At 71.0% G+C, this 55267-nt stretch carries 54 protein-coding genes and 4 pseudogenes (1 of these 58 cut by a window edge); 28 read left to right on the plus strand and 30 right to left on the minus strand.

What is annotated here, in order from left to right; genetic code table 11:
- Positions 1 to 192, minus strand: a pseudogene (locus ABZ893_RS00005) (hypothetical protein); the annotation flags it as partial.
- 1510 nt (positions 193 to 1702) lie between these two features.
- Complete coding sequence (locus ABZ893_RS00010) at positions 1703 to 1933, minus strand: hypothetical protein (protein ID WP_361394195.1); 231 nt, start codon at positions 1931 to 1933, stop codon at positions 1703 to 1705.
- Between the two features lie 292 nt (positions 1934 to 2225).
- Here ABZ893_RS00010 and ABZ893_RS00015 point away from each other — a divergent pair, with 292 nt between their 5' ends.
- Complete coding sequence (locus ABZ893_RS00015; protein WP_361394198.1) at positions 2226 to 2594, plus strand: PadR family transcriptional regulator; 369 nt, start codon at positions 2226 to 2228, stop codon at positions 2592 to 2594.
- A complete protein-coding gene (locus tag ABZ893_RS00020) occupies positions 2591 to 3445 on the plus strand; it encodes a hypothetical protein (RefSeq protein WP_361394202.1) in 855 nt (284 codons plus the stop codon). Before ABZ893_RS00015 ends, ABZ893_RS00020 begins: the two co-directional genes overlap by 4 nt.
- 146 nt (positions 3446 to 3591) lie before the next feature.
- Here ABZ893_RS00020 and ABZ893_RS00025 read toward each other — a convergent pair whose 3' ends face one another.
- The gene (locus ABZ893_RS00025; protein ID WP_361394205.1) at positions 3592 to 3855 is read right to left on the minus strand and encodes an SDR family oxidoreductase; all 264 of its coding nucleotides are present in this window, start codon (positions 3853 to 3855) and stop codon (positions 3592 to 3594) included.
- Between ABZ893_RS00025 and ABZ893_RS00030 the strand changes: the two are divergent.
- Together ABZ893_RS00030 and ABZ893_RS00035 are read left to right on the plus strand one after the other, a co-directional pair.
- Positions 3823 to 4104: pseudogene (locus ABZ893_RS00030) on the plus strand (NAD(+)/NADH kinase); the annotation flags it as partial. The gene ABZ893_RS00025 and the pseudogene ABZ893_RS00030 sit on opposite strands and share 33 nt — an antisense overlap.
- Positions 4105 to 4598: 494 nt before the next feature.
- A pseudogene (locus tag ABZ893_RS00035) lies at positions 4599 to 4850 on the plus strand (iron-containing alcohol dehydrogenase); the annotation flags it as partial.
- Here ABZ893_RS00035 and ABZ893_RS00040 read toward each other — a convergent pair.
- Complete coding sequence (locus ABZ893_RS00040) at positions 4819 to 5670, minus strand: enoyl-CoA hydratase/isomerase family protein (protein ID WP_361394208.1); 852 nt, start codon at positions 5668 to 5670, stop codon at positions 4819 to 4821. The pseudogene ABZ893_RS00035 and the gene ABZ893_RS00040 overlap by 32 nt on opposite strands.
- A 110-nt stretch (positions 5671 to 5780) precedes the next feature.
- Positions 5781 to 6407: a VanZ family protein gene (locus ABZ893_RS00045; protein WP_361394211.1), complete on the minus strand. Its 627-nt coding sequence runs from the start codon at positions 6405 to 6407 to the stop codon at positions 5781 to 5783.
- A gap of 497 nt (positions 6408 to 6904) precedes the next feature.
- Here ABZ893_RS00045 and ABZ893_RS00050 point away from each other — a divergent pair, with 497 nt between their 5' ends.
- Positions 6905 to 8041 (plus strand): histidine kinase, encoded by a 1137-nt coding sequence (locus tag ABZ893_RS00050; RefSeq protein WP_361394214.1) that lies wholly within the window; start codon positions 6905 to 6907, stop codon positions 8039 to 8041.
- Positions 8038 to 8691 carry a response regulator transcription factor gene (locus ABZ893_RS00055; RefSeq protein WP_361394217.1) on the plus strand — a complete coding sequence of 218 codons (654 nt, stop codon included), beginning with the start codon at positions 8038 to 8040 and terminating at the stop codon, positions 8689 to 8691. Before ABZ893_RS00050 ends, ABZ893_RS00055 begins: the two co-directional genes overlap by 4 nt.
- A 707-nt stretch (positions 8692 to 9398) precedes the next feature.
- Here the strand turns inward: ABZ893_RS00055 and ABZ893_RS00060 are convergent.
- Entirely contained in the window at positions 9399 to 10364 is a 966-nt protein-coding gene (locus ABZ893_RS00060; protein WP_361394220.1) for a pirin family protein, read from the minus strand.
- 121 nt (positions 10365 to 10485) lie between these two features.
- Here ABZ893_RS00060 and ABZ893_RS00065 point away from each other — a divergent pair, with 121 nt between their 5' ends.
- Together ABZ893_RS00065 and ABZ893_RS00070 are read left to right on the plus strand one after the other, a co-directional pair.
- Positions 10486 to 10833, plus strand: a complete 348-nt coding sequence (locus ABZ893_RS00065) for a tetratricopeptide repeat protein (RefSeq protein ID WP_361394223.1) — start codon at positions 10486 to 10488, stop codon at positions 10831 to 10833.
- A 112-nt stretch (positions 10834 to 10945) separates the two neighbouring features.
- Positions 10946 to 12130, plus strand: coding sequence for a methyltransferase (locus ABZ893_RS00070; RefSeq protein WP_361394225.1), 1185 nt, complete (start codon positions 10946 to 10948; stop codon positions 12128 to 12130).
- 21 nt (positions 12131 to 12151) lie between these two features.
- On the opposite strand, the gene ABZ893_RS00075 is transcribed toward ABZ893_RS00070, so the two are convergent.
- Entirely contained in the window at positions 12152 to 13579 is a 1428-nt protein-coding gene (locus tag ABZ893_RS00075) for an NAD(P)/FAD-dependent oxidoreductase (RefSeq protein ID WP_361394228.1), read from the minus strand.
- Between the two features lie 126 nt (positions 13580 to 13705).
- On the opposite strand from ABZ893_RS00075, the gene trxA reads away from it, so the two are divergent.
- The 7 genes from trxA to ABZ893_RS00110 all read left to right on the plus strand — a co-directional run bounded on the left by trxA (position 13706) and on the right by ABZ893_RS00110 (position 19676).
- On the plus strand, positions 13706 to 14116 hold the full coding sequence (gene trxA, locus ABZ893_RS00080; protein ID WP_361394231.1) for a thioredoxin: 411 nt from the start codon (positions 13706 to 13708) through the stop codon (positions 14114 to 14116).
- Between the two features lie 146 nt (positions 14117 to 14262).
- Positions 14263 to 14721, plus strand: coding sequence for a type II toxin-antitoxin system PemK/MazF family toxin (locus ABZ893_RS00085; RefSeq protein WP_361394234.1), 459 nt, complete (start codon positions 14263 to 14265; stop codon positions 14719 to 14721).
- Positions 14722 to 15012: 291 nt separating this feature from the next.
- Complete coding sequence (gene egtA / locus ABZ893_RS00090; RefSeq protein ID WP_361394237.1) at positions 15013 to 16305, plus strand: ergothioneine biosynthesis glutamate--cysteine ligase EgtA; 1293 nt, start codon at positions 15013 to 15015, stop codon at positions 16303 to 16305.
- Complete coding sequence (gene egtB, locus ABZ893_RS00095; protein WP_361394239.1) at positions 16302 to 17636, plus strand: ergothioneine biosynthesis protein EgtB; 1335 nt, start codon at positions 16302 to 16304, stop codon at positions 17634 to 17636. The genes egtA and egtB overlap by 4 nt, the downstream gene beginning before the upstream one ends.
- Complete coding sequence (egtC, locus tag ABZ893_RS00100; protein ID WP_361394241.1) at positions 17636 to 18391, plus strand: ergothioneine biosynthesis protein EgtC; 756 nt, start codon at positions 17636 to 17638, stop codon at positions 18389 to 18391. The genes egtB and egtC overlap by 1 nt, the downstream gene beginning before the upstream one ends.
- A complete protein-coding gene (gene egtD / locus ABZ893_RS00105; RefSeq protein WP_361394244.1) occupies positions 18388 to 19350 on the plus strand; it encodes an L-histidine N(alpha)-methyltransferase in 963 nt (320 codons plus the stop codon). The genes egtC and egtD overlap by 4 nt, the downstream gene beginning before the upstream one ends.
- Before the next feature lie 110 nt (positions 19351 to 19460).
- On the plus strand, positions 19461 to 19676 hold the full coding sequence (locus ABZ893_RS00110) for a dodecin (RefSeq protein ID WP_361394247.1): 216 nt from the start codon (positions 19461 to 19463) through the stop codon (positions 19674 to 19676).
- A 56-nt stretch (positions 19677 to 19732) separates the two neighbouring features.
- Here ABZ893_RS00110 and ABZ893_RS00115 read toward each other — a convergent pair whose 3' ends face one another.
- Positions 19733 to 20221, minus strand: coding sequence for a hypothetical protein (locus ABZ893_RS00115; protein WP_361394251.1), 489 nt, complete (start codon positions 20219 to 20221; stop codon positions 19733 to 19735).
- 47 nt (positions 20222 to 20268) lie between these two features.
- Between ABZ893_RS00115 and ABZ893_RS00120 the strand changes: the two genes are divergently transcribed.
- The gene (locus tag ABZ893_RS00120; protein WP_361394254.1) at positions 20269 to 21276 is read left to right on the plus strand and encodes an MsnO8 family LLM class oxidoreductase; all 1008 of its coding nucleotides are present in this window, start codon (positions 20269 to 20271) and stop codon (positions 21274 to 21276) included.
- Positions 21277 to 21337: 61 nt separating this feature from the next.
- Positions 21338 to 23701, plus strand: a complete 2364-nt coding sequence (locus ABZ893_RS00125; RefSeq protein ID WP_361394257.1) for an excinuclease ABC subunit UvrA — start codon at positions 21338 to 21340, stop codon at positions 23699 to 23701.
- 103 nt (positions 23702 to 23804) lie between these two features.
- Here the strand turns inward: ABZ893_RS00125 and ABZ893_RS00130 are convergent, their stop codons facing one another.
- Genes ABZ893_RS00130 through ABZ893_RS00140 form a run of 3 tightly spaced genes read right to left on the minus strand, consistent with a single transcriptional unit; the run spans position 23805 to position 27210 of the window.
- Positions 23805 to 24554, minus strand: a complete 750-nt coding sequence (locus ABZ893_RS00130; RefSeq protein WP_361394259.1) for a succinate dehydrogenase/fumarate reductase iron-sulfur subunit — start codon at positions 24552 to 24554, stop codon at positions 23805 to 23807.
- The gene (locus ABZ893_RS00135) at positions 24551 to 26536 is read right to left on the minus strand and encodes a fumarate reductase/succinate dehydrogenase flavoprotein subunit (protein WP_361394262.1); all 1986 of its coding nucleotides are present in this window, start codon (positions 26534 to 26536) and stop codon (positions 24551 to 24553) included. Before ABZ893_RS00135 ends, ABZ893_RS00130 begins: the two co-directional genes overlap by 4 nt.
- A 2-nt stretch (positions 26537 to 26538) precedes the next feature.
- Positions 26539 to 27210 carry a succinate dehydrogenase gene (locus tag ABZ893_RS00140; protein ID WP_361396006.1) on the minus strand — a complete coding sequence of 224 codons (672 nt, stop codon included), beginning with the start codon at positions 27208 to 27210 and terminating at the stop codon, positions 26539 to 26541.
- Positions 27211 to 27340: 130 nt separating this feature from the next.
- Between ABZ893_RS00140 and ABZ893_RS00145 the strand changes: the two genes are divergently transcribed.
- The gene (locus ABZ893_RS00145; protein WP_361394265.1) at positions 27341 to 28222 is read left to right on the plus strand and encodes a LysR substrate-binding domain-containing protein; all 882 of its coding nucleotides are present in this window, start codon (positions 27341 to 27343) and stop codon (positions 28220 to 28222) included.
- 455 nt (positions 28223 to 28677) lie between these two features.
- Here ABZ893_RS00145 and ABZ893_RS00150 read toward each other — a convergent pair whose 3' ends face one another.
- The 3 genes from ABZ893_RS00150 to ABZ893_RS00160 all read right to left on the minus strand — a co-directional run bounded on the left by ABZ893_RS00150 (position 28678) and on the right by ABZ893_RS00160 (position 32186).
- Positions 28678 to 30822, minus strand: a complete 2145-nt coding sequence (locus ABZ893_RS00150; RefSeq protein ID WP_361394268.1) for an EAL domain-containing protein — start codon at positions 30820 to 30822, stop codon at positions 28678 to 28680.
- On the minus strand, positions 30819 to 31631 hold the full coding sequence (locus ABZ893_RS00155; RefSeq protein WP_361394271.1) for an SAM-dependent methyltransferase: 813 nt from the start codon (positions 31629 to 31631) through the stop codon (positions 30819 to 30821). Before ABZ893_RS00155 ends, ABZ893_RS00150 begins: the two co-directional genes overlap by 4 nt.
- 393 nt (positions 31632 to 32024) lie before the next feature.
- Complete coding sequence (locus tag ABZ893_RS00160) at positions 32025 to 32186, minus strand: hypothetical protein (RefSeq protein ID WP_361394274.1); 162 nt, start codon at positions 32184 to 32186, stop codon at positions 32025 to 32027.
- A gap of 349 nt (positions 32187 to 32535) precedes the next feature.
- Here ABZ893_RS00160 and ABZ893_RS00165 point away from each other — a divergent pair, with 349 nt between their 5' ends.
- On the plus strand, positions 32536 to 32664 hold the full coding sequence (locus tag ABZ893_RS00165) for a hypothetical protein (protein ID WP_361394277.1): 129 nt from the start codon (positions 32536 to 32538) through the stop codon (positions 32662 to 32664).
- Positions 32665 to 32679: 15 nt separating this feature from the next.
- Complete coding sequence (locus ABZ893_RS00170) at positions 32680 to 33444, plus strand: hypothetical protein (protein ID WP_361394280.1); 765 nt, start codon at positions 32680 to 32682, stop codon at positions 33442 to 33444.
- An 80-nt stretch (positions 33445 to 33524) separates the two neighbouring features.
- On the opposite strand, the gene ABZ893_RS00175 is transcribed toward ABZ893_RS00170, so the two are convergent.
- Positions 33525 to 33734, minus strand: coding sequence for a DNA-binding protein (locus ABZ893_RS00175; RefSeq protein WP_361394282.1), 210 nt, complete (start codon positions 33732 to 33734; stop codon positions 33525 to 33527).
- Positions 33735 to 33803: 69 nt separating this feature from the next.
- Here ABZ893_RS00175 and ABZ893_RS00180 point away from each other — a divergent pair, with 69 nt between their 5' ends.
- The gene (locus ABZ893_RS00180) at positions 33804 to 34037 is read left to right on the plus strand and encodes a hypothetical protein (protein ID WP_361394284.1); all 234 of its coding nucleotides are present in this window, start codon (positions 33804 to 33806) and stop codon (positions 34035 to 34037) included.
- Between the two features lie 162 nt (positions 34038 to 34199).
- Positions 34200 to 34727 carry a hypothetical protein gene (locus ABZ893_RS00185; protein WP_361394287.1) on the plus strand — a complete coding sequence of 176 codons (528 nt, stop codon included), beginning with the start codon at positions 34200 to 34202 and terminating at the stop codon, positions 34725 to 34727.
- Positions 34728 to 34786: 59 nt separating this feature from the next.
- Here the strand turns inward: ABZ893_RS00185 and ABZ893_RS00190 are convergent, their stop codons facing one another.
- Complete coding sequence (locus tag ABZ893_RS00190; protein ID WP_361394290.1) at positions 34787 to 35278, minus strand: hypothetical protein; 492 nt, start codon at positions 35276 to 35278, stop codon at positions 34787 to 34789.
- Positions 35279 to 35627: 349 nt separating this feature from the next.
- Between ABZ893_RS00190 and ABZ893_RS00195 the strand changes: the two genes are divergently transcribed.
- Entirely contained in the window at positions 35628 to 36281 is a 654-nt protein-coding gene (locus ABZ893_RS00195) for a class F sortase (RefSeq protein WP_361394293.1), read from the plus strand.
- Positions 36282 to 36301: 20 nt separating this feature from the next.
- Here the strand turns inward: ABZ893_RS00195 and ABZ893_RS00200 are convergent, their stop codons facing one another.
- Positions 36302 to 37144 carry a polysaccharide deacetylase family protein gene (locus ABZ893_RS00200; RefSeq protein WP_361394296.1) on the minus strand — a complete coding sequence of 281 codons (843 nt, stop codon included), beginning with the start codon at positions 37142 to 37144 and terminating at the stop codon, positions 36302 to 36304.
- A 166-nt stretch (positions 37145 to 37310) separates the two neighbouring features.
- Between ABZ893_RS00200 and ABZ893_RS00205 the strand changes: the two genes are divergently transcribed.
- Positions 37311 to 37772 (plus strand): universal stress protein, encoded by a 462-nt coding sequence (locus tag ABZ893_RS00205; protein WP_361394298.1) that lies wholly within the window; start codon positions 37311 to 37313, stop codon positions 37770 to 37772.
- Positions 37773 to 37891: 119 nt separating this feature from the next.
- Positions 37892 to 39346, plus strand: a complete 1455-nt coding sequence (locus ABZ893_RS00210) for an amino acid permease (RefSeq protein ID WP_361394301.1) — start codon at positions 37892 to 37894, stop codon at positions 39344 to 39346.
- 3 nt (positions 39347 to 39349) lie between these two features.
- Here ABZ893_RS00210 and ABZ893_RS00215 read toward each other — a convergent pair whose 3' ends face one another.
- On the minus strand, positions 39350 to 40537 hold the full coding sequence (locus ABZ893_RS00215) for a CapA family protein (RefSeq protein ID WP_361394304.1): 1188 nt from the start codon (positions 40535 to 40537) through the stop codon (positions 39350 to 39352).
- A gap of 223 nt (positions 40538 to 40760) precedes the next feature.
- On the opposite strand from ABZ893_RS00215, the gene ABZ893_RS00220 reads away from it, so the two are divergent.
- Positions 40761 to 41327: a sigma-70 family RNA polymerase sigma factor gene (locus ABZ893_RS00220; RefSeq protein WP_361394307.1), complete on the plus strand. Its 567-nt coding sequence runs from the start codon at positions 40761 to 40763 to the stop codon at positions 41325 to 41327.
- Between the two features lie 145 nt (positions 41328 to 41472).
- On the plus strand, positions 41473 to 41988 hold the full coding sequence (locus tag ABZ893_RS00225; protein WP_361394309.1) for a hypothetical protein: 516 nt from the start codon (positions 41473 to 41475) through the stop codon (positions 41986 to 41988).
- Positions 41989 to 42061: 73 nt separating this feature from the next.
- On the opposite strand, the gene ABZ893_RS00230 is transcribed toward ABZ893_RS00225, so the two are convergent.
- From ABZ893_RS00230 to ABZ893_RS00255, 6 genes and pseudogenes are all read right to left on the minus strand, one after another.
- Positions 42062 to 43261 (minus strand): histidine kinase, encoded by a 1200-nt coding sequence (locus ABZ893_RS00230; protein ID WP_361394312.1) that lies wholly within the window; start codon positions 43259 to 43261, stop codon positions 42062 to 42064.
- 22 nt (positions 43262 to 43283) lie between these two features.
- A complete protein-coding gene (locus ABZ893_RS00235) occupies positions 43284 to 44819 on the minus strand; it encodes a cation acetate symporter (protein ID WP_361394315.1) in 1536 nt (511 codons plus the stop codon).
- A complete protein-coding gene (locus tag ABZ893_RS00240; RefSeq protein WP_361396010.1) occupies positions 44816 to 45178 on the minus strand; it encodes a hypothetical protein in 363 nt (120 codons plus the stop codon). Before ABZ893_RS00240 ends, ABZ893_RS00235 begins: the two co-directional genes overlap by 4 nt.
- A 167-nt stretch (positions 45179 to 45345) precedes the next feature.
- A pseudogene (locus ABZ893_RS00245) lies at positions 45346 to 46094 on the minus strand (LytTR family DNA-binding domain-containing protein).
- 60 nt (positions 46095 to 46154) lie between these two features.
- On the minus strand, positions 46155 to 47015 hold the full coding sequence (locus ABZ893_RS00250) for a DNA-formamidopyrimidine glycosylase family protein (RefSeq protein ID WP_361394318.1): 861 nt from the start codon (positions 47013 to 47015) through the stop codon (positions 46155 to 46157).
- Between the two features lie 57 nt (positions 47016 to 47072).
- On the minus strand, positions 47073 to 49187 hold the full coding sequence (locus tag ABZ893_RS00255; protein ID WP_361394320.1) for a SpoIIE family protein phosphatase: 2115 nt from the start codon (positions 49185 to 49187) through the stop codon (positions 47073 to 47075).
- Between the two features lie 243 nt (positions 49188 to 49430).
- On the opposite strand from ABZ893_RS00255, the gene ABZ893_RS00260 reads away from it, so the two are divergent.
- Positions 49431 to 50843, plus strand: a complete 1413-nt coding sequence (locus ABZ893_RS00260) for a lipase maturation factor family protein (RefSeq protein ID WP_361394322.1) — start codon at positions 49431 to 49433, stop codon at positions 50841 to 50843.
- A gap of 8 nt (positions 50844 to 50851) precedes the next feature.
- Here the strand turns inward: ABZ893_RS00260 and ABZ893_RS00265 are convergent, their stop codons facing one another.
- The 6 genes in view from ABZ893_RS00265 to ABZ893_RS00290 are tightly spaced (at most 40 nt apart) and all read right to left on the minus strand, a layout consistent with a single transcriptional unit that may run on beyond the window.
- Complete coding sequence (locus tag ABZ893_RS00265; protein ID WP_361394325.1) at positions 50852 to 51697, minus strand: amidohydrolase family protein; 846 nt, start codon at positions 51695 to 51697, stop codon at positions 50852 to 50854.
- Complete coding sequence (locus ABZ893_RS00270) at positions 51697 to 52008, minus strand: L-rhamnose mutarotase (RefSeq protein WP_361394328.1); 312 nt, start codon at positions 52006 to 52008, stop codon at positions 51697 to 51699. The genes ABZ893_RS00265 and ABZ893_RS00270 overlap by 1 nt, the downstream gene beginning before the upstream one ends.
- The gene (locus ABZ893_RS00275; RefSeq protein WP_361394331.1) at positions 52005 to 52994 is read right to left on the minus strand and encodes an aldo/keto reductase; all 990 of its coding nucleotides are present in this window, start codon (positions 52992 to 52994) and stop codon (positions 52005 to 52007) included. The genes ABZ893_RS00270 and ABZ893_RS00275 overlap by 4 nt, the downstream gene beginning before the upstream one ends.
- Positions 52991 to 53746 carry an SDR family oxidoreductase gene (locus ABZ893_RS00280; protein WP_361396012.1) on the minus strand — a complete coding sequence of 252 codons (756 nt, stop codon included), beginning with the start codon at positions 53744 to 53746 and terminating at the stop codon, positions 52991 to 52993. The genes ABZ893_RS00275 and ABZ893_RS00280 overlap by 4 nt, the downstream gene beginning before the upstream one ends.
- Positions 53747 to 53760: 14 nt before the next feature.
- Entirely contained in the window at positions 53761 to 55116 is a 1356-nt protein-coding gene (locus ABZ893_RS00285; RefSeq protein WP_361394334.1) for an L-fuconate dehydratase, read from the minus strand.
- A 40-nt stretch (positions 55117 to 55156) separates the two neighbouring features.
- Positions 55157 to 55267: the 3' portion of an ABC transporter permease gene (locus tag ABZ893_RS00290; protein WP_361394337.1), read on the minus strand. 924 nt of this gene lie beyond the right edge of the window; only the last 111 of its 1035 coding nucleotides appear in the window; its start codon lies beyond the right edge, outside the window; its stop codon occupies positions 55157 to 55159.

Genomic DNA, 55267 nt, shown 5'->3' on the forward strand with positions numbered 1-55267 from the left:
GCACCGGGCGGGGGGCCGCGACGCCCCCCCCGCGGGGGCCGCTTCGCGGATATCTCCTCCAAAGCCCACGTTGGTCACCATCAGGACAACGTCCCCCTTGTGCACGGGACGACCCGTCCCGTTGAGGGTCTGCAGGTCCGGGGTGCCGACGGCGGCGCCGTCCAGGCCCTTTTTGCGGTGCTTGCATTGCACTACCCACAGCCGGCCGAGCGGGTCGTGCCCCTTTCAGGTCCGCGCCGAGGTCGCCCCGGCCGCCGCAGCGCACCGCGTCACGTGATCCATCGCGGGCGAACAGGTCGCGCACCGCCGACTCGAACGCGCTGCGGTGCATCGCGTCCAGCCGGCCGAGCGAGTACACCAGTCCGTCCGTACGCAGCTGCGCGGCCCGTGCACGCTCTATCCGCCGGTAGACGAGACCTGCGAGGCCGAGCAGCGCCAGCCGGCCCGCAACGACCAGCACCCACCAGTGCGCCCACACCCACTGGACCACCTTGACGAGCACCAGGCCGACGACGGCGAGGACGCCGACCGCCATGAGCAGTGCCTCGTCCTCGCTGCCGCGCCGCCACTTACGAGGGCTCACCGGCACCCTCCGACGCACTCGACGCGATTCTGCCGCTGCCGTGCGACGCCGCTCCGGCCCCTGACCACTCCCCTGTACGGCACGGTGCCCCCTCATCTGCGAATTCCCCGCCACTGCTCATGACAGCACCCGGCACCGACACCAGCCCCGCTGACGCGATCGCACGACCGAAAACCGTCGCAGATCGCCCAACAGGCCTGTACCAGTGCGGAGTTGGGAGGAGCCGGCTGTCAGTGGGCGCCGCTACCGTCGAATGTTGCGCCGAGGACAACCCGGCCCCCGCCCCGGGGTACCGCACCACTCCCTTCTCTCGGCGAGGACCTCCCGTGACCTACGTTCGCCCCCACGTTCGTCGAGATGGCACCTTCGTCAAAAGCCACCACCGCCAATCCCGCCCACGTACGGCCGTGCGCACCAGCGCGCCCCGCCGCAGGCGCCCCACCGCGCCGACTCCCCAGCCCGTCCAGTACGGGCCGACCACCTACGTCCGCCCCTACTACCAGTCCGACGGAACCCGCGTCCGAGGGCACCACCGGCCAGCACCCGAGCCCGAGCTGAGGAGCCCGAGCCGAGGAGCCCGCCAAGGCCGGCTGACATCTGCCGCTGCGATCACCGCTGTCACTGGCAGTCTTCTGCGAGTCCCCACTGCCGGTCAGGACACTTCTGCTTCCTGCACATCCGTGCCGGCCTGGGCGGCCAGGTGCCCTGACCAGTTCGCAGACGGAGGCACAGTGGGCAACAGTGCGGTGCAGGTGACAGCGTCTTCGACGGTCGACGGAAGTTGCGTTCCCGCTACCTTGCCCACCGGACCCGCCGACGATGCCTGACTGGGCTGCTTTTCCAGGCGGACCTGCGCGATCCTCCCCGGAGCATGTCGCCCAAGTCGTGCGTCTTGTCTGTCGCGGCAACCTCCTCTCGTACGGCTGCAGATGCGTTCCGCATCGACCCTGCCTACCGACCTGAAGTCGGAGGTGACCGAACTCAGGGCCGCCCCGTAATCGATCTTCAAGTCGCGCTGGGCAGGCAGTTGCGGTGCGTGCGCTCTCTACTGTCGAGTCAAGGCGAGGTGGTGCAGGCGGGCAATGCCGAGCAGGGAATGGTGGACTCCATCGTCGGCCATCACCTGATCACGTAGTCGCGCGGGCCGGCGCCGCGTGCGCGTTGGAGGTCGCCAGCCTCTTCCAGACGACGTAGCTGATAGAGCACCGACGAAGGGCTGGACAAACCCACGGCCGCAGCGATCTCCCGGACCGTCGGAGCCTCGCCGCGATCGGCGATGTGGGCACGTATCGCCACGAGGATCGACCGCTGCCGCTCGGTGATTTCCCAGGAACGCCGGACCCGGGTCATGACTCTTCCCGCCCGGCACGCCGCCGAAGGTCAGCGCGCCGATCCCGCGGAACCTCCCGCACAAGTTGCCGGGACAGATCGATCAGCCGCCGCCGCAGCCGCGTATTACTACCCGCCGGAGCCTCGGCAAGCGCTCTGTAAGTGCGGTCCCACTCGCGCTGAGACTGCACGATGTCGGGGGAATGTCCGCTGTGCACCATGAACCCAGTAGATCAGGTGTTCGATTTTCTCGGCAAGGCGAGGTGTACTCGCCTGACGTGCGACCCTCTTCCCATAGTCAGTTGAACGGACTATGGTTCGTGCCGTGACCGATCGTAAGAAACCACTGCAGGAACCGACCCTGCTCATCCTTACCGCCCTGGCCGACGCCCCCCGCCATGGCTACGCCCTCGGCCAGGAGATCACCGAGATGTCCGAGGGTCGGGTCAAGCTGCGTACCGGCACGCTGTACGGCGCCCTGGAACGCCTGCAGGCCGACGGGCTCATCGCCGTCTTCGCCGAGGAGCGGGTCGAGGGCCGCCTGCGCCGCACCTACGCGCTGACCGTCCAGGGGCGCCGGACGCTGACCGAGGAGGCACGTCGGCTGGCCGCCACCGCGCGCGAAGCCACCCGCCGCCTGAACAAGGCGGCAGACAGCGGTGCGGCGGGGGCTCTCGCATGACGGACATGACGGGCTCACAGCCCGCCCCGCGCGCCCTATCTCTCTATCCGCGGCGCTATCGGGCCGAGCACGGCGACGAGATCACGCAGCTGTACCGGGACGCCACCGAGGGTGCAAACGCGCACGCCCGGCTCCGCGAAGACTGGGACATCGCCGCCCACGCCCTGCGCGTACGCACCGCCCTCACCTCCCACCAGCCGCTGGGCCGCTTCACCCTGACCGCTGCCCCGTACGCTCTGGCGGCCGCCGCCTCCGTCACCGCATCCCGTCTATCGGCGACGGCTTTCGATGTCATCCGGAATGCGGACACAGCCTCGCTCCCCGGCATCGGCGATCTGATGGCGTGCCTGGCCACGTTGGCGGCCGGGGCGCTGGCGTGCACGGGCCGCTGGCCTCGGGCCCGGGCGTTGAGTGCGCTGGCCGTGGTGCTGCTCGTCGCGCAGGTGCACGCGTCCGCCTGGCTGCTGCCGCTACTGGCGGTCGTGGTGCTCATGCCGTCAGCGGCCGAACCCTCGAGGACCGACCGGCGCCTGGCTCTGGTGCTCGCCGCGCTCACCTGGCTGCCCACGTTCCCGATCGCCCTGCCGGTGATCAGTACGCTCGGCGCCGGCATGATCGGCCAACTGGGTCCTGTCATGGCTGTGTTGGCATGGCGGACCGCTGCGAAGGGCTGCACGCCCCACCACGTTCTGGCCGTCCTCTTCGCGGGCCTGCCCTGGATCACCACGCCGACCGCATCGCCCATCGGCCTCGCCATCGTGGCCACGGCGCTCACCCTGGCCTGGTGCGTGGGACGCACGGCAGGCACCCGCCGCCTTGCCGGAACAGGACGCAGCCGCCCCCACGTCTAGTGTCGGGTTTTCGACCACCGAAGCGTCCGTGGTGGAACTGAGCTGGTCTGACGCGTCACGTAGATATCCGTGACGCGTCAGTCCAGTCGAAAGGTCTCAGCTCAACAACTGCAGCCGGACGGCAGCCTCTCCGAACTCCTGGTGGATCAACGGGTGGTGTAGGCACCTCCGTTGACGTTGATCGTCTGTCCGGTGATGTGCCGTGCTCCAGACGAGGCGAGGAAGTAGGCCGTCTCGGCGACGTCGTCCACCGAGCCAGGGCGCTTGTTATAAGTCTCCTCGACGAGTGCGGCGTGGCATTCGTCCGAGAGCTGCCCGCGGAAAGCCTTGTTCCTCCTTTGACAAGCCAGTCGGCTCCGAGCGACAAGAACTTCCTCATGCCCGTAGACCGTATTGGTTTGGTCGTTCACCAGGGACGTCCCGAGGCCCTGCGGGCGGCGCACACCGTACGGGCGTGGGGTGAGCGGCACGGCATCCCCTGCGCGGACATCGACGTCTGGTCAGACGACAGCCGGCGCCGGACCGGACGGGAGGAGGCTCACGCCGCCGGGGATCCCGACCTGATCGTCACTCTGGGCGGCGACGGGACCTTCCTTCGTGGCGCCCGGGTCGCCGTCAAGACCGGCGCGAGTGTGCTCGGCGTCGACCTCGGCAAGGTCGGCTTCCTCACCGAGGTCCGCGTCGGCGACGTCATCACCGCACTCGACGCCGCCCATACCGGGCAGGCCCTGGTGGAGGAACGCATGACGCTGACCATGCGCGCCTCCAGACCACCGGAACTGCCTGCGGAAATGGAGACCTTCCTCTGCTACGGGCGCGGCCCTGCCCTCCAGCAAGGTACCCGTCTGGCGTTCCCCCGTCCTGGCCGACGCCTTGCTGTTGGGACTCATTCCCACCAGGTCACAGCCCTGGTCTTCGCCACCGCTCCAGGTGGTGTGGACGACCTCGACGCGGGAGTGGACATCGAGCTTGGAGCACACCGAGGGCAAGTGGATGCCGATCGGTTTGTGTACCCGCGGATCACCAACAGCCAATCAGGCCGTCGAATTTCTGTCTGCCGAGCTGCTCATCGCACGGAGCGCATGGCCCGCCGGGCACCCATCCACTCGTTTCTGGGCGCACGCAGACAGCCCACCCGTCGCATTGAGGGCCAGAAGGCGTGCGCGACCTGGCGGCCGCGCTGCCCGCGCTCGTCGCCAACCCCCGGGACCGGGAAGCCCGCGCCGCCGCACTCCAGGGAGCCTGGCTGTGCGGGGCCTGCCTGGGGGCCACCACGATGGGCCTGCACCACAAGCTCTGCCACGCCCTGGGCGGCACATTGGACCTGCCCCACGCCCAGACCCACGCCATCGTGCTGCCGCACGTGGCCGCCTTCAACCTGCCGGCCGCGCCACAGGCGGAGGCGGCGCCATGTCGCCGGCGGCGACATGGCGCAGGAAGATGTCGCGTTCTCTGGCCAGCGCGTCGCGGAAGGGGAGCCGGTGGCTGTCCCGGAGTGACGTGTTGGCCGCGATCAGGGCCGCCCCCGAATGGCGTACGAACTGCTGGGCCCACTCGATCGCGTGGTCGACGAACCCTTCACCCGGAAGAACGGCGTTCAGCCAGCCGACCCGGAAGGCTTCCTCCGCAGTGAACGCGCGCCCGCTGAGGACCACTTCGGCCGCGATCCCCGGGCCGACCAGACGCGGCAGCCGGACTGTTCCTCCGCCGCCGGGGATGATCCCCGCCGGCACCTCCGACTGCCGCAGCCGGGCGCGGGGGGAGCCGACACGCATGGTGCAGGCCAGCGCGAGCTCGCTGCCGCCGCCCGACGCCAGACCGTCGATCGCGGCGATCGTCGGCTGCGGGAGCTCCTCGATACGGTGGAAGGCGTCGAGGTAGGCCTCCAGCCCCGGCGAGTGGAGCGCTCCGTCCTGGCCCACGGTGAACCAGTCGGGGTGATCTGCCAGGTCACCGTGGTTGACGAAATATCCGTCGCTGCCACCGGTGATGACGACCAGCTTGACCCGATCGGTGTTCTCGGCGAACGAGTCGAAGAGGCCGCCGAGTTCGGCGAGCGACTCCGGATCGAGGTAGTTGTCCGGCGGCCGACGGTACGTCAGGAGGGCGATCGCACCGCGGTGTTCGAGGGTCCAACTGCTCATGGTCATCTCACCCTTCGGGAGCTGCGTCGGCGGCGAGACCGCCAGAAACCCAGTCTCGGGGTGCGGGGACGGACACCACATCCGTCAAACAACCGCACTTCCGAACACACCCCAAGAGCACAGTCATTCAGCTGTGGCCACGCCGTCGGCGCCATGTCACACCGACCGACCCGATACGTCGCGGGGTCAGCTCACCTTGCCTGGAGGACGTTGTCGCGCGCCGTTCCGGTGCCTTGCGGCCGGGTCGCCAGTGCTGCGCCAGGCAGTGCGAGGCGTCGCAGCATGTCTCCCAGGAAGGAGGTCCTGACCGCCAGCCGGACGATTCCGTAACCGAGCACGCAGCCAAGGGCGTTGACCAGCACGTCGTTGACATCGGCTCCTCGGTAGTTGTTGAAGAGAACGCACCCGAGGACCTGAGACACCTCGATCGTGAGACTGAAGACAGCTCCGAACGCGAGCGCCCGCCACGCGGAAGTGATCTTTCCCGACACCAGAGGGAGGAGCATCCCCAACGGAATCGTCATGATCACGTTGGGTACGGCGCTGGGGTCCAGGGTGATCAGGAAAGCCCAGTTGACCTGGTCGTACCAGACCACGGCGTCCGCGTACCTGCCGTACATGATGTGGAAGGGAAAGAAGGTGAAACCGAGAACGCCTGCGATGTAGACGGCTGACACGAGGCGGATCGGCACGAACCTCCAGCCCCACCGTGGCCCCGCCGTGCCGCGCATCGCCCGTACGGCGAGGAAGGCAGCGAGCGCGACGACGAGGGGCACGAAGACCGGGAGTGCCTCGATCCGGTAATTGACATCGCCCATGAACTGACTCCTCGATACCAGTGCGGAGGCCGACGCCAACAACTCTCCCGCGGCCGCGCGGCCGGCAGATCCAGCGAAAGACAGATCTTGGGGCGCCCACTACGACTTTCGGCCGACCAGGTCGCACCGGACCGCTTCGCTCCGCCCCACACCGCTCCGCACCGCACCGCACCGCACCGTCCGCCAATTCGCCGGTGTCGGAACACGCGCGCGGACGCTTGGGGCGCGAGCACCACCGCGAACGCGGCACGGCTGATGCCGTTCATGACATGCTCCTGGACGTGACGAAGAGCGGAAGCCGCCCGACGAATTCGACCCCGCACGGCGGCCCCGCACACCGGGTCACCGGAGAGACAGATCCTCCACTGCCCGAGACGACGCTCGGCCCGGCACGCCCGGCACGCCCGGCACGCCCGGCACGCCCGGCCGTCCACGGTTCCGCACGGGCACGGGCACGAGCGCGGGCCCTGCCGCCCTGGGCCGCATGGCTGGCATGGATGGTGGCTCTCGCCCGGGCCCTGCTGTTCGATTACGAGGCCAGTCTGATCGGCCCGAGCGGCATCGAACTCGCCAAGCTTCTCGTCGCCCTGATCGCGGTGACCGTCGTCTTCGTGTCGCCCTGGCTCGGGGCCCAGGCGCTGACGGTGGTCGCCGCGCTGGTCGCTACGGCATCGCTCGCCGTTTCGGTCGCTCTGGCCTTCGGAGCCGGCCACTCCCACGCTCCGGAGGCGGCGTACTGCTTCGCCGAACCGGCCGCGCTGTTGTGGCTGCTGCTGATGGTGCCCCTGCGCGGACGCTCGTGGTGGGTGTCCTGGGCCGCCGCGCCGCTTCTCTGGGCGTCGATCGTGCTGCGGCCGATCGCGAGCGATGCGACCGAAATCAGCGTCATCATCGCGCTGTTCTTCGCCGTCGGATCGACGGCGGTTCTCGGTGCCGGCGCCACCTGGCGGCTGGTACGAGTGGACCGGCGGCGCCGGGCGGAGGCACTGCGTCTGCAGCAGCGCACGGAGTTCGCGCGCGATCTGCACGATTTCGTGGCCCACCATGTGACCGGCATCGTCGTTCAGGCCCAGGGCGCACTGGCGATCGCCGAGAAGCAACCGCTCCTCGTGCGGCCCTCGCTGGAGCAGATCGAGCGGGCCGGGGCGGAGGCGCTCACGTCCATGCGGCGCATGGTCGGGATGCTGAGGGACGGCAACGGAGGAGAAGAGGAGCCTGCCCTCGCACCGTTGGGGGACATCAGTGAGGTGCGCTCGCTCGTCGAAGGGTTTTCCGCGGTCGGTGCCAGCGTACGGGCCAGGCTCGACGTGGAGGGCGCGTTCGACGGTCTGCCGGTGGAGGTCACCACCACCGCACACCGTGTGGTGATGGAGGCGTTGACCAACGTGCGTAGACACGCACACGGTTGCACGGCGGTCCACGTGCGCCTCGTACGGTCCGTCAGCGGTGTCACCGTGGAGATCAGCGACAACGGGCGATCCCGTGGGGGCCACGGTTTTGGGAGCGGGTTCGGGCTGAAAGGCCTTGCCGAAAGGGTGAGTCTGGTGGACGGCAGCATCGAGGCGGGCCCGACGGCGGGCGGCGGCTGGAGCGTCAGGGCCACCCTCCCGGTCCATGTAGGAGGAGTCGGATGACCATCCGTGTGCTGATCGCCGACGACCAGGCGATGGTCCGCGCCGGGTTCGCGATGATCCTGGCCGCTGAGGACGACATCGCGGTCGTCGCCGAAGCGGCGGACGGGCTGCAGGCGGTGGAACTCGCAGAGCGGCACCGCCCCGACGTCGTTCTGATGGACATCCGGATGCCCCGCCTCGACGGCCTCGAAGCACTACGGCAGTTGACCCGCCCCGGCACGGTCAACCCACCGAAGGTCGTCGTCGTCACCACATTCGACGACGACGAGTACGTCCATCGCGCCCTGCACGACGGCGCCTGCGGATTCCTGGTCAAGGACTCCGGTCCGGCCTTGCTGGTCGAGGCGATCCGCGCCGCGGCCTCGGGCGAGGCTCTGGTCAGTCCCTCCATCACGGTGCGGTTGCTGCGCAGCCTCAACAGCGCGGTGTCCGCACATCGCACACCGCACAGCGCGCTGTCGGCCCGCGAGACGGACCTGGTTCGCCTGGCCGCCCGGGGGCTGACCAACGCGGAGATCGCTGCCGAGCTGTCCATCTCGGTGGGCACGGTCAAAACCCACCTCGGCAACGTGCAGACCAAACTGTCCGCCCGAAACCGCGTGGAGATCGCGGCCTGGGCCTGGGAAACCGGCCTCATGGGCCGACACTGACCACGCCTGCGGCGCCGGATCAGCTCGTACGACGGTCTACCCGTCGTGGCCTCTACGTCCCCGTGCGCCGGACCACGGCCGACGAAGCGCGAGGCCGGACCTCGGCTCTTCTCGCCGGCGCCCTGTGTCCGCTCCAGGCGACCTCGTCCGCCCCTACTCGAGTAACGCGACCGACTGCCAGAAGCTTGCTTCCGGTCGGGTGGCGGAGGCAGCTGTGCGGACGCGGCCAGAGGAACGCGGCCGGGCCGCCGAGAAGATCCATCAGGTCGAGGTGCGATGCCATCCCGGAAGGCATGATCGGCGTGCCGACGAGGTCGTACGCCTGCCCACGGCGCTGAGCCGGGTCGACCGTAACGGCCGCCGCAGCATCGGCGACAAGTGGTCGGTGCTCGTGATCGTCGAGCTCGCGGGCGTGGCGGCCGGGTCCACGTCGGCCTGGGTGCCGGGGAGGCCGGGGCCGGCGCGCCGCGGGTGGCGGGACGGGAGGCCGGTTGATGACGCGCGGTGGCAGGGTGCGCGGGTGGGGTCGGGGCGGCAGCCCGCGGTTCACCAAGCCTCCGCACCAACAAGGACCTGACGCATCGTCAGGAAAGTCAGTATTAGGACGGGGGTCTCTGAGGAGCCGTTGCGATCGCGATGCAAGGAAGCCGGGCGAATGACTTGGTCACGCGCCCGGCTTCGCATGGTTCAGCTTACGAAAGTGCAGCTCAGCGCACCCGACCCCGCGGTTTCAGCGGCACCGGGGGGAGTTCCGGAGCGGGCAGCGGTGCGCCGTCGTAGCCCTTCACGTCGCCGAATCGCGAACCGGTCATCCAGTCCTCGCGGGCCTGGGTGACCTCGTCCTGGTTGCGGCCGATGAAGTTCCACCACATCACCAGCTCCTCCTCGAACGGTTCGCCGCCCAGGAGCATCACGGAGGCGTCCGACGCGGCGCGCAGGGGGAGTTCGGTGCGGCCGCAGCCCAGGTAGAGCATCGAGCCCGGGAGGACCGGGACGTCGTCGACGTGGACCTCACCCGACATCGAGAGGACCGCGTACTCGAAGTCCGGCTGCAGAGGGATGGAGAGGTCCGCTCCGTCGGCCAGCGTCAGGTCCGCTCCCACGATCGGCGTGTACGTCGTGCCCGGCGACTTGGCACCGTCCAGCTCGCCCAGGATCAGCGTCGCGCTCAGGCCCGGGGCCGTGACCTGGGGCAGGTCCGCGTGGTGCTGGAAGTGGGGCTCGACGTGGCGGTGGTTGTCCGGGAGCGCCACCCACAGCTGCGCGCCGTGCAGGAAGCGGGCGTGCGGGCGCGGGCTCTCCTCGGAGTGGCTGATGGCCCGCCCGGACGTCATCAGGCCCAGTTCGCGCGGCCTGATCGTCTGCAGGCTGCCCGTGGAGTCGCGGTGCAGGACCTCACCCTGGTGCAGCCAGCTCACCGTCTGCAGGCCCATGTGCGGGTGAGGCGGCACCTGCATACCGGGTTCGTCGGCGATGTCGTCGGGCCCGTAGTGATCGACGAAGGCCCAGGCGCCGACCATGCGGCGGCCGAGGTTCGGCAGCAGCCGGCGGACCTCGGTGGACTCGCCGAGCTTGACGCGCCGGGGGGAGAGGAGTTCACGTACGGGCTCCGCGACGACGAAGCCCCGGCCGCCGCACAGTGACGGCACGGCCTCGCGATCAAGATTGCTCATGCCTCCCAACCTAGCCCCGCGCGGGCTCGAACGTCAGGCTCGCGCACGGGTGGACCCGCGTACGGACGCGTACGGAATATGCGGCGGGTGCCCGAGGTTGATGGCCGTCGAGGAGGCACAAGTGGTGAACACGACCGACTACTACACGCAAGGCACCCCGGCGGAGCGCTGGGAGCGCGCCCAGAAGTTCTTCGACGCCAAGGAGTACGCGCTCGCGGCGCGGATCCTCGACGACCTCGTCGCCGAGATCCCGGAGCAGGTGGCGGCGCGGCTGCTGCTGGCCCGCGCGTACTACCACTCGGCCCAGCTGGGCCGCGCCGAGACCGAGCTGCGCGCCGTCGTCGAGCGTGACCCGGTCGAGCACTACGCACGTCTGATGCTGGGCCGCACCCTGGAGCGCCAGGGCCGTCACGAGGAGGCCGGTCCGCATCTGCGGCTGGCGGCGGCGTTCGCGGGCGACTTCGACTGACAACGCAGGAATTCGTCTGACGACGCAGAAGGGGTGGGGGGCCTGCCCTACGGGGCGGTCCCCACTCCCTCGAGGACCCCACCTCCACGTAACCCGCTAGCCTGGCGGGACGATGAGCAACCGTTTCGAGACGTCATGGGGCGAGTTCGACCTCGCCCGCTTCCCCGAGGATCCCCGCGACGCGCTGCGTGCGTGGGACGCGTCGGACGAGTACCTGCTGCGGCACCTCGCCGACGAGAAGACCGATCTGTCCGGGTCGGTGGTCGTGATCGGCGACCGGTGGGGCGCCCTGACCACCGCCCTCGCCCGGCACTACGACCGGGTGACGGCGATCTCCGACTCGTACCTCGGGCAGCGCGCGACCGGCGCGAACCTCGACCGGGCCGGTGTCGACCCGGCGGCCGTCACCCTGCTGACCACGCAGGATGCCCCGCCGGAGCGCGTGGACGTCCTGCTCGTGCGCGTCCCCAAGAGCCTGGCGCTCCTGGAGGACCAGCTGCACCGCATCGCGCCCGCCGTCCACGAAGGCACCGTGGTCGTCGGTACGGGCATGGTGAAGGAGATCCACACCTCTACGCTCAAGCTGTTCGAGCGGATCATCGGCCCGACGAAGACGTCTCTCGCCGAGAAGAAGGCGCGGCTCATCTTCACGACGCCCCTGCCCGGACTCGCGCGCCCGCGCAACCCCTGGCCGTACACGTACGCCCTGCCGGACGGGGTCGGTCCGGTGTCGGGCCGGAGCGTCATCAATCACGCCGGTGTGTTCTGCGCCGAGCGTCTCGACATCGGCACCCGGTTCCTGCTCCAGCATCTCCCCCGCAGCGAGGGCGCCGAGCGGGTCGTGGACCTGGGCTGCGGCAACGGCGTCGTCGGTACGGCCATGGCGGTGAAGAACCCGCGTGCCGAGGTCGTGTTCACGGACGAGTCGTTCCAGGCGGTCGCGTCGGCCCAGGCCACGTACGACGCGAACGTCGACCCGGAGCGGTACCCCGAGGCGCGGGCCCGGTTCGTCGTCGGTGACGGACTGACGGCGGTGCCGGCGGGGAGCGCGGATCTCGTTCTGAACAATCCGCCGTTCCACTCGCACCAGGCGACGACCGCCGCGACGGCCATGCGGATGTTCTCCGACGCGCGGGACGCGCTGCGACCGGGCGGCGAGCTGTGGGTCATCGGCAACCGCCACCTCGGCTACCACGTGAAGCTGCGGCGCCTGTTCGGCAACAGTGAACTCATCGCCAGCGACCCGAAGTTCGTGGTGCTGCGGGCGGTGAAGCGGGAGCGCCGGGATCGTTCATAAGGCCGGCGCCCCCTCCGGCACTCACCCCCGATAAGCCTCCAGCAGCCGCAGCCACACCTCGCTGATCGTCGGATACGACGGGACCGCGTGCCACAGTCGGTTGATGGGGACCTCGCCCGCCACCGCGACCGTGGCCGAGTGGATGAGTTCGCCCACGCCCGGGCCGACGAAGGTGACGCCCAGGAGGATCTCGCGGTCGAGGTCGACGATCATGCGGGCGCGGCCGCGGTAGCCGTCGGCGTAGAGGCCCGCGCCCGCCGCCGAGGCGATGTCCTGGTCGACAGCGCGGACGCGGTGGCCCGCCGCCTCGGCCTCCGCGAGGGTGAGGCCCGCCGAGGCCGCCTCGGGGTCGGTGAAGACGACCTGCGGTACGGCCGAGTGGTCGGCGGTCGCCGCGTGGGCGCCCCAGCGGTCCGTCTCCAGGAGCGGCACGCCCTGCGCGCGGGCCGCGATGGCCGCGCCCGCGATGCGCGCCTGGTACTTGCCCTGGTGGGTGAGGAGCGCGCGGTGGTTCGCGTCGCCGACCGCGTACAGCCAGGTGCTGCCCTCGACGCGGAGGCTGTCGTCGACGGGGATCCACGAACCGGGTTCGAGGCCGACCGTCTCCAGGCCGATGTCGTCCGTGCGGGGTGCGCGGCCCGTGGCGAAGAGGATCTCGTCGGACTCCAGGGTCGAGCCGTCGTCCAGGGTGGTGATGACGGTGCCGGTGGTGTCCCGGGTGACGCCCTTCACGGACACGCCGGTCCGCACCTTCGCGCCGGCCGCGGTGAGCGCCTCGGTGACCAGTTCGCCGGCGAACGGCTCCATCCGGGGAAGCAGGCCCTGGCCCCGTACGAGCATCGTGACCTGGGAGCCGAGGCCCTGCCAGGCCGTGGCCATCTCCGCGGCGACGACTCCCCCGCCCACCACGACGAGACGGCCCGGCACCTGCTGGGCGCTCGTGGCCTCGCGGCTGGTCCACGGCTCGACGTCGGCGAGGCCCGGCAGATCGGGGAGCGCGGCGCGCGTACCCGTGCAGACGGCGACCGCGTGCCGGGCCACGAGGACGTGTTCCGTACCGTCGGCGCCGGTGACCGTGACGCGGCGGGCGCCGGCGAGGCGGCCCTTGCCCCGGTACAGGTCCGCGCCGATGGAATCCAGCCAGCGCACCTGGCCGTCGTCCTTCCACTGCGAGGTGTACCAGTCACGGTGGGCGAGAACCGCCGGCGCGTCCAGCGGCCCGTCGACCGACTGCCGCAGCCCTGGCACCCGGCGGGCGTCGGAGCGGGCGATGACCGGCCGCAGCAGCGCCTTGCTCGGCATACACGCCCAGTACGAGCATTCGCCGCCGACCAGCTCGCTCTCGACCACCGCGGCGCTGAGGCCCCCCGCGCGCACCCGGTCCGCGACGTTCTCCCCGACCGGCCCCGCGCCCAGAACCACCACGTCGTATGTGCTCTCATCCGTCATGGGCCCCAGTGTGGTCGTAGGTGTGCGCCGGGGCCACACGGGTACGCGCGCGGAATACGTCCGTTACCGGGACCGTTGTGAAGAGCGGCTCAGCACCGCAACCAGAAGGCAGGAAGAGGGCACATCATGAGCAGCACCACCGTGGAGCTCACCAAGGAGAACTTCGACCAGACGGTCACGGACAACGAGTTCGTGCTGATCGACTTCTGGGCGTCCTGGTGCGGGCCGTGCCGCCAGTTCGCGCCCGTGTACGAGAAGGCTGCGGAGGCCAATCCCGATCTGGTCTTCGGCAAGATCGACACGGAGGCGCAGCCGGAGCTGGCGTCGGCGTTCGGTATCCAGTCCATCCCGACGCTGATGATCGTGCGTGACCAGGTCGCGGTGTTCGCGCAGCCCGGTGCCCTCCCGCAGGAGGCCCTCGACGACGTGATCGGCCAGGCCCGGAAGCTGGACATGGACGAGGTGCGCCGGTCCATCGCCGAGCAGCAGGCCAAGGCGGGCGAGAACGGCGAGGCCGCGGCCGGCGAGCAGGTCTGACGCCGCCCGGCCCCACACGAGAGAAGCCGCCGGTCCCCTGTCACGAACGGGGTCCGGCGGCTTCTTCATGCACCGGCCGGCACCACATGTGCTACCACCCGGGCCCCGCACGCACGTTGAGATCATCAGGCTCTAAGGTCACCCGCGTGACTGCCTTCATCGAAGATCCGCAAGCTGACAACCACCCTGGCCGGACCGGCGCTACCGCCACCGTCCTGATCGACCCGCTCAAGGTGGGCAAGGTGCGCACCGAGTACGCGCCGGCCCACGACGGCGACCCCGACCCCGGCGAGATCGTGTGGACGTGGGTGCCGTTCGAGGAGAACGACGGCCGGGGCAAGGACCGGCCCGTTCTCGTCGTCGCCAGGGAGGCCGGCGGCACTCTGCTGGCCGTACAGCTGTCGAGCAAGCGGCACGACAGTGACCGCGAGTGGGTGCCGATCGGCAGCGGGCCGTGGGACCGCGAGGGCCGTGACTCGTGGGTGGACCTCGACCGTGTGCTGCGGGTCCATGACCGCGGTATGCGGCGGGAGGCGTGCGCCCTCGACCGCGGGCGGTTCAATCTCGTGGTGCTGCGGCTCAGGGAGCGCTACGGCTGGCGCTGATCCGCGTACGTAAGCGCGTACGTCCGCGTGGCGGCGGCTCGTCGTACCGGCCCGCCGTCACGCCCCTCCCTACGGCGCCCTCGTGGTCGTCCTCCTGAACACCTGATGTGCGCCCGGCGACACCCTGCGCAACAGATCCCCGCCGCCCGAGGGGCACCCTTGTGCGATTTCCGGTGAGGGTTTTGGGTGGAGGCCGAGTACCGCCACCCGGCCCGGCCACACCGCCGTCGAGTCGACGGCACGGCCCCCACCGGGGACGATGAAGGCGTACAGATCAGGAGGATCCTGAACATGCCCGAGGGAGACTGTACGGAGCTCGATACGACGGCCCTGGTCACCGAGGCCGAGGCCGAGGCGCTGGTCCACGGGATCTGCTTCAAGACCGGGCCGCCCCGCACCGTGGGTGTCGAAGTGGAGTGGCTCGTCCACGAGCCGCGCAGGCCGCACGTCCCGTTGCCGGCCGAACGCCTCGACGCGGCCTACGCCGCGCTCGGTGCCCTGCCCATCAGCTCGGCCGTCACGGTCGAGCCCGGCGGCCAGCTGGAGCTCAGCTCCCGGCCCGCCGCCTCGCTCATGGACTGCGTGACGGCCGTGTCGGCTGATCTGACGGCCGTCCGCAACACACTCTCCGCCCACGGACTCGCCCTGACGGGCCAGGGCACGGACCCCTGGCGCCCGTCGCGCCGGCTGCTCCACGCACCGCGCTACGACGCGATGGAGATCTGGCTCGACCGGGCCGGGCCCGCGGGCCGGGCCATGATGTGCTCGTCCGCGTCCGTCCAGGTGTGTCTCGACTCCGGGTACGAGGAGCCGGGACCCCTGGGCCACGGCAGACGCTGGCGCCTTTCACATCTGCTCGGCGCCGTCCTGGTGTCCGCCTTCGCCAACTCGCCCATGCTGTACGGGCGTACCACCGGTCTGCGCTCCACGCGTCAGGGTGTGTGGGAGGAGATAGACCCCGGCAGGTCCGGGGCGCCGCCGCTGGACGCGGAGCCGCGCGCCGCCTGGGCGCGGCACGTCCTCGACGCGCCCGTGATGTGTGTGCGCCGGGACAGCGGGCCGTGGGACGTCCCCGAGGACATGTCGCTGCGGACGTGGCTGCGTACCGGAGGACCCCGGCCCGCCACACGCGGTGACGTCGACTACCACATGACCACCCTGTTCCCTCCGGTGCGCCCGCGCGGGCATCTCGAACTGCGCATGATCGACGCCCAGCCGGGTGACGACGGGTGGATCGTGCCGCTCGCCGTGACGACCGCGCTGTTCGACGATCCGGAGGCCGCCGAGACCGCGTACCGCGCCGTGAAGCCGCTCGCCGAACGTGCGGGCCCGCTGCCCGCGCCGCACAATCCTCTGTGGCGGGACGCCGCGCGGCTCGGCCCCTCGGACCCCGAGCTCGCCGAGACGGCCGTCACCTGCTTCGTCGCGGCGCTCGACGCACTGCCCCGGCTCGGCGCGTCGCCCGGTGTCCTCGCCGCCGTCGCGGAGTTCATGAACCGCTACGTGTTAAGGGGCCGCTGCCCCGCCGACGACCTGCTCGACCGTATCGGGGCACCCGCCCCCGGGAGGACCGTCACCTCATGACCGTACGGAGCGAAGACACCACTCTGGATCCCGAGGCGCTGCGGGAGCTTGCGCGGACCGCGCTGCTCCGGGCGCGGGACCGGACGACGCTGCTCACGAGCTGTGTCGAGGAGCCGGAACTCACCGCGCAGCACTCGCCGTTGATGTCGCCGCTGGTCTGGGACCTGGCGCACATCGGCAACCAGGAGGAGCAGTGGCTGCTGCGCGCGGTCGCGGGGCGTGAGGCGATGCGCCCGGAGATCGACCCGCTGTACGACGCGTTCGAGCATCCGCGTGCCGAGCGCCCGAAGCTGCCGCTGCTCGCCCCGGACGAGGCGCGCGGGTACGCGGCGGAGGTGCGGGGCCGGGCGCTGGACGTCCTGGAGAGCGCGCCGTTCGACGGCACCCGGCTGACCGAGGCGGGGTTCGCGTTCGGGATGATCGCCCAGCACGAGCAGCAGCACGACGAGACGATGCTGATCACGCACCAGCTCCGCGCGGGCGCTCCCGTGCTCACCGCCCCGGATCCGGAGCCCGCGTCTCCGGCCTTCCTCGGGCCTGCCGAAGTCCTCGTGCCCGGCGGCCCGTTCACGATGGGGACGACCGCCGAGCCGTGGGCGCTGGACAACGAGCGGCCCGCGCATCCGCGTCTGGTGCCGCCCTTCCACATCGACACGACGCCGGTGACGAACGGCGAGTACCTGCGGTTCATGGCGGACGGCGGTTACGAGGACGCGCGCTGGTGGGCGCCGGACGGCTGGGCCATGGTGCGCGAGCACGGTCTGGACTCGCCGCTGTTCTGGCGGCGCGAGGGCGGCCAGTGGCTGCGGCGCCGCTTCGGGGTGACCGAGGTGGTCCCGCCGGACGAGCCGGTCGTGCACGTCAGCTGGTACGAGGCGGACGCATTCGCGCGCTGGGCGGGCCGGCGGCTGCCGAGCGAGGCCGAGTGGGAGAAGGCGGCCCGCTTTGATCCGGCGTCCGGTCGGTCGATGCGCTACCCGTGGGGTGACGCGGACCCGACGCCCGAGCGTGCCAACCTCGGCCAGCGCCACCTCCGCCCGGCCCCCGCCGGCAGCTACCCGGCGGGTGAATCCCCGCTCGGCGTACGGCAGTTGATGGGTGACGTGTGGGAGTGGACGGCCAGCGATTTCCTGCCGTATCCGGGGTTCGTGGCCTTCCCGTACCGGGAGTACTCGGAGGTGTTCTTCGGGCCGGACCACAAGGTGCTGCGCGGTGGTTCGTTCGCCGTGGACGCGGTGGCGTGCCGGGGCACGTTCCGCAACTGGGACCTGCCGGTGCGCCGTCAGATCTTCGCGGGGTTCCGCACCGCGCGCGACGCGGAGGAGGACTGATGTGCCGGCATCTGGCCTTCCTCGGCCCGGCGGCCCCGCTCGGCGATGTGCTCGTGGCACCGCCGCACAGTTTGCTGCGCCAGTCGTGGGAGCCACGCCGCCAGCGGCACGGGACGGTGAACGCCGACGGGTTCGGCGTCGGCTGGTACGCGGAGGGGGACCCGATTCCGGCCCGTTACCGCAGGGCCGGGCCCATCTGGGGCGACCAGTCCTTCGCCGATCTCGCCCGGGTGGTGCGCTCCGGGTGCGCGCTCGCGGCGGTCCGGGACGCAACGCTCGACGGCGCGGACGGGGAGGCAGCGGCGGCGCCGTTCGCGTCCGGTCCCTGGCTCTTCAGCCACAACGGCATGGTCACCGGCTGGCCGGGCTCGCTCGCCCCGCTGACCTCGGCGCTGCCTCCCGCCGACCTGCTGTCCATGGAGGCCCGCTGCGACTCGGCGTTCGTCTGGGCGCTGATCCTCAACCGGCTGCGTTCGGGCTACGACGAGGGTCAGGCCCTCGCCGACACGGCCCGTGAGGTCGCCGAGGCCGCCCCCGGTTCGCGTCTCAACTTCCTTCTCACCAACGGCGAGTCGATCGCCGCGACGGCCTGGGGCGACACCCTCTGGTATCTCGCGGGGCCGGGCAGACGCACCGTCGTCGCCTCCGAGCCCTACGACGACGATCCCCACTGGCGCGAGGTGCCGGACCGCACCCTGCTCGCCGCGAGCCGTACCGACGTCCTGCTGACCCCGCTCAAGGAGCACCCCGCGTGAGCCCGTACCAGCTGACCCGCACCCTGCCCGAGGACGCCACCGGCGCCGCGCTGCGCTCCGACGTCCTGCACGGCCTGACCAGCGCGCCCAAGACGCTGCCGCCCAAGTGGTTCTACGACGCGCGCGGCAGCGCCCTGTTCGACGAGATCACGACGCTGGCCGAGTACTACCCGACGCGCGCCGAGCGGGAGATCCTGATCGCCAGGTCCCAGGAGATCGCCGCCGCCACCGGCGCGCGCACCCTCGTGGAGCTGGGTTCCGGTTCCTCGGACAAGACCCGGCATCTGCTCGACGACCTGCCGGACCTGGAGGTGTACATCCCGGTCGACGTCAGCGAGAGCGCGCTGCGGGGCGCCGCCGAGGCGCTGGAAAAGGAGCGGCCGGGCCTCAAGATCCACGCCATGATCGCCGACTTCACGCTCGGGCTCGCCCTGCCGGACGCTCCCGGACCGCGCCTGGCCGCGTTCCTCGGCGGCACCATCGGCAACCTCCTGCCGGACGAGCGCGCCACGTTCCTGTCCTCCGTACGCCGGCTGCTGTGGCCGGGCGACATGCTGCTGCTCGGCACGGACCTGGTGAAGGACGAGTCGGTCCTGGTCGCGGCGTACGACGACGCGGCGGGCGTGACGGCCGCGTTCGACAAGAACGTGCTGAGTGTCGTCAACCGTGAACTGGGCGCCGACTTCGACCTGGACGGCTTCGAGCACGTCGCGCTGTGGGACGCGGAGCACGAGTGGATCGAGATGCGGCTGCGCGCCACGGCCCCGCAGACCGTCAAGATCCCCGCGCTCGACCTGGCCGTCGGCTTCGAGGACGGTGAGGAGCTGCGTACGGAGATCTCCGCGAAGTTCCGCGAGGAGGGGGTCCGGGCCGAACTCGCGGCCGCGGGGCTGCGTATGACGCACTGGTGGACGGACACGGAGTCGCGCTTCGCGCTGTCCCTCAGCCGCGTCGACTGACAGCCGGACGATCGTCGCCGGGGTGGCGCGAGCCCGTTCCCTGGTCGCGGTCCCCGGCGACCTGAGGCACCGTATTAAGGACGACCACCGCACGGGCCGAGGAGGCCTTCATGTCCGATCACACGTACCGGGTCACAGAGATCGTCGGCACCTCCCACGAAGGGATCGACCAGGCCATCCGCAACGGCATCTCCCGCGCCTCGCAGACGCTGCGCGGTCTGGACTGGTTCGAGGTGTGCCAGGTGCGCGGCCACATCGAGGACGGGCAGATCAAGCACTACCAGGTGGGCCTGAAGGTCGGCTTCCGCCTGGAGGACGAAGCCTGAGTCCAGGCCCGGTACGCCCAGGCCCGGTGCGCCCTGAAGCGCGGGGTCCGGTCCGCTCAGGTCCGGCCCTCGCGCTCCTGGGCGTCCTTGAGCGCCTCGGACTCGCTCGCCCACCGCGCGCGCACGACGGTGAAGCCGGCCCGTTCGGCCTCGTCGCACACGAGCTCGTCGTCGTCGACGAGCATCCGTACCTCCCGGCCCCGCGACAGCTTGCGGAGCGTCTCCAGCTTGGTGCTGCGCGCGGGCCTGCGGTCGTCGTTACGGCGCATCCAGACCCGCCCGTCGGGCAGCCCCTGTGCGGCGAGCCACGCCTCGGTGTCGGCCCGGCAGCGCTCTGGGCGGCCGGTGAGGTAGACGACCTCGCATTCGCGGGCGCTGTCGAGGGCCAGGGCCACTCCCTTGGCGAGCGGCGGGTCGTGGGGAGCGGCGGCGAAGAAGGCCGCCCAGTCGCGCGGCGTGCGCTCCAGGAAGCGCTGCCGGTGGGCCGTGTCGGCGAGCGTGTTGTCGAGGTCGAACACGGCGAGGGGTCTGCTGTCGCGGGTCACCTGACCAGCGTAGGGAATCATGGCGCGGCACAGACGTTGAACGGTGTGTGAGCTCAGTGATCGCATCCACCCGGTTCTCCGTACTCGACCGTTCGCGCACCCGTGAGGGGCACGACGGCCCCGAGGCGCTCCGCGACACCGTGCGCCTGGCCCAGGAAGCCGAAGCGCTCGGGTATCACCGCTTCTTCGTGTCGGAACATCACGGGGTGTCGGGCGTCGCGGGTTCGGCGCCGACCGTGCTCGCGGCGGCGGTGGCCGCGGCCACCCGCACCATCCGGGTCGGTACGGGCGGTGTGATGCTGCCGAACCACCAACCCCTGGTCGTGGCCGAGCAGTTCGGGGTTCTGGAGTCCCTTTTCCCCGGCCGGATCGACATGGGGCTCGGCCGGTCGGTGGGGTTCACGGGCGGGGTGCGCAAGGCGCTCGGCCGGGCCAAGGAAGACGCCGACGACTTCGCCGGGCAGCTCGCCGAACTGCTCGCGTTCTTCCGGGGCACGTCCGCGACGGGGGTGCGCGCCCGCCCCTCGGACGGCATGACCGTCCCGCCGTTCGTGCTCGCCATGGGTGAGGGCGCCACGATCGCCGCCGAGGCCGGGCTCCCGATGGTGATCGGCGACCTCCGGAACCGCGAGAAGATGCTGCGCGGCATCGACCAGTACCGCGCCGCGTTCCGCCCGTCCGCGTGGGCGAGCGAGCCGTACGTCGTCGTCTCGGGCACGGTCGCTGTCGCCGCCACGACGGAGGCGGCCCGCCGGCTACTGATCCCGGAGGCGTGGTCGATGGCGTATTCCCGCACGCACGGCACGTTCCCGCCGCTGCCGCCCGCCGAGCGCGTGGAGGCGCTGACGATGACGTCGAAGGAGCGGGACTTCTACGAGTCCGGGCTGCGCGGCCACATCGCGGGCACCGAGGACGAGGTCGCGGACGAGCTGGAGACGCTGATCAAGGAGAGCGGCGCGCAGGAAGTGCTGGTCACGACCAGTACGTACGACCGGGAGGGCCTGCTCGAGTCGTTCCGCGGGCTCGCCCGGGTAGCCGGTCTCGGCGGCGCCTAGAATCGTGGGGTTTGCCCAGCACAGAGTCATGTCACCCGAGCCGCCGTACGGAGCCCGCGCCATGGACGACCCCCACGACCCGTTCGTCCGCGTCCGGGGTGCCCGCGAGCACAACCTCCGGGGCGTCGACGTGGACATCCCCCGCGACGTGCTCGCCGTCTTCACCGGGGTGTCCGGCTCGGGGAAGTCCTCGCTCGCGTTCGGGACGATCTACGCCGAGGCGCAGCGCCGCTACTTCGAGTCCGTGGCCCCGTACGCGCGTCGCCTCATCCATCAGGTGGGTGCGCCCAAGGTCGGGGAGATCACCGGGCTTCCGCCGGCCGTCTCGCTCCAGCAGCGGCGCTCCTCCCCCACGTCCCGGTCCTCCGTCGGCACGGTCACCACACTCTCCAACTCACTGCGGATGCTTTTCTCGCGGGCCGGCACCTACCCGCCGGGCGCGCAGCGGCTCGACTCGGACGCGTTCTCGCCGAACACGGCGGCCGGGGCGTGCCCCGAGTGCCATGGGCTCGGCCTGGTGCACCGCACGACGGAGGCACTGCTCGTACCCGATCCGGCGCTCTCGATCCGCGAGGGCGCGATCGCCGCGTGGCCGGGTGCCTGGCAGGGCAAGAACCTGCGGGACGTGCTCGACGCGCTCGGGTACGACGTCGACCGGCCCTGGCGTGACCTGCCGCAGGACGAACGGGACTGGATCCTGTTCACGGACGAGCAGCCGGTCGTCACGGTCCACCCGGTGCGGGACGCGGGCCGGATCCAACGCCCGTACCAGGGCACGTACATGAGCGCGAACCGGTATGTGCTGAAGACGTTCGCGGACTCCAAGAGCCAGACGCTGCGCACGAAAGCGGAGCGGTTTCTCGACAGCGCTCCGTGTCCGGTGTGCGGCGGGGCGCGGCTGCGGGCGGAGGCGCTGGCGGTCACGTTCGCCGGGCGGACGATCGCGGAGCTGGCGCATTTGCCGCTCGCCGATCTTGCGCAGCTGCTGGACGTGCCGGACGACGCGTCGGAGACCGCGCGGGTCCTGACAGCCGACCTCCGGGCCCGTATCGCCACCGTCACCGAGCTCGGCCTCGGCTACCTCGGCCTGGACCGGGCCACCCCCACGCTCTCCGCCGGAGAACTCCAACGTCTGCGTCTGGCAACGCAGTTGAGGTCCGGCCTGTTCGGCGTGGTCTACGTCCTCGACGAACCGTCGGCAGGTCTGCACCCGGCCGACACGGAGTCGCTGCTCACCGTCCTCGACCGGCTCAAGGCGTCCGGCAACTCGGTGTTCGTCGTCGAGCACCATCTCGACGTGATGCGCAAGGCGGACTGGCTGGTCGACGTGGGTCCGCTCGCCGGGGAGCACGGCGGGCGCGTGCTGCACAGCGGTCCGGTGGCGGATCTGGCGTCCGTGGCGGACTCGGCGACGGCGCGGTTCCTGTTCGGGCGCGAGCAGGCACCGGAACGTGCGGTCCGGGAGCCGCGGGGGTGGCTGAAGGTGGGACCGGTGACCCGGCACAACCTGCGTGATGTGTCGGCGGACGTGCCACTCGGCGCGTTCACTGCGGTCACGGGTGTCTCGGGGTCCGGGAAGTCCACGCTGATCGGCTCGGTCACGGAGGAGCTTGAGGGCGTGGGCCGCCTCGTGGTCGTCGACCAGAAGCCGATCGGGCGCACCCCGCGCTCCAACCTCGCCACGTACACCGGCCTCTTCGACGTCGTACGGAAGGTGTTCGCGGCGACCGGCGAGGCGAAGACACGTGGTTACGGGGTGGGGCGGTTCTCGTTCAACGTGGCCGGGGGCCGCTGCGAGACCTGCCAGGGCGAGGGGTTCGTCAGCGTCGAACTCCTCTTCCTGCCGAGTACGTACGCGCCGTGCCCGGACTGCGCGGGCGCGCGCTACAACCCTGAGACCCTGGAAGTGGGTTACCGGGGCCGGAACATCGCGGAAGTCCTCGATCTGACGGTGGAGGGTGCCGCCGCGTTCTTCGAGGAGGCGGGCGACGACGCGCCGGCCGTCGTCCGAAGTCTGCGCACCCTTCTGGATGTGGGGCTCGGGTATCTGCGTCTTGGCCAGCCCGCCACCGAGTTGTCCGGCGGCGAGGCCCAACGCATCAAGCTGGCAAGCGAGTTGCAGCGGCTACGGCGAGGCCACACCCTCTATCTGCTCGACGAGCCGACGACGGGTCTGCACCCGGCCGACACCGATGTGCTGATGCGGCAGTTGCACGGGCTGGTCGACGCGGGCAACTCCGTCGTCGTGGTCGAGCACGACATGATGGTCGTCGCGGGGGCGGACTGGGTGATCGATCTGGGGCCGGGTGGGGGTGACGCGGGCGGGCATGTCGTGGCTGCGGGGCCGCCGTCGGAGGTGGCTCGGGCTGCGGGTAGTCGTACTGGGCCATATCTCGCGGAGGCGCTGTCAGGTCAGACCCGGTGAGTGGGCCGGAAAACCTTGACGGGACCGGGGGTTGAGCACCACGTCCGGTCCCGTCCGCCCGCGCTGTGTCGCGGGACGTCTTTCATGCGGCTGCCTTACGGCGTCAGCCCCTGCTCACCTTCCGGGTCGCCCGCAGCCACTCCTTGTTCATGGCAGCGATGGACGGCAGCGGGATGCCCTTCGGGCAGGCCGTGGCGCACTCGCCGGTGAGGGTGCAGCCGCCGAAGCCCTCCGCGTCCATCTGCCCGACCATGTCGAGGACACGTGTCTCACGTTCGGGCGCGCCCTGCGGAAGCACGTTGAGGTGGTTGACCTTGGCCGAGGTGAACAGCATGGCCGAACCGTTCGGGCAGGCCGCCACACACGCTCCGCAGCCGATGCACTCGGCGTGCTCGAACGCGAAGTCCGCGTCGGGCTTGGGCACGGGGGTGGCGTGTGCCTCGGGCGCGGCGCCGGTCGGCGCGCTGATGTAGCCGCCGGCCTGGATGATGCGGTCGAAGGCGGTGCGGTCGACGACGAGGTCCTTGACCACGGGGAACGCGGAGGCGCGCCACGGCTCGATGTCGATCGTGTCGCCGTCCTTGAAGGACCGCATGTGGAGCTGGCAGGTCGTGGTGCGCTCGGGGCCGTGCGCATCGCCGTTGATGACGAGCGAGCAGGCTCCGCAGATGCCCTCGCGGCAGTCGTGGTCGAAGGCGACGGGGTCGTCGCCCTTGAGGATGAGCTCCTCGTTGAGCGTGTCGAGCATCTCCAGGAACGACATGTCCTGCGAGATGCCGTCCACGTCGTAGGTGGACATGGCGCCTTCGGCGTCGGCGTTCTTCTGGCGCCAGACGCGCAGGGTGAGCTTCATGCGTAGCTCCGCTGAGTGGGGTGGACGTACTCGAAGACGAGGTCTTCCTTGTGCAGGACGGGGGCGGCGCCGGTGCTTGTGCTGTGCTCACCCGGGGGGCGACCCCCGGACCCCCGGTATTCCCAGGCCGCCGCGTAGGCGAACTCGTCGTCGCGGCGGGCGGCCTCGCCGTCCGGGGTCTGCGACTCCTCGCGGAAGTGGCCGCCGCAGGACTCGGCGCGGTGCAGGGCGTCGAGGCACATGAGCTCGGCGAGCTCGAGGTAGTCGACGATGCGGTTGGCCTTCTCCAGCGACTGGTTGAACTCCTCGCCGGTGCCGGGCACCTTGATGCGGCTCCAGAACTCCTCGCGGATCTGCGGGATGTGGTCGAGTGCCTTGCGCAGGCCCTCGTCGGTGCGGGCCATGCCGCAGAACTCCCACATGAGTTCGCCGAGTTCGCGGTGGAAGGAGTCGGGGGTGCGGTCGCCGTCGACGGCGAGGAGACGAGCGAGGCGGTCGTCGGTCTCGGCGAGGACCTCGCGGACCACGGGGTGGTCGGCGGTCACCTCGTCGGGGTGCGGGTTGCGCGCCAGGTAGTCGTTGATCGTGGACGGCAGGACGAAGTAGCCGTCGGCGAGGCCCTGCATGAGCGCGGACGCGCCGAGGCGGTTGGCGCCGTGGTCGGAGAAGTTGGCCTCACCGATCGCGAACAGTCCGGGGATCGTGGTGGAGAGGTCGTAGTCGACCCACAGTCCGCCCATCGTGTAGTGCACGGCGGGGTAGATGCGCATGGGTGTCTCGTACGGGTTCTCCGCGGTGATCCGCGCGTACATGTCGAAGAGGTTGCCGTACTTCTCCTCGACGGCCTTCCTGCCCATACGGGCGATGGCGTCGGCGAAGTCCAGGTAGACGCCCTGGCCGCCGGGGCCCACTCCCCTGCCCTCGTCGCACACGTTCTTCGCGGCGCGGGAGGCGATGTCGCGGGGGACGAGGTTGCCGAAGGAGGGGTAGATGCGCTCCAGGTAGTAGTCGCGCTCGTCCTCGGGGATCTCGCCGGCGGGGCGGTTGTCGCCCTTGGCCTTGGGCACCCAGATCCGGCCGTCGTTGCGCAGCGACTCGCTCATCAGCGTCAGCTTCGACTGGTGGTCGCCGGTGCGCGGGATGCAGGTGGGGTGGATCTGTGTGAAGCACGGGTTGGCGAAGTAGGCGCCGCGCCGGTGGGCCCGCCAGACGGCGGTGGCGTTGCTGTTCATGGCGTTCGTCGACAGGTAGAAGACATTGCCGTAGCCGCCGGACGCGAGGACGACGGCGTCGGCGAAGTACGTGTCGATCTTGCCGGTGATGAGGTCGCGGGCGACGATGCCGCGGGCCTTGCCGTCGACGACGATGAGGTCGAGCATCTCGGTGCGGGCGTGCATCTCGATGTTGCCGGCGGCGATCTGCCGGGACAGTGCCTGGTAGGCGCCGAGGAGGAGCTGCTGGCCGGTCTGGCCGCGGGCGTAGAAGGTGCGGGACACCTGGACGCCGCCGAAGGAGCGAGTGTCGAGGAGGCCGCCGTACTCGCGGGCGAAGGGGACGCCCTGGGCGACGCACTGGTCGATGATCTCGACGGAGATCTGCGCGAGGCGGTGGACGTTCGACTCGCGCGCGCGGAAGTCGCCGCCCTTGACCGTGTCGTAGAAGAGGCGGTGCACGGAGTCGCCGTCGTTGCGGTAGTTCTTCGCCGCGTTGATGCCGCCCTGCGCGGCGATCGAGTGGGCGCGGCGCGGGGAGTCCTGGAAGCAGAACTGGACTACGTGGTAGCCCTGTTCGGCGAGCGTGGCGCCCGCGGAGCCGCCGGCGAGGCCGGTGCCGACCACGATGACGGTGTGCTTGCGCCGGTTGGCCGGGTTGACGAGCTTCGCCTCGAAGCGGCGGGTGTCCCAGCGCTCGTTGACGGGGCCCTCGGGGGCCTTGGTGTCGACGACCGGCTCTCCGGTCGTGTAGTGGGCGTAGGCGGTCATGGTCAGCTCACCACTCCGGTCATCACGCCCACGGGTACGGCGATGAAGCCGGCCGTGAGCAGCAGCGCGAGGACATGGGCGACGGTCTTCAGGACCCGGTCGCGGGTCGCGCTGCCCACGCCGAGGGTCTGGGCCGCGCTCCAGAAGCCGTGCCGGATGTGCAGGCCGAGCGCGAGCATGGCGACGATGTAGATCGTGTTGCCGTACCAGGTGGAGAAGGTGTCGACCACGTTCTGGTACGGGTGGCCGGGCTGGAAGCCGCCGGAGTGCACGGTGCCGGTCGTGAGGTCGAGGATGTGCCACACGATGAACAGCGCGAGGATGATCCCGCCCCAGCGCATCGTGCGTGTGGCGTAGCTCGAACGGGCCTTCTTGTGCACGTACTTGGCCGGTCGCGCCTTGATGTCGCGGCGGCTGAGCTGGTACGCGGACACGGCGTGCGCGACGACTGCGGCCACCAGGACGATACGGACGAGCCACAGTGTCCACTCGTAGTGCATGAACGGCTCGCCCACCGTGCGCAGCCAGTGCGCGTAGTGGTTGAACTCGCCGGCGCCGAAGAAGATCTTCAGGTTGCCGATCATGTGGACGACCAAGTAGAGCAGCATGATCAGTCCGCTGACGGCCATCACTGTCTTCTTGCCGACGGACGAGTCCCAGAGCGTGCGCGTCATGGACGGCCGTCGGTCCGTCCGTGGTGCCAGAGCCATGTCCCTCACGCTAGAGCGGGCGGACCCGATCGGTCCAAGACATGGTCCGGCTCATTTCCATAGGCTCTGACTATCGAGGGCTTACTGTGGGGTCATGCAGTTCCAGCAGCTCCAGTACTTCGTGGCGGTCGCCGAGACCCGGCACTTCACCCGGGCCGCCGAGCTCGTCCATGTCGCCCAGCCGTCGCTGTCCCAGCAGATCCGGTCCCTGGAACGGGAGTTGGGGGCGGATCTCTTCCAGCGGGCCCGGGGGAACATCACGCTCACCGACGCCGGTGAGGCGCTGCTGCCGCTCGCCCGGCGGATCCTCGCGGACGCGGACACTGCGCGGCAGGAGGTGCAGGAGCTGGTGCAGCTCAGGAGCGGGCGGGTGCGGCTGGGGGCGACGCCTTCCGTGTGCACCGGGCTGCTGCCCGGTGTGCTGCGCGACTTCCACGACCGGTATCCGGGGATCCGGCTGATGATCGAGGAGAGCGGGTCGCACGACCTGGTGCGTGAGCTGGCGCGGGGGGCGCTCGATCTGGCGCTGGTGGTGCTGCCTCTTCCGGCGCCGGCGCCCGCGCTGACGACGGTGGAGTTGCTACGGGAGGACCTGGTGGTCGTCTCGTCGCCGGACGCGCGGCGGCCCGGGCGGGGGCGGAGTGTGCGGATCGCCGATCTGGAGGGGGAGCGGATGGTGATGTTCCGGCACGGTTACGACTTGCGTGAGCTGACGGTGGCGGCGTGCCGGGCGGAGGGGTTCGAGCCTGATTTCGCGGTGGAGGGGGGCGAGATGGATGCGGTGCTTGGGTTTGTGCGGGCGGGGCTGGGGGTGGCGGTCGTGCCTGACATGGTGGCGCGGAGTGCGGGTAGTGACCTGCGGGTCACGCCGCTTGCCCGGCCTGGGTTGTCGCGGACCATTGCGCTGGCGCATCGGTCGGATGTGGCTCCGCCACGGGCTGCGCGGGAGTTGCAGCGGATGTTGTTGGGCGGGTGACTTGGTTTGTGCGGGGGAAATGGGTGGGCGTTTTTGCGCAGTTCCCCGCGCCCCTCAGGGGGGGTGGGGTTGGGTGCGGGTGGGTCGTGGCTGGGGCTTTTTTGCGCAGTTCCCCGCGCCCCTCAGGGGTGGGGTCGGGTGCAGGTGGGTCGTGGCTGGGGCTTTTTTGCGCAGTTCCCCGCGCCCCTGGAGGGGCGGGGTCGGGTGCGGGTGCGTTGTGGCTGGGGCTTTTTTGCGCAGTTCCCCGCGCCCCTGGAGGGGCGGGGGCTGGGGCTGGGGGTGTTGTTTCCGTGCGCATCTGGGGGGGGTGGGGGCCAGGCGCGTCGTTGCCTGTGCTCCTGGAGGCGTGCGGGTTCGCCGGGGCGGCTTCGTCGGGGAAATGCCGGCCGTAGGGCGTGCATTTCAGGGGCGCGGGGAACTGCGCGACCAGCCACGACGAAGCCGCACCCCGGCGATCAACCCGTGGCGTCCGCCAGTGCAAGCTCGTGGAGGCGGTCCGGGGGGCCCGGGCGGGCGTAGTACCAGCCCTGCGCCGTGTCGCAGCCCAGGTCACGGAGCTGCTCCGCCTGCGCTCCCGTTTCCACGCCCTCTACGGTGACCGCGAGGTCAAGGCTGTGGGCCAGGCCCACGATTCCCTCGACGATCTTCAGGTCCACCGGATCCGCCGGAAACCGCTGCATTCCCTGCGTGAACGAGCGGTCCAGCTTGAGCACGCTCACCGGCAGCCGCCGCAAGTTCGCCAGGTTCGAGTAACCCGTTCCGAAGTCGTCGAGCGCTATGTCCACACCCATCTCGGCAAGCCGCCGCAGCGGCTTCAGGAGATCATCGTCCGCACCGATCAGCGCGGACTCGGTGACCTCCAGACACAGGGCCCCCGGTTCGAGCCCGAGCCGCTCCAGGATGTCCACCGTGTCCGAGACGAGACCGGGGTGCGTGAGCTGGCACGGCGACAGGTTCACGTTGACCCGTAGGGGCCCCGCGTCAGCGGTCCGCGCCTGCCACGTGCGTGCCTGACGTACGGACTCCTCCAGGACCCAGCGCCCGAGCGGCACGATGAGCCCCGTGTGTTCGGCGAGCGAGATGAACTGGTCCGGCCCGAGCACACCATGCTGCGGATGCAGCCACCGTACGAGCGCCTCGGCGCCGCGCACGCTGCCGTCGCCGAGGTGCACGAGCGGCTGGTACTCGATGAAGAACTCACCGCGTTCGAGGGCCGCGGGCAGCGCGGTCGTGAGGCCGTGGCGGGTGATGGCGCGCGCGTCGGCCTCGGGGTCGGCGAGCTCGAACCGGTTGCCGCCGGCCGACTTGGCCCGGTACATGGTGATGTCGGCGCTGCGCAGCACCTCCGCCGGGCTGCGCTCCCCCGCCGCCGGGCCCTCGACGATGCCGATGGAGCCGCGCACGGTCAGCTCACGCCCGTCGATGCGGATGGGCGCGGCGAGCGCGTGCATGATGCGCCCGGCCAGGTCGTCGACCTCGACCGCAGTGTCGGAGCCGGTGGTCAGGGCGACGAACTCGTCGCCGCCGAGCCGGGCCACCATCTCGCCGGGGGCGGTGGCGCAGCCCTGGAGCCGGTCGGCGACCTCTACGAGGAGTCGGTCGCCCGCCGCGTGGCCGAGGCTGTCGTTGATGGTCTTGAAGCCGTCGAGGTCCAGGTAGCACAGGCCGAAGCGCATACCGTCGCCGGCCGCGAGCGCCTTCTCCAGGCGCTCGAAGAACAGGGTCCGGTTCGGGAGCCCGGTGAGCGCGTCGTGGGTGGCCTCGTAACGGAGCCGCAGGTTCAGCAGGCGGCGCTCGGTGGTGTCCTCCATGAGCGCGAGCTGGTACTGCGGCACACCGTCGGCGTCGCGCAGGAGGGAGACGGTGAGGTTGGTCCACAGGGCGGTGCCGTCGGGCCGGCAGAACGCCTTCTCGACGCGGTAGTGCTCGCGCTCGCCGCGCACCAGCTCCTCGTAGAGCCGCCAGACGTGCGGGGCGTCGTCGGGGTGCGTCCACTCGACGACGTTGCGCCCGCGCAGGAAGCCCTCGGCGCCGCCGAACATGCGCACCAGCGCGTCGTTGGCCTCCAGGACGGTGCCGTCCAGGTCGGCTATGCCGATTCCGATGGCCGCGCCCTGGAACACCGCCCGGAACCGCGCCTCGCTGGCGTGCAGCGCCTCGGCGACCGCGTTGCGCGCGCTCAGGGCGGCGCGCGAGATGGCCTCCTGCTCGGCGAGCGTCCGCTCGCGCAGGGCCTGGGCGAAGCCGGCCGCGACGGCGTGCTGGAGCCGGGCGCAGCGGGAGCGCAGCTCCTCCTCGCGCCGGTCCTCGTCGTCACGGCAGTACAGGACGAGGTACGCGTCGACGACGTCGAGCGTGCGGCTGAGAGCCTCGGGGTCCGTGCAGTGCACGCCGATCAGGGCCGCGCCCACCGACTGGGCCGCGGGCGCGTCCAGGGTCCGCTTGCCGAGGGCGTCCCTCAACCTCCGTGCCAGCGGCAGGAGTTCGGTCTCGAACTCGGCCCGGGTGAGGGAGGTCGCCGTCACCGGGAAGATCGCCCGGCTCCAGATGGTGGCGAATCTGCGCAGTCTGTCCTCGGGCCCGTCCGGCTCGCCGCTCATGCTTTGCGCCCTACGCCGGCGTACCCGGAAAAGGCGTACGGATCCTCGTCCGCGGGCGCGTTCTCCGGGCGCCAGTCGGCCATCTGAACGAGTCCGGGTTCGGCCATCTCGTATCCCTCGAAGAACCGCGCGATCTCGTCGCGGGAGCGCATGATCAGCGGATTGCGGATGTTCTTGTAGACGTCGACGGCTCCGGCGGCCTGTTCGGCGGGGAGCGGGATGCCCTCGTACGCGGCGTGCGTGACGATCAGGAGGCTGCCGGGCGCGAGCGCGTCGCGCAGCTGGGCGACGGCGCTCTGCGGGTCGTCGGCGTCCTCGATGAAGTGCAGGACGGCGATGAGGAGCAGCGCCACCGGCCTGTCCAGGTCGAGGAGTTCACCGACCTCGGGGGCCGCGAGGATTTCCCGGGGCTTGCGCAGGTCGGCGGCGAGGACCGCCGTGCCTTCGTTGCCTTCGAGGACCGCGCGGCTGTGGGCGACGGCGACCGGGTCGTGGTCGACGTAGACGACGCGTGCCTCGGGGTCGGCTCCCTGGGCCACTTCGTGGACGTTCCCGAAGGTGGGTATCCCGGAGCCGATGTCGAGGAACTGGGTTATGCCTTCATCGACGGCATGGCGCACCGCGCGGCGCATGAAGGCACGATTCGCCTGCATGATCTTCGGGAGTCCCGGCATGAACTCCATCGCCTTGCGCGCGGCCTCCCGGTCCACCTCGAAGTTGTGCGAACCGCCCAGGTAGTAGTCGTAGATCCGGGACACGCTCGGCACCGAGATGTCAATGCCCTGAGGGGCCCAGGCGGGTCGCTCCATCAAAGTCTCCAAGGCGTAGGCGTGCCGGTGTTCGAGCTGAGGCTACTGATCGCCCGCCAAAGGAGCGAGCCAAAACGGAAATTGACCGTCCGTTCTCGGTCACTGCCTCCGGCAAGTGCCGAATGGCAATGATCCGAAATCACCCCGAAAGCCTCTCTCTCGACAACGGAAAAGAACCGTTCCGTTCCACTCCGCGACAACTGCGCGGGGAAACGAACCGGCCTTTCACCAAATCCCCTCGCGAACTCTACGGGGATCATTCGGCGCGGGGAACCTTGTCGCCGTCAGTCATCGATCAACTCCCGCCGCCTGACAGGGCGTCAGCGCTCCGCGACGCGCGTGCGCTCCGGCGGCCGCCGGCAAACCTCACACGCCTCATGTCCCCCGATCGGATCAATCCGTGGTGAGCGGGGAGTGGTGGCGGACGGCGTCGCCCATGATCTTCGTCGTGTACGGATCCTTAGGGGCCAGGTCGACCCTGGCCGTACGGGTGGTGACGGTGTTCGCGCTGGCCTGGCTGGCGGGTTCGCCCGCGGCCGGGGCCGCTGCGGCCACCCTCACCCTCACCCCGCTCGACGCCTGCGCGTACGCCTCGATCGGGCCGGACGGCGTGGGCGGCGTGGCCGTCGCCGGTGACGGCGATTGCAGCGCGGGCCCCACGACGCCCCCGCCGAAAAAGCCCACACCCGCACCGGCACCGCCGCCGGCGCCCAAACCCCCGCCACCACCGCCTCCGCCTCCACCGCCTCCGCCTCCACCACCCCCTCCTCCCCCGCCACCACCTCCGCCGCCGCCCCCGCCTCCGCCGCCTCCGGTGAAGGCGCCACCGCCACCTCCCGCACCCAAGCCCAAGCCCAAGCCGAAACCGAAGCCGTCCCCCTCGCCCAAACCCTCACCGAAGGCGGTGAGTTACCCCGTGTACCGGCCCACGGTGCACCGGGCTCCGCCCAGCAGCGGCCCTTCCCTCGTCTCGCTCACCCTGCTCATCACCGCGCCCGCGGTGCTCGCCGTCGCCGCTCTGCGCCCGCGCTGATCAACAGGAGTTCACTTGTCGGAATGGCTTGTTCTCACCCTCGCGATGGTGGCCGCCTGCGCGGTCGTCCTCGCCGTGACCGTCCTGCAGCAGCGCCGGATCGGTGACGACGACGACCCGAGCGAGACGCCCGACGTCATCGAGTACATGACGATGATGATCGGCGTGGTGTACGCGATCGTCCTCGGTCTCGCCATCGCCGGTGTGTGGGAGGCCCGCAGCGCGGCCCAGGACCATGTGCGCAACGAGGCGCAGGCCCTGCACGAGGTCCATGAGCGCGTCCGCGTGTATCCCCCGGCGGTCAGGGACCGTATCCGCGCGGATGTCGATACCTATGTCAGCCATGTCGTCACCACCGAGTGGCGCACGATGCGGAACGACGGTCATCTCACCGCCGAGGGCACCCGGTTGTTCGAGCAGGTGCGCCACGACGTCACGGACTATCAGCCGAAGACGGACTTCGAGGCGCAGGCTTATCAGCCACTGCTCGACCAGGTGACCGCCGCGGACGACGCGCGCAGCGCGCGCGCCGACTCCACCGGGGCCACCATGCCGGGCGTGGTGTGGTTCGGTCTGATCGCGGGGGCGCTCGTCACGATCGGCATGGTGTTCGCCCTGCAGATCCGCCGGACCGGCCGCGAACTGGTCCTCGCCGGGCTCTTCTCCGCGCTGATCGCGTTCCTGCTGTTCCTGGTGTGGGACCTGGACGCGCCGTACAGCCGCGGGGTCGCGGCCACCGTGGAACCGTTCCTCATGCTGTTCCCGCACGCCGCGGGGTGAGACCGGACGCCGCACCGACCCGTGGGCCGCGAAGGCCTGCGGGTCGGCGCGGCCCACCTGTCACCGCCACCCAGGAGTCACTACTGCCCTCCGAGCGCGAGCCCCTTCTCGGCCAGCGCCTCGCCCAGGACGCGCAGCGCCTTGGGCCCCACGCCGTGCAGCGCCTTCAGTTCACTCACGGGTACGTCCGCGAGCTGGGTGAGTTCCGTGTATCTGGCCGCGTTCAGGGCGCGCGTCGCCGGCGCGCCGATCCCGCGCGGAAGCCCGTTTCCCGTGCTCTCGTCCGCCATCACTGCCTGCCTCTCCCGACCGGCGCCGCGCAGGCTGCGCCCGCCGCGCCCCCGGCGCACCCTGGTGCCATGACTGCCTGGCACACGCCTATCGTCGTACACCCTCTCGCGCCCGAGGGCGGGCGGCACGTCACCGTGCGGGGGCAGGCCGTCGGGCTCGCGCACAGCGATCAGGACCTGGTCCGGCTGCTCCGTTCCGCCGGGCTCGGGGAGGCCGACACGACGCTCGACGATCCCCATCTGGTGGAGTGGCGCGGAGAGGGACCGCACGTCTGGCGCACGACGGGGCCCGACGAACCGTAGCCGCGCCGCCCCGTCGCCCGACCGGCCCACACGGTTGCCCCGTTCGCACTACAGGGATCGCGGCCATCCGGGTCCATACCTAGCGTTTCCGCCATCGAGGTGCATTTCCGACACGAGCGGAACACGTCCGCCGTTGCCCCTCGGGACCCGGAGGACTCGCCCATGCACGCGATACGCGTCGCTTCCGCCGCCGTGCTCGCCCTCACCGCGCTGACCCTCGCCGCCCCCGCCGCCTCGGCCTACTCGGCAGGCGACCACCGGGAGTTCGAGGTCAGCGTCTCGCCCATGACGATCGCGGCGGGCGGCGAGGTCACCCTCCGCGCGAGCGGCTGCCGGACCGACACGACCGTGTCCTCCGGGATCTTCGACACCACGGTGATCCGCCGGGGCTCCGGTTCGGTCAGGGTCACCGTCGACTGGGACGCCAAGCCTGCCGCGATGTACACGGTGACGTTCGCCTGCAAGGACGGCCCGACGAAGACCGTCGACCTGACCATCGCGGGTGGCCGCCCGGACCACGAGAGTGAGCGCCCCCTCGCCCCCACCCAGCACGGGGTCCACGCAGGTGTGGGCGGCAGCGTCGGCGGCTTCGACCTGCATCAGATCGGTCTCGGCGCGGCACTCATCACGGGCGCCCTGGGCACCGCGTACTACTGGACGCGGCGGCGCTCCGGCGACCACAACTCGTAGAGGAACCACAGCCGGTGTCCCGAAGGGGGCGGGACACCGGCTCGACGTGTCGACGAACCTCAGAACTTGTTCTCGGCCCGGCGGCGCAGCCCGAACACCCCGCCGCCGACGACTGCGGCCCCGACCATGCCGCCGCCGATCGCCATGTCGGCCTTGCCGGCACCCGTGCCGGTGCTGCCGCCGGGACCGCCGCGGACACCGCCGCGGATGACGGTGAAGGCGGCCGGCCGGGTGAGCGTCGGGCCCTCACCGCAGTGGACCGTGTCGTTCGAGCCGGGCTCGGCGTCGCGGTTGATGATCGGTCTCGCGACCGACGTGTCGCCGCTCGCGCGCCGCAGCGGCGTCGTCGGGAACGCCCGCGAGGAGACTGTGCTGCCGCGCGTCCGGCAGGACGTGCCGTCGACGGTCACGGTGAGCTGTCCGCCCCGCGCGATGACGCTCGGCATCGCCACGATGTTGCTGGAGTCGGACCAGGCGGACGCGGCCGGGGCGGCCAGCCCCACTGCGGCGGCCGCGGCCGCGGAGACCGCCGGGGCACGGGTGGTACGCATTGTGTTCCTCCGCGGGAGGCGCCCGGGGAGCCTTCCCCGGGGCAGTCGGCGAGAGCACCTCCCAGACAGACCCTCAGATGCCCTGCAAAGGGCCGCATTTCGGGAATCGGCCGTCCTGGTGAGCGGACACGCCGGCCGAATTCACAGAAACCGATATTGCCGCAGGTCATGGACTGTCAAAAATCTGTCGGCCCGACAGACTCATATGGCGCACGGCGTTCCGGGCCGCCACCCGTTCGCGCCCGCTCTGTGGCCCCTCGCGTGCGCCGCGCTTAGCGTTTTCGTAAGCGCACATGACCGTAAGCGCACATGACGCGGTCTCGCCGCCGGGCCGAGAGGGGTGAACGAATTGTCAGCGTCCCAGTCGGGCGACGAGGAGGGGCAGCCGAAGAAGCGCGCGCCGTGGGGGGTGATAGCGCTGGTTCTGCTCACCGGTCTCGCGCTGATCCGTAATGGATCGGGGGAATTCGACATCGGTCCCCCGCAGCCGGCGTCCGCCGCTGCGGCCGACGCGCGGGGCTCCGGCAAGTCGGCGCCGGCGCCGCTCCCGTTCTCCGTGCCGGACCGAGTGCGGATCCCGGCGCTCCAGGTGAATGCCCCGGTCACGCCGGTCGGGATCGACCCGGAGGGCTGGGTGGACGCCCCGCCGCCCGAGGACCCGAATCTGTCGGGCTGGTTCACGGGTGCCGTGACGCCGGGCGAGAAGGGCACCGCGGTCATCGTCGGCCATGTCGACAACAAGCAGGGGCCCGCCGTGTTCTACGGACTGGGCGCGCTCAAGAAGGGAAATCGCGTCCAGGTCCTGCGCAAGGACCAGAAGACCGCCGTTTTCGAGATCTACGGCATCGAAGTCTTCGAAAAGGCGAATTTCCCGGGGACTCGCGTCTACGGCAGCACGGGTGCTCCCGAACTCCGGGTCATCACGTGCGGCGGCGGATTCTCCAAGCAGAACGGCTACGACGGGAATGTCGTCGTCTTCGCCCGCCTGGTCGAGGTGCGCTGACCCGGCGGGCGAATTCCGGTTCAGGCTCCCCGCCGGCGCGGCACCGTGAGGCGGTAGCCCTCGTCGAGGAGTTCGGGCAGATAGGTACGCAGGGCGGCGACCGACTGGGAGCGGTTGCCGCCCGCGTCATGACTGAGGACCACGACTCCGGGGGCCGCCCCGTCCATGACCCGCCGGACGATCTTGCGGGTCCCGGGCTCCGTCCAGTCGAGGGTGTCGACGGTCCACGCGAGGGGTTCCATGCCGAGGTCGGCGCCGACCCGGAACACATTGCGGTTCCAGGCCCCGTAAGGCGCGCGGAACCAGGCGGGCGGTTCGCCGATCGAGTCGTCGATGATCTCGTAGGTCCGCTCGATCTCGGAGCGGATCGCCTTGCGTGACATCTGGGTGAGCAGCGGGTGGGTCCAGGTGTGGTTGCCGATGACGTGACCGTCGTCGGCCATCTCGCGCAGCAGGTCCTTGTTCCACTCGACCTGCTCCCCGCAGACGAAGAACATGGCGCGCACGTCGTGCTTGCGCAAGGTGCTCAGGATGCCCGGGGTGTATTCGGGGTCGGGCCCGTCGTCGAAGGTGAGCACCATGCTCTTCTCGCCGGTGTCCATGTGGAGGATCGGCTCGTGGCGCACGGGCAGTTTGCCGGTCGTCCCCTGCGGTGCGTCGTCCCCGGCGATGGGCGCCAGGCGGTACATGGACGGCCGCACGGCCCTGGCCGCCTGGGGTCCCGCGGCCGGGCGGGCGCTCGGGGAGGCCGGCCGGCCGGGGGCGCCTGCCCGGCCGGTGCAGCCCGCGACCGCCGCCAGGCCAAGGAGCGCGGCACCGCGGAACACCGCCCTCCGCCCCGGACAACTCTCATCTGGTTTCATGACTTAATGCCTCGCACGGCGACCGTCGCGGGCCGCACTCCAACACCGCCTCGCCCGCCGAAAGCACCCGATGGGACCAGTAACACGCCGGGCTTCGGACGTGTCACCCCCTCGGTCGTCTCCCCGGCGGCTACGGAAGCCCCGGCACTCCGTTAGCCTCACGGCTGTGACCGAACACCAGCCCCACCAGTTCGAACGCGGCACGGACGGCCCGAAGGTGATCGTGGTCGGCGTGGACGGCTCCGAGTCGTCGCTGCGCGCCGCGGCCTACGCCGGTGGGCTCGCGCGGCGTCAGCGCGCGCTCCTGGCCGTCGTCTACGTCCAGCCCGTCATGGCGACCGGCGCCGCGCTCGGTGTCCCCGTGGCCCACACGACGGACGAGATCGCCGAGGGGCTGATCGCCGACATCAGGGCGGCGACTGAGCGGGTGAAGGGCATATTCGAAGTGCGCTGGGAGTTCCACACGTTCCGCGGTGATCCCTTCAACGGTCTGGTCACGGCCGCCGACGAGCTGAAGGCGGACGCCGTGGTCGTCGGCGCCTCCGAGCAGGCCGGGCACCGGATCGTCGGCTCGGTCGCGATCCGCCTGGTCAAGGCCGGTCGCTGGCCGGTCACCGTCGTCCCGTAACCGGCGCATTCTCCCCCGAAAGCGCACACTTGTGTGAGGCGTGCCGTCTTCCGCAGCCGCCGGGGCTGGGCCATCATGATCGCCCGTCAGCCAGTGCCGTCCGCGAAGAGGTGGAGCCCATGGCCGGTCCGAGAAGACTCCGTGCGGGGCAGGGCGTACTGCGCCGCAAGCCCATCGAGCACATCGAGGAGCCGGAGGGCGGGGCGTCGCAGCAGCTGACCCGAACCCTCGGCCTGTGGCAGCTGACCGCGATCGGTGTCGGCGGCATCATCGGCGCCGGCATCTTCACGCTCGCGGGCACGGTCGCCAACGAAAAGGCCGGCCCCGCGGTCCTGGTCTCGTTCCTCATCGCGGGCATCGCGAGCGCCTGCGCCGCCCTGTCCTACGCGGAGTTCGCCGGCCTGATCCCGAAGGCCGGTTCCGCCTACACGTACGGGTACGCCGTCCTGGGCGAGCTGGTCGGCTGGTTCATCGGCTGGGACCTGCTCCTGGAGTACACGGCGATCGTGGCGGTGGTCGCGATCGGCATCTCCGGCTACTTCGGGTTCCTGCTCGACGCGGTCGGCGTCCACCTGCCGAAGTGGATGCTGGGGGCGCCGGGGACGGGGGACGGGCACCGGGTCGACCTGTTCGCCGCGCTGCTGTGCATCCTCATCGCGTATCTGCTCACGCTCGGCATCAAGAACGCGGCGCGCTTCGAGACGATCGTGGTGGCGCTGAAGGTCGTCGTGGTGCTCGTCGTGATCGCGGTGGGCTTCTTCCACATCAACACCGGGCACTACACACCGTTCTTCCCGTTCGGGGTCAGCGGCGCGTTCACCGGCGCGGCCACCGTCTTCTTCGCGGTCTTCGGCTACGACGCGATGTCGACGGCCGCCGAGGAGTCGAAGGACGCGCAGCGCCACATGCCGAAGGCGATCATCTACTCGCTGGCGATCTCGATGGTCCTGTACGTCCTGGCCTGTCTCGTCCTGACGGGTATGCAGAGCTACAAGGACATCGACCCGGAGAGCGGCTTCTCGACGGCGTTCAAGTCGGTGGGCCTCAGCGGGCTCGCCGACGTGATCGCGGTCGGCGCGATCATCGGCATCCTCACCGTGATGTTCACGTTCATGCTGGGCGTCACGCGCGTGTGGTTCTCGATGAGCCGGGACGGGCTGCTGCCCAAGTGGTTCGCCAAGACCAGCGAGAGGCATCACGTGCCGACGCGCGTGACATGGATCGTCGGGTTCGGGTCGGCCGCCATCGCCGGGTTCGTGCCGATCGGCGCGGCGGCCGAGCTGACCAACATCGGCATCCTGCTGGCGTTCGTCGTGGTGTGCATCGCGGTGATCGTGCTGCGCTACCGGCAGCCCGACCTGCCGCGCACCTTCCGTACGCCCGCCATGCCGTTCGTGCCCGCGCTCGGGGTCGTGTTCTCGATCTGGCTGATCACGTTCCTGGAGTGGCAGACCTGGGTGCGGTTCGCCGTGTGGTTCGTCATCGGCCTCGGTATCTACTTCGGCTACTCGCGCAAGCACTCCGAGCTGGCGAAGACGGAGAGGTCGGAGCCGGGCCCGTCGAGCACGTCCTGAGCGTCACTCGGCCATCGTCAGGCCGTCCTCGGCCGCTCCCCTGCTGAGGACGACCTGGCGGATCCTGTCGCGGACGCCGGTCAGGTTCTCCCCCCGCTCGATGGCGCGGTTGACGTCGACGACACGTCCCGCGCGGACGTCGAACCACTGCGGGACGAACTCGGCCTTGCGCACTTGCCAGCGTCCGCCGGGCCGCGCGGGCGGGGCGAACGTGAAGCGGCCGATGCTGCTCTGGTTGCCGCGCGCGTCCTTCGCGCCTTCGTTGTTGAACATGTCGCCGGCGATCTGGTCGCCCATCCCGTAGATCACCCAGGTGCCGTTGACCTTCTGGTAGGCCTGCGGGACGTGGGCGTGTGTGCCGAGGATCAGGTCGATGTCGGGACGTCCGCCGGTGCGCGACGCGGTGAGCTGCTGGCCGAGGTCCAGCTGGTCCTCGTCGGGCTCGTCCTGCCACTCGGTGCCCCAGTGCAGGGAGACGACGACCACGTCAGCGCCCGCCTTCCGGGCGGCCCGCGCGTCCGCGAGGATCTTCTGGGGCTCCATCATGTCGACGGCCCACGGCCTGCCTTCGGGCAGCGGGAAGCCGTTGGTGTCGTAGGTGTAGGCGAGGTGGGCGACCTTCGCGCCGCCCGCTTGCAGCCGGCCGGGGCTGCGGTCCTCGGCGGCGGTGCGGGCCGAGCCGGCGTGGCGGATCCCGGCCTGGTCCAGGGCGCCGAGCGTGCGGTCGATGCCTGCGGCGCCGTCGTCGAGGGTGTGGTTGGAGGCGGTCGAGCAGGCGTCGTAGCCGGTGGCGCGCAGGCCTCGGGCGATCTCGGGCGGGGACTTGAAGGTCGGGTAGCCCGTGTAGTCGCCGTCGGCGCCGTAGACGGTCTCCATGTGGCAGATCGCCAGGTCCGCCTCGGAGACGACCGGCTTCACGCCGGAGAGCATCGGCGCGAAGTCGTAGCCCTTGCCGCCCGCGGCGGCGTGCGCCTGCTCGATGACCGACGTGTGGGGCAGTACGTCACCGGAGGCGACGAGCGTGAACGCGCGCGGGCCGCCGGGCGCGGACGAGGGGCCGAGGTGCGCGGGGCTGCTTCGCCCTGCGGGTGCGGAGCAAGCGGCGCCCGCCGCGACGAGTCCGGCGGCCAGGACCGCCGTACAGCGCCATGTGCGTCGTCTGTGGCGCGTGCTCCCCGTGTGCTGGGTCATCGAGGCTCCAGGATCCGGTGGATAAGGTGATTTTCGACATACGCATCCACGTACGGGCGCAGGGCCGAAGCAAGGATCGAGGCCGCCGCCGTCCCTGGAACGGCGTCACGTTCCGGCGCCGTCCGACCCGTTCACCGCACCGCTCGTCGAGCGCATCGACCGCCCGCCGCAGACCCCGGCGCGCCCTCTGGGCGAGCGCCGCGCGCTGCGCTGCCATACGGCCATGACGACCGCCACGAAGCCCGCCCCTCAGACCGAAGCCCCCGGCGCGACACCGGAACACGAGCTGATGGACCTCCAGCGCGAGCACGGCGGGCCGCTCCTCTCGTTCCTCCTGCGCCTGTGCGAAGGCGACCGGCAACGGGCAGAAGACCTGGTCCAGGAGACATTCGTGCGCGCCTGGCAGCATCCGGAAGCCCTGCGCGCCGACTACGCGTCCGTGCGCCCCTGGCTGTTCACCGTCGGCCGCAGACTCGCCATCGACGCCCGGCGCGCACGGCTCTCGCGACCCGCGGAGGTCGGCGACGCGGTCCTGGAGAGCGCGCGGGTCTGCGCCGACCACGCCGAGCGTTCGGCGGCGGCGCTCGACGTGCGGGAGGCGGTGGCGACGCTCAGTCCGGAGCACCAGGCGGTGCTTCTCCAGGTGTACTTCCGGGGCGCCTCGGTCGCCGAGGCGGCCGACGCTCTCGGCATCCCGCCGGGTACGGTGAAGTCCCGCGCGTACTACGCTCTACGCGCATTGCGCCGGGTGCTTCCGGGCTATGGGTCGAACACGTCCGGCCCGCGCTGAAACCGGACGGCGGGTCAAGCCTCCGTAAAGCGCCTTGCCCGGTGTCCCGGTCCTCGATTGAGTAATCGGCTGTCCTCCCCTGACGACTTCGGGGTGAGGGCCCGGGGGCCGGCTGAGCGCACGGACCGGAGGAAGGCAGGAAGGGATGACGCACGCGAGCAAGGAGGGCACGTCGGACGCCGGAGGCGGCGAACTGACGGTGCCGATGGCGTGGTTGTACGCCGAGTACATCGCCGATGAGCTGCTGCGCACCGGTGATCTGATGCCTCCCACGTCCTTCGAGTTCCGGGCCGGGCGCGACGCGCTCGCCCTGACGATCTTCCTGTCGGACACGGACGGCGAGCTGTCCGGCATCCGGGTCGTGTCCCAGCTGGAGACCTGGCTGTCGCTGACGGCCTACGACCAGCCGTGGCAGGACTGGGTGCGGGAGCACATGACGCGGCGGGCGGCGCTGGCCCGCGAGGAGAACACGCATTCGCCGGACCTCGAACTGGCGGAGGCCGCGTGGCGCTGGCTGGAGGAGACGGAGCTGCTGGCTCCGGACCTGGACGCGGTGCCGGGCGGCGGTCCGCTGCCCGACGAGGAGGGCGGGCCACAGGTGTGGACGCCGGCCTGGCAGCTGGGGCTGCCGCTGGGGCATCTGGCGATCCACCTGTTCTGACGCCCGCGCACGCGAGACCCGCACATTCGAGGGCCCGCACACGCGATTCCGGGTGGCCCGAGAGCGACGACGGCTACCCGATCCCGCCCCGCGAGGAGTGCACGCCCGCCCGGTACTTGGGGATCCGTACCGTGATCTTCATGCCCGCGCCGGTGCCCGTCTCGATGACGAGGCCGTAGTCGTCGCCGAACACCTGCCGCAGCCGCTCGTCCACGTTCGACAGGCCGATCCCGGCGGAGGCGCCGCCCTCGCCGCGCAGGACCGCGCGCAGCTCGTCCGGGTCCATGCCGACCCCGTCGTCCTCGATGACGACCTCCGCCTCCGCGCCCGCGTCCCGGGCGCCGATCGTGATGCGGCTGCGGGTGACTGCTCCCTCCAGGCCGTGCTTGACGGCGTTCTCGACGAGGGGCTGGAGGCACAGGAAGGGCAGCGCGACCGGCAGCACCTCGGGCGCGATCTGGAGCGTGACCGAGAGCCGGTCGCCGAACCGGGCGCGGACCAGGGCCAGGTACTGGTCGATGGAGTGCAGTTCGTCGGCGAGCGTGGTGAAGTCGCCGTGACGGCGGAACGAGTACCGGGTGAAGTCGGCGAATTCCAGGAGGAGTTCACGCGCCCGCTCGGGGTCGGTGCGGACGAACGAGGCGATGGCGGCCAGTGAGTTGAAGATGAAGTGCGGCGAGATCTGCGCGCGCAGCGCCTTGATCTCGGCCTCGATGAGCCGGGTGCGAGAGCGGTCGAGCTCGGCCAGCTCCAGCTGTACGGAGATCCAGCGGGCCACCTCGTCGGCGGCGCGGGCGAGAACCGCGGACTCGCGGGGCGCGTAGGCGACGAGGGCGCCGAGGACGCGTCCGTCGGTGACGATCGGGGCGGCAACCGCCCAGCGCAGCGGGCAGTCGACGGTCCCGCAGCCGCACGCGAACGCGGTGCTGCGCCCGGTGTCGAGCAGTCCTTCGAGGTGTTCCATGACGCGCTTGGCGTGCTGGTCCCCCGTGCCGTCCCAGGCGAGGACGGCGGAGCGGTTGGTGAGGCAGAGCGCGTCGGTGCCGAGCAACGTACGCAGCCGGCGGGCGGAGCGGCGCGCGGACTCCTCGGTGAGGCCGGCTCTGAGCGGGGGCGCCGCGAGGGAGGCGGTGTGCAGCGTGTCGAAGGTGGCCCGCTCCACGGGCGTACCGACGTCGCTGCGCCCGGAGGGGTGAGCGGTGCGGCGGCCGAGGACGAACCCGCCGGCGGCGAGGAGCGGGCACAGGGCGAGGAGGACGGCGGTGGCGGTCACGGCCGGCCTCCCGGTTCGCCCGTCACGGCCGGCCTCCCGGCTCGCCGGTCGGGGCTGTTTCTCTCGCGCTGAGCGACTCCGGCAGGTGCAGTCGCGTCATGGTGGCGCTGGTGTGCGGCGGTACGGAGTCCTGGGTGGCCAGCGATACGAGGATCATGGCGAGGAAGCCCACCGGCACCGACCACACAGCCGGCCAGGCGAGCAGCGTGTGCAGCCAGCCGTCGCGTGCGACACCGGCGACGGTCAGGGTGACGGCGGCGAAGGCCGAGCCGCCGCCGAGGAGCAGGCCCGCGCGGGCGCCGGGCGGGGTGAGCCGCCGCCACCAGATGCCGAGGACGAGCAGCGGGCAGAACGAGGACGCAGACACCGCGAACGCCATCCCGACCGCGTCCGCGACCGGCACCCCGCTGACCAGCAGCGCCCCACCGAGCGGGACGGTCATCGCGAGGAGCGTCGCGAGCCGGAAGTGCCGTACGCCGCGGGCCGGCAGGACGTCCTGGCTGAGGACGCCCGCGACGGCCATCGTCAGTCCGGAGGCGGTCGACAGGAACGCGGCGAACGCGCCGCCCGCGACCAGGGCTCCGAGCAGGTCGCCGCCGAGCCCGCCGACGGCCCGGCCAGGAAGGAGCAGGACGGCGGCGTCGGCGTCCTGGGTGGCGCTCAGTTCGGGCGCGTACAGGCTGCCGAGCCAGCCGTAGACCGGGGGCAGCAGATAGAAGAGGCCGATGAGGGCGAGGACGGCGATCGTGGTGCGGCGGGCGGCGCGGCCGTTCGGGCTGGTGTAGAAGCGGACGACGACGTGCGGCAGTCCCATGGTGCCGAGGAACGTGGCGACGATGAGGCCGTACGTGGCATAGAGCGGGTGGTCCGCGCGGCTGGTGGCGAGGGGCTGGCCGGAGCCCGCGCCGGACCAGGGCAGGCCTTCGGGGGCGGGCTGGGCGCTGCCGTCGCCGTGCCAGGCGAGGACCAGGAAGAAGGCCGGCACGAGCAGCGCGGTCAGCTTCAGCCAGTACTGGAACGCCTGGACGAAGGTGATGGAGCGCATCCCTCCGGCGGCGACGGCGAGCACGACCACGGCGGCGACGAGCGCTCCGCCGAACCAGCGCGGCGCGCCCGTGAGGATCTGCAACGTCAGCCCGGCGCCCTGGAGTTGGGGCACGAGATAGAGCCAGCCGGCGCCGACGACCAACATGCTGACGACTCTGCGGACGCTGCGGGACTCCAGGCGGCCCTCGGCGAAGTCGGGCAGCGTGTAGGCACCGGAGCGGCGCAGCGGGGCCGCGACGAACACGAGCAGGACGAGGTATCCGGCGGTGTAGCCGACGGGGTACCAGAGCATGTCGGGGCCGTGCACCAGCAGGAGCCCGGCGACGCCGAGGAAGGAGGCCGCGGAGAGGTATTCGCCGCTGATCGCGGCCGCGTTGAGGCCGGGGCCCACCGAGCGCGAGGCGACGTAGAAGTCGGAGGTGGTGCGGGAGATGCGCAGGCCGAAGCCGCCGATCAGGACCGTGGCCAGGACGACCACGGCCACGGCGGGAATCGCGTACGCCTCGTTCACGGCGCCGCGCGGCGGTCGCGGACGGCCCGCCCGTGGACGGCCCGTCCTTGGACGAGGCGGGCGAAGTCGCGTTCGTTGCGTTCGGCGCGGCGCACGTACCACCAGGCGATGAGGACGAACACCGGGTAGCAGCCGAAGCCGAGGACGAGCCAGACGACGGTGGGGTTGTGCAGGGCGTCGAAGAACAGCGGCAGGGTCACGACGGGCAGCGCCAGCACGGCGAACGCGGTGAGTCCGGCGCGCAGTTGGCTGCGCATGAGTGAGCGGACGTAGGCCGCGCCGAGTGTCGTCTGTTCGTCGATCTCCCACTGGGTGGGGTGGCCGGGCAGCCGGCGGGCCGCGCGCGGCTCACCGGTCACGACCTCGCGGCGGGGAGCGGGCTCTGCGCTGGCGGACACGGCGGGAGTGTAGGCAGGGGCGGGCGCCGAGCGGAAGGGGACCGACGGGTATCGGCCCAGGTCACACGGTTCCGGCCACGCGGCCATCGACGCGGGCTCGCGGCTCGCTCCGGTCACCCATACATCCGTCACGCGCCCGCGCGTCGCATCAACAGTTCCCGGACGCGGCTGGCGTGCCGGCGGCTCACCGCGAGTTCGGCCTCCCCTATCCGTACGCTCATGCCCCGCCGTCGAGCCGGAGTTCGTCGATGCGGTGCAGGGCGACGAGGTGGCTGCGGTGGATACGGACGAACCCGTGCGGCTGCCAGCGTTCCTCGAGTGTGGTCAGCGGGACGCGGACGAGGTGGCTGGCGTCCTCGGTGTGCAGGCGCGCGTAGTCGCCCTGGGCTTCCACGTACGTGATGTCGGCGACGGCCACGAGGCGGGTGACGCCGCCGAGTTCCACGGGGATGCGGTCAGCGGAGCGTTCCACGGCGGGCCGGGCGGCGGCGGCCTGTTCGGCGACGCGGCGCACCGCCTCCGCGAGGCGTTCCCTGCGGACGGGCTTGAGGACGTAGTCGACGGCCTTGAGGTCGAAGGCCTGCACGGCGAAGTCCTCGTGGGCGGTGACGAAGACGATCAGCGGGGGCTTGGCGAACCCGGCGAGGAGCCGCGCCACGTCGAGCCCGGTGAGCCCGGCCATCTGGATGTCGAGGAAGAGCACGTCGACGGCGTTGTCGTCGTCGGCCCCCGCGTCCAGGGCGCGTCCGATGCGGCGCAACGCCTCCGTCGCGTCGGTCGCCCCCTCGGCGGTGCGCACCCGTGGGTCGGCCCGCAGCAGGTAGAGCAGCTCGGCGAGCGCGGGTTCCTCGTCGTCGACGGCCAGTACGCGCAACATGCGGCGGAGTGTAGGTGCTTGATCCGCCGGCGCCAATGCCGCGGCGCCCGGCCCGGGGCGCTACTTGAGCAGCTTCGACATCCGCCGGTCCGCGAGCGGCTTGCCGCCCGTCTGGCACGTCGGGCAGTACTGGAGCGACGAGTCGTGGAACGACACCTCGCGGATGGTGTCCCCGCACACCGGGCACGCCTCCCCCGCTCTGCCGTGCACCCTCAGGCCGCTCTTCTTCTCGGCCTTGAGCCGCCCGGCCGCCACACCGCGCGACCGCTCGACGGCCTGGGTCAGCGTGTCGCGCAGCGCCTTGTAGAGCACGGACACGTCGTCGGTCGTGAGGCTCGACGCGAGCTTGAACGGGGACATCTTCGCGGCGTGCAGTATCTCGTCGCTGTACGCGTTGCCGATGCCCGCGATGAGGCTCTGGTCGCGCAGCGCCCCCTTGATCTGCCGCCGCTCGCCGTCCAGGAGGGCGGCGAAGCGCGGCTCGTCGAAGCCGTCGGCGAGGGGGTCGGGGCCGAGTCTGGCGATGCCCGGGACGTCGGCGGGGTCATGGACGACGTACACCGCGAGGCGTTTCTGGGTGCCCGCCTCGGTGAGGTCGAAGCCCTCGCCGTCCTCCAGGGCGACGCGCAGGGCGAGCGGGCCCTTGCCGGGGCGGGGCGCGCCGTCGGGGAGCCGGTCCTTCCAGTGCAGCCAGCCGGCGCGCGCGAGGTGCGTGACTAGATGCAGTCCGCCGGCGTCGAGGTCGAGGAACTTGCCGTGCCGGGTGACGGCCGTGACGGTGCGGCCCTCCAGGGCGGCGGGCGCCGGGTCGTACGTCTTGAGGACGCTGACGGCGACGGGCAGGACGCGCACGATCTCGTGCCCCACCAGATGCTCGGTGAGGAAGTCCGTCAGCGCTTCGACCTCGGGAAGTTCCGGCATACGTCCAGAGTGCCACCGGGTACCGACAGCGCCACGCGGGCCGACGTTCGGGCCGGGTCACCTCCGCGCCGGGGCGGCCGGGTGCCGGGCCGGTACGACGAACTCGCACCACACCGACTTCCCGCTCCCCCGCGCGTCCACGCCCCACACGTCCGTGAGCAGGTCGACGAGGAGCAGGCCGCGTCCCGAGACGCCGTCCTCGCCCGCCTCGCGCCGGCGGGGCAGGGCGCTGGAGGTGTCCTCGACGTCGATCCGCAGTCGGCGGTCGGTCGCGGTGATCACGCGGAGGGTGACGACGGCCGGGCCGTCGGTGTGCATCAGCGCGTTGGTGATCATCTCGTCGGCGACGAGTTCGATCTCGTCCGCGCGTTCACCCGCGCCCCAGGCCCGGACGGCGGCCCTGATCATGTGCCGGGCCTCGGTCAGCGCCTCCGGGTCGTTCGGCGCGACGTGCTGCTGGAGGCGCCCGCCCGAGCGGGGGGCGCCGATACCGCGGCGGCGCAGCAGGAGCAGGGCGACGTCGTCGTCCCCGCCGCGTTCGTCGACGCTCTCGCACAGCCGGTCGGCGAGGTCGCCCAGGTCGTGCGGGCCGGTGCCGACGAGATCGGTGAGCGCACGCAGTCCGTCGTCGAGGTCGGTGCCGGGCTGTTCGACGAGGCCGTCGGTGCACAGGAGCAGGGCCTGACCGGGGTCGAGCTCCACCGTTCCGACGGGGTACTGGAGCCGGCCGAACTCGGCGGACAGGCCGAGCGGAAGGCCGCCCTCGACGGGCAGCCTGATGCAGGTGCCGTCGGCGAGCCGGAGGAGCGGGTCCAGGTGGCCCGCCCGGACGAGCTGCACGACGCCGGTCGACAGGTCGGCCTCGGCGTACAGGCAGGTCGCGAAGCGTTCGGTGTCGAGTTCGTGGAGGAAGACGGAGGCGCGGGCCATGACGGTCGGTGGCGTGTGGCCCTCGGCGGCGTACGCGCGCAGCACGATGCGGAGCTGGCCCATGACGGCGGCGGCGTGGGTGTCGTGTCCTTGTACGTCGCCGATGACGGCGCCGACGCGGCCGCCGGGCAGCGGGATCACGTCGTACCAGTCGCCGCCGATGTCGCGGCCGAGGGATGCGGAGCGGTAGCGGACGGCGATGTCGGCGCCGGACACGGCGGGGATGGAGCGGGGCAGCATCGCCTGCTGGAGTCCTTGGGCGAGGTCCTTCTCCTGCTCGTAGAACATCGCGCGCTGGAGGCTCTGGGCGATGCTGCTGCCGAGGGCGACGAGGACGTTCCGCTCGTCCTCGGTGAAGCCCTGTTTGTCGTTGTAGAGGAGTGCGAGGGTGCCGATGGGGCGGGCCTGCGCGATGAGCGGCAGGTAGGCGGCGGACGTGACGCCGAGGCGGATGATCTGCGGATACAGCTTCGGGTAGTTCCGGGCGTACTCCTCGGGACTCTCGACGAAACGGGGTGTGAGGGTGCGCACGACCTCGCTCATGGGGAACGGGTCGTCTATGCGCGTCACTTTCGTGGCGGGCACGAAGCTGCCCTCGGGATCCTCGGCGACCAGGTGGATACGGCCCGCCCTGACGAGTCCCAGGATGAGGTTGGACGCGCCGAGGTGCTGGAGGCCGGCGCTCTCCTTGAGTACGTCGATGACGTCCTGGACTGTGCGGGCGTGGGCGAGGGCGACGGTGGTGCCTTGGACGACGCTGGTCTGGCGGCGGCGCAGCTCGTCCTGTTCGCGCCGGGCCGTGCTGTCGCTGAGTTCCTGGGTGGCGTCGCGGACGACTCCTACGACGCGGCGCGGGCGGCCGGTTTCGTCGCGCCGGATGTAGCCCTGGGTGTGGGTCCAGCGCATCCGCCCGTCGCGGCAGCGGATCCGGAAGTACGCGCCGTAGTTCTCGCTGCCGTCCTTGATGGCCGTCGCGACGATCCCGTCGAGGCGGGTGCCCTCGGTGGGCGGGATGCGCAGAGAGAGGGAGTCGGCGCGGCCGTCGTACTCGTCGGCGCGCAGGTCGAAGATCTCGTGGGCCTTGGGGTCCATGTGCATGGTGCCGGTGCCGAGGTCCCAGTCGAAGCTGCCTATGCCGAGCTGGTCGCCGAACTCGGCCAGGACGCAGCACGGGGCGCTCCCTGCCGCTTTCCCGCAGTGGGAGCACTCACGCGACTCCCCACCCCCCGTGCCGGCTTCCATGGCAACACGCTATTCGCGTTGCGAATCGCGCGCATTCGGGGGACACCGCACCGGCCGGTCATCGGCCGGCAGTCGGCCTGAGCTGCGGCATTCGGGTGAACGCGGTGGCATACGTCCTGGTCGCTGAGCGCACCGTGTTCTCCCGCACCCGCCCCGTCACACGCGAACCCCGTCACGCTGACCCGTCATCCCGGAACCCCGTCACCCTGACCCGTCACCCCAGAACCCCGTCACACTGAATACGTGGACTGGTTCAGCTCGCCGGGGTACTGGCTCGGCCGCCTGATCTTCCAGCGCGGTCTGGCGGCGCTCTATCTCGTGGCCTTCACGGAGGCCGCGCTGCAGTTCCGGGCCCTCATCGGGGAACGCGGGATGCTCCCCGTACCGCGCTATATGGCGGGCGTGCCGTGGCGGATGGCGCCGACGCTGTTCCGGGCGCACTACTCGGACCGGTTCTTCGCGGTCTGCGCCTGGGGCGGGGCCGCGCTCTCGGCCGGGCTCGCCGCGGGCCTCGCGGACGTGGTGCCGCTGGGGGCGGCGATGGCGCTGTGGCTGGTGCCGTGGGTCCTCTATCTCTCGATCGTGAACGTGGGCCAGACCTGGTACGCGTTCGGCTGGGAGTCACTGCTCCTGGAGGTCGGCTTCCTCGCCGTGTTCCTGGGCAACGACCGGGTGGCGCCGCCGGTACTCGTCCTCTTCCTCCTGCGCTGGGTCCTGTTCCGTGTCGAGTTCGGCGCGGGGCTGATCAAGATGCGCGGGGACGCCTGCTGGCGCAAGCTCACGTGCCTGTACTACCACCACGAGACGCAGCCGATGCCGGGCCCGCTGAGCTGGTTCTTCCACCGGCTCCCGCGCCCCCTGCACCGGGTCGAGTGCGGGGCGAACCACGTCACCCAACTCCTCGTGCCCGTCCTCCTGTTCACCCCGCTGCCGGTCGCGTCGTTCGCCGCCTGCCTGATGATCCTCACCCAGCTCTGGCTGGTCCTGTCGGGCAATTTCGCCTGGCTGAACTGGCTGACGATCCTGCTCGCCGTCACGGCGGTGGACTTCTCCCGACTCCACACACCGCCCAGCACGTCGGCGGCCCCGCTCTGGTACGAGGTCATGGTCATCGCCCTCACCGCGTTCGTCCTGGTCCGCAGCTACCAGCCGGCGCGCAACCTGCTGTCCCGGCGCCAGTCCATGAACCGCACGTACGACCCGCTGCACCTGGTGAACGCGTACGGCGCCTTCGGCTCGGTCGGGCGCATCCGGCACGAGATCGTCGTGGAGGGGACGGCGGACGCGGTGCCGCACGAGGGCTCGCTGTGGCTGGCCTACGAGTTCAAGGGGAAGCCGGGCGCTCCCGGGCACTGGCCGCGCCAGTTCGCCCCGTACCATCTGCGGCTCGACTGGATGATGTGGTTCGCGGCGCTGTCCCCCTCGTACGCGGGATCCTGGTTCGGCGGTCTCGTCGAGCGGCTCCTGGCCGGGGACCGTGACACGCTGCGGCTGCTGCGCAGCAGCCCGTTCCCGCCCGACGCGCCCCCGCGCTACATCCGGGCCCGCCTCTACCGCTACCGCTTCACCACGTGGCGCGAGCTGCGGGCGACGGGCGAATGCTGGGACCGGACATACGTACGCGAGTTCCTGCGGCCGACCCGGCTGATCCCGTAGGCGCCTGATCAGAGACCGTAGACGCGGGTAGCCGTCCCGCCGAACACCGCCTCGCGCTCATCAGCGGCGAGCGAACCCGTCAACTCGCCTGCGGTTTCCATGACTTGCTCGTACGTCGCCGCGAGCGTGCATACCGGCCAGTCGGAGCCGAACATCACGCGGCCGGGGCCGAACGCGTCCAGGACCGTGTCGGAGTACGGCCGCAGTGCCCCCGGGGTCCAGGACGCCCAGTCCGCTTCCGTGACGAGGCCGGAGAGTTTGCAGACCGTGTTGGGGAGCGCGGCGAGCGCCCGCAAGGACCTGGCCCAGGGGTCGACGTCTCCCGAGGCCACGGGGGGTTTGCCGCAGTGGTCGAGGACGAAGGTGAGTCCGGGTAGGGCGGCGGCCGCGCCGACGCAGGCGGCGAGCTGATGGGGCAGGACCACGAGGTCGTAGACGAGGCCGGCGTCGGCGACGGCCGCGAGTCCCCGGAGGACGTCGGGGCGCAGCAGCCAGTCGGGGTCGGGCTCGCCCTGGACCTGGTGGCGGATGCCCTTCAGGTAGCGGCCGCCGGGCAGTGCCGCGAGCCGGGCCAGCGTGTCGGCGATGTCCGGGCGGGTGAGGTCGGTCCAGCCGACCACTCCGGCGACGAGGTCGTGGCCGTCCGCCAGGGCCAGGAATTCCGGCGTCTCCTCCGCGACCGTGACCGTCTGTACGAGAACGGTGGCCGTGACGCCTGTCTTGTGCGCGAGCGGTGTCAGGTCGTCGAGGCTGAAGTCCCGGCGGATCGGGGCCAGTTGCTCGCCGGTGATCCAGTCCTGGTCGCGTACGGACAGGTCCCAGACGTGGTGGTGGGCGTCGACGATCGCGGGCATCACAGCTCCCAGACGACGGGCAGGCCCGCGTCCGCGCCGTCGGCGGAGTAGTCGTGCACGACGTCGAGGAGTTCGGCCATGCGGGCCTGCCAGGCGATGTTCACCGGCAGTTTGTCCAGCTCGGCGAGCATCCGGGCGTAGTCCTCGCACTCCAGGACGTGGAACAGGTCGGTGCCACTGCGCCAGATCGTCCAGGAGGTGGCCCCGGCCGCGCGGATGGCCTCGGTCAGCTCGGCGGGGACCTCGCGGTGGGCGGCGTCGTACTCCTCGACGCGGTCGGCGCAGACCTTGGTGTGCAGGGCGATTCTCACGCGGTGTCCTCTCCGGGTACAGGCGCGTCGGCAGGCAGCAGGTCGGTGTCCCTCAGTTCTTGCCAGAAAGCCGGGGGCACGTGGGTGGCGAACTGGTTGGCGCAGTCCCGGACTTCTGCGGCCGTGCGGGTACCGACGAGGACGCTCGCCACCTCCGGGTGGGCGGCACAGAAGGCCAGGGCGGCGGCACGCAGCGTGATGCCGTGGCCTTCTGCGATCGCCTTGATGCGCAGCGCTCGCTGAAGCAACTCACCTGAAGCGGCTGTGTAGTTGTACGTCGATCCGGCGCGAGGGTCCGCCAGCAGGCCGGAGTTGAAGGCGCCGCCGACGACGACGGAAACGCCGTTTTTGACGGCGGCGGGCAGCAGCTCGGTCAGGGCGCTCTGGTCGAGCAGCGTGTACCGGCCCGCGCACAGCACCACGTCGACGTCCGTGTCACGGACGAAGCGAGTGAGCATCCCGGCCTGGTTCATCCCGGCGCCGATCGCGCGGACGACGCCCTCGGCGCGCAGGCGCTCCAGGGCCGGATAGCCCTCTCGGAACGCCTGCTCGCCGTGATCGTCCGGGTCGTGCAGATAGACGATGTCGACTCGGTCGAGGCCGAGCCTGGTCAGGCTGTCCTCCAGGGAGCGGCGTATCCCGTCCGCGCTGAAGTCCCACACACGGCGGTGCGTCGCGGGCACGGCGAACCCGTTGTCCAGGTCGTCTCCCCCACGCTCACCAGTCGGGACGAGCAGGCGTCCCGCCTTGGTGGAGAGCGTGTACGAGGAGGGGTCGCGGGAGGCGAGGGCCGCGCCGAGGCGCCGTTCGGACAGGCCGAGCCCGTAGTGCGGCGCGGTGTCGAAGTAGCGGATGCCCGCGTCCCAGGCGGCTTCCACGGCGGCGTACGCGTCCTCGTCGCTCACCTCGGTGAAGAGGTTGCCGATGGCGGCGGCGCCGAAGGACAGCGGGCTGACCTCCACGCCACTTCTGCCCAGGGTGTTCACTGGCCCGCCGGACGCAGGCGCAGCCCCTGCATTCCGCCGTCGACGGCGAGTGACGTGCCGGTCGTGGCGCCGGACAGGGGGCCCGCCAAGTAGGCGACCGCGCCCGCGACTTGGTCGGCTGTGACGAGGCGTCCGGTGGGCTGGCGGGCGGCGAGTGCGGCGCGTTCGGCGGCCGGGTCGGGGGCGGCGTCGAGGAGCCGGCCGATCCATGGGGTGTCGACGGTTCCGGGGTTGACGCAGTTGACGCGGATCCCTTCGCGGACGTGATCGGCGGCCATGGCGAGGGTCAGGGAGTACACGGCACCCTTCGACGCCGAGTAGAGGGCGCGCTGCGGGAGGCCGGCGGTCGCGGCGATGGAGCACGTGTTGACGACGGCCGCGAGGCCGGAGGCCCGGAGGTGGGGCAGGGCGGCGCGGGTGGTGCGGACGATGCCGAGGACGTTGACGTCGAGGACGTGGTGCCACTGGGCGTCGTCGTTGTCCTCGACGGTTCCTTGTGCGCCGATTCCGGCGTTGTTGACGAGGACGTCGAGCCCGCCGAGGTCGGCCGTGGCGGCGGCGACTGCGGCGCGGACCGAGGCATCGTCCGTGACGTCGGCCTTGTATCCACGCAGTGGTTTGTCGACGCTGCTCGGGTCGAGGTCGAGCACGGCGACGCTCGCGCCGCGGGCGGCGAGGAGTTCGGCGGTGGCGCGGCCGATGCCGGAGGCTCCGCCGGTGACGAGGGCCTTGAGCCCCGCGAAGTCCTGCACGTCGCTGGCGTCGGTCATGCCGCTGCACCCTTCTGGTCGGTGGCGCCCTGCCGGGCGAGGTCGGCGGCCCAGAACGAGCCGTCGGGGTAGGTGTACTCCGCGATGGACTCGGGCCGCATCGTGGCCGAGAAGCCGGGCATGGTGGGCGCCGCGTAGTGGCCGTCGCGGATCACGACGGGGTCGAGGAAGTGGCCGTGGAGATGGTCGACGTACTCGATGACGCGGTCCTCGGTGGTGCCCGCGAGGGCGACGTAGTCGAACATCGAGAGGTGCTGGACGAGTTCGCACAGGCCGACGCCGCCCGCGTGCGGGCAGACGGGGACGCCGTACTTGGCGGCGAGCAGCAGGATGGCGAGGTTCTCGTTCACGCCGCCGACGCGGGCCGCGTCGATCTGGAGGATGTCGATGGCGCCTGCCTGGAGGAGCTGCTTGAAGATGATGCGGTTCTGGACGTGTTCGCCGGTGGCGACCTTGACGGGGGCGACGGCCCGGCGGATCGCGGCGTGGCCGAGGACGTCGTCGGGACTGGTGGGCTCCTCTACCCAGTAGGGGTCGAACTCGGCGAGTGCGGTGGTCCATTCGACGGCCTCGTCGACGTTCCATCTCTGGTTGGCGTCGATGGCCATGCGGATGTCCGGGCCGATCACGGCGCGGGCGGTGCGGCAGCGGCGGATGTCGTCGGCGAGGTCGGCGCCGACCTTGAGCTTGATCTGGGTGAAGCCGTCGGCGACGGCCTGCCGGGCGAGCCGGCCGAGCTTCTCGTCGGAGTAGCCGAGCCAGCCGGGCGAGGTGGTGTAGCCGGGGAAGCCGCGCTCGCGCAGTGTGGCCGCGCGCTCGGCCGCGCCCTTGCGGCCCTCGGAGAGGAGCGTGAGGGCGTCGTCCGGGGTGAGCACGTCGGCGATGTAGCGGAAGTCGACCTGAGAGACGAGCCACTCGGGCGTCGCGTCGGCGAGGAACTGCCAGAGCGGCTTGCGGGCGCGCTTGGCCGCCAGGTCCCACGCGGCGTTGACGACGGCTCCGATCGCCATGTGCATCACGCCCTTCTCGGGACCGAGCCAGCGGAGCTGGCTGTCGCCGATCAGGTCGCGGTTCAACGTCCCTGGATCCGCGCAGAGTTCGTCGACCCCCCGGCCGACGACATGGTGGCGCAGGGAGTCGATCGCGGCGACCTGGACATCGTTGCCGCGGCCGATCGTGAACGTGAATCCGTGCCCCTCGATCCCGTCCTCGGCGTCGGTGCGCAGGACGACGTAGGCGGCGGAGTAGTCGGGGTCCGGGTTCATGGCGTCGGAGCCGTCCAGCTCCCTGGAGGTGGGGAACCGGATGTCATAGGTGTCGACCGCGGTGATTCGGGCGGCAGTGGGAGACACGGGTGGCCTTTCTTGCCGAAACGTCTCGCTGAGGCGGGGGTCAGTCCTGGGCGCGGCCGGTCGTCACACGGGCGATCATCAGGGCGAGCAGGATGATGCCGCCGTAGATGGCCTGGATCCAGAACGACGGAACCTGGGCGAGGGTGAGCAG

Origin of the sequence: Streptomyces sp. NPDC046821 (assembly GCF_040645335.1) — a bacterium.
GTDB lineage: Bacteria > Actinomycetota > Actinomycetes > Streptomycetales > Streptomycetaceae > Streptomyces.

Coding starts and splice junctions, on each gene's coding strand:
- ABZ893_RS00010 (WP_361394195.1), bottom strand. CDS start 1,933: ATGACCCGGGTCCGGCGTTCCTGGGAAATCACCGAGCGGCAGCGGTCG.
- ABZ893_RS00015 (WP_361394198.1), top strand. CDS start 2,226: ATGGTTCGTGCCGTGACCGATCGTAAGAAACCACTGCAGGAACCGACC.
- ABZ893_RS00020 (WP_361394202.1), top strand. CDS start 2,591: ATGACGGACATGACGGGCTCACAGCCCGCCCCGCGCGCCCTATCTCTC.
- ABZ893_RS00040 (WP_361394208.1), bottom strand. CDS start 5,670: ATGTGGTGTCCGTCCCCGCACCCCGAGACTGGGTTTCTGGCGGTCTCG.
- ABZ893_RS00045 (WP_361394211.1), bottom strand. CDS start 6,407: ATGGGCGATGTCAATTACCGGATCGAGGCACTCCCGGTCTTCGTGCCC.
- ABZ893_RS00050 (WP_361394214.1), top strand. CDS start 6,905: ATGGTGGCTCTCGCCCGGGCCCTGCTGTTCGATTACGAGGCCAGTCTG.
- ABZ893_RS00055 (WP_361394217.1), top strand. CDS start 8,038: ATGACCATCCGTGTGCTGATCGCCGACGACCAGGCGATGGTCCGCGCC.
- ABZ893_RS00060 (WP_361394220.1), bottom strand. CDS start 10,364: ATGAGCAATCTTGATCGCGAGGCCGTGCCGTCACTGTGCGGCGGCCGG.
- ABZ893_RS00070 (WP_361394225.1), top strand. CDS start 10,946: ATGAGCAACCGTTTCGAGACGTCATGGGGCGAGTTCGACCTCGCCCGC.
- ABZ893_RS00075 (WP_361394228.1), bottom strand. CDS start 13,579: ATGACGGATGAGAGCACATACGACGTGGTGGTTCTGGGCGCGGGGCCG.
- trxA (WP_361394231.1), top strand. CDS start 13,706: ATGAGCAGCACCACCGTGGAGCTCACCAAGGAGAACTTCGACCAGACG.
- egtA (WP_361394237.1), top strand. CDS start 15,013: ATGCCCGAGGGAGACTGTACGGAGCTCGATACGACGGCCCTGGTCACC.
- egtB (WP_361394239.1), top strand. CDS start 16,302: ATGACCGTACGGAGCGAAGACACCACTCTGGATCCCGAGGCGCTGCGG.
- egtC (WP_361394241.1), top strand. CDS start 17,636: ATGTGCCGGCATCTGGCCTTCCTCGGCCCGGCGGCCCCGCTCGGCGAT.
- ABZ893_RS00110 (WP_361394247.1), top strand. CDS start 19,461: ATGTCCGATCACACGTACCGGGTCACAGAGATCGTCGGCACCTCCCAC.
- ABZ893_RS00125 (WP_361394257.1), top strand. CDS start 21,338: ATGGACGACCCCCACGACCCGTTCGTCCGCGTCCGGGGTGCCCGCGAG.
- ABZ893_RS00130 (WP_361394259.1), bottom strand. CDS start 24,554: ATGAAGCTCACCCTGCGCGTCTGGCGCCAGAAGAACGCCGACGCCGAA.
- ABZ893_RS00135 (WP_361394262.1), bottom strand. CDS start 26,536: ATGACCGCCTACGCCCACTACACGACCGGAGAGCCGGTCGTCGACACC.
- ABZ893_RS00140 (WP_361396006.1), bottom strand. CDS start 27,210: ATGACGCGCACGCTCTGGGACTCGTCCGTCGGCAAGAAGACAGTGATG.
- ABZ893_RS00145 (WP_361394265.1), top strand. CDS start 27,341: ATGCAGTTCCAGCAGCTCCAGTACTTCGTGGCGGTCGCCGAGACCCGG.
- ABZ893_RS00150 (WP_361394268.1), bottom strand. CDS start 30,822: ATGAGCGGCGAGCCGGACGGGCCCGAGGACAGACTGCGCAGATTCGCC.
- ABZ893_RS00155 (WP_361394271.1), bottom strand. CDS start 31,631: ATGGAGCGACCCGCCTGGGCCCCTCAGGGCATTGACATCTCGGTGCCG.
- ABZ893_RS00175 (WP_361394282.1), bottom strand. CDS start 33,734: ATGGCGGACGAGAGCACGGGAAACGGGCTTCCGCGCGGGATCGGCGCG.
- ABZ893_RS00180 (WP_361394284.1), top strand. CDS start 33,804: ATGACTGCCTGGCACACGCCTATCGTCGTACACCCTCTCGCGCCCGAG.
- ABZ893_RS00185 (WP_361394287.1), top strand. CDS start 34,200: ATGCACGCGATACGCGTCGCTTCCGCCGCCGTGCTCGCCCTCACCGCG.
- ABZ893_RS00190 (WP_361394290.1), bottom strand. CDS start 35,278: ATGCGTACCACCCGTGCCCCGGCGGTCTCCGCGGCCGCGGCCGCCGCA.
- ABZ893_RS00200 (WP_361394296.1), bottom strand. CDS start 37,144: ATGAAACCAGATGAGAGTTGTCCGGGGCGGAGGGCGGTGTTCCGCGGT.
- ABZ893_RS00210 (WP_361394301.1), top strand. CDS start 37,892: ATGGCCGGTCCGAGAAGACTCCGTGCGGGGCAGGGCGTACTGCGCCGC.
- ABZ893_RS00215 (WP_361394304.1), bottom strand. CDS start 40,537: ATGACCCAGCACACGGGGAGCACGCGCCACAGACGACGCACATGGCGC.
- ABZ893_RS00220 (WP_361394307.1), top strand. CDS start 40,761: ATGACGACCGCCACGAAGCCCGCCCCTCAGACCGAAGCCCCCGGCGCG.
- ABZ893_RS00225 (WP_361394309.1), top strand. CDS start 41,473: ATGACGCACGCGAGCAAGGAGGGCACGTCGGACGCCGGAGGCGGCGAA.
- ABZ893_RS00250 (WP_361394318.1), bottom strand. CDS start 47,015: ATGCCGGAACTTCCCGAGGTCGAAGCGCTGACGGACTTCCTCACCGAG.
- ABZ893_RS00255 (WP_361394320.1), bottom strand. CDS start 49,187: ATGGAAGCCGGCACGGGGGGTGGGGAGTCGCGTGAGTGCTCCCACTGC.
- ABZ893_RS00265 (WP_361394325.1), bottom strand. CDS start 51,697: ATGCCCGCGATCGTCGACGCCCACCACCACGTCTGGGACCTGTCCGTA.